Origin of the sequence: Nostoc sp. UHCC 0252 (assembly GCF_034931145.1) — a bacterium.
Taxonomy (GTDB): Bacteria; Cyanobacteriota; Cyanobacteriia; order Cyanobacteriales; family Nostocaceae; genus Nostoc.
On record NZ_JAYGHE010000004.1, the window covers coordinates 146,759 to 203,492 of the forward strand.

Genomic DNA, 56,734 nt, shown 5'->3' on the forward strand with positions numbered 1-56,734 from the left:
ACAAAGGACAAATAATAAAGATGGTTGAAAGCGTAGTTAAAAATTGGCAAGGAGAACAGGTCGGCGAGACGACCTTCGAGTTGCGCGTTGCCAAAGAAGAAACAGCGTCTCATATCGTGCACCGGGCCTTGGTACGGCAACTGACTAATTCTCGTCAAGGAAATGCCAGTACAAAAACTCGTTCAGAAGTTAGAGGTGGTGGTCGTAAACCTTGGCGGCAAAAAGGTACTGGTCGCGCTCGTGCAGGGTCTATTCGTTCACCATTGTGGCGTGGTGGTGGTGTGATCTTTGGGCCAAAGCCCAGAGACTTCGACCTGAAGTTGAACCGCAAAGAGCGACGTTTAGCACTGCGGACAGCATTTGTTGGTCGTATTGACGACTTGATTGTAGTAGAAGAATTTAGCACCGAGCTATCTCGCCCCAAGACTAAAGACTTAGTGGCAGCACTTTCCCGTTGGGGAGTAGTGCCAGAAAGCAAAGCACTCTTAATTTTGTCTGAAATTGCGGATACAGATAATGTTTATTTGTCAGGCCGCAACATTGAAAATTTAAAACTAATTGCAGCCGACCAGTTAAATGTTTTTGATTTACTGCACGCTGACAAAATTGTAGTTACGGCATCAGCCCTAGAAAAAATTCAGGAGGTCTACAGTGCCTAGCTTTGACCCCCGCGACCTTGCCGACTTAGTGCGTCGCCCAATAGTCACCGAGAAGGCGACTATCTTGATGGAGCAAAATAAGTACACCTTTGAAGTAATTCCAAAGGCATCTAAGCCAGAAATTAAGGCTGCGATCGAAGACTTATTTCAGGTCAAGGTTGTAAAAGTCAACACCACCTTACCACCACGTAAAAAGCGGCGCGTTGGTAAATTTATCGGTTATAAGCCCCAATATAAGCGAGCCATTGTTACAGTCGCACCTGGGGATGAAGACAAGATTAGACAAGTTCTATTCCCAGAAGTCTAGGAATTTTAGATTTTAGATTTTAGATTGAGGAGTTTACTGAATAAATGCCAAAGATGGTCGCAATTAGTTAAACACTCATTAAATCCAAAATTCAAAATCCGAAATTAAGTAAATCAAAAATCCAAAATCCAAAATAGATTATGGGTACTCGTTCTTATCGCCCTTATACCCCCAGCACTCGCCAAGTTACAGTTTCTGACTTTGCGGAAATCACAAAAACCGAGCCAGAAAAATCTCTAACTACCTCGAAGCATCGCGCCAAAGGTCGGAATAATACCGGGCGGATTACCAGTCGACGTCGGGGTGGCGGACACAAACAACTTTATCGGATCATCGATTTTAAAAGGGATAAACATAATATTCCTGCCAAAGTCGCAGCAGTTGAATACGATCCTAACCGCAATGCCCGAATTGCCCTTTTGTATTACCAAGATGGCGAAAAACGGTACATCCTTCATCCCAACGGATTGAAAGTTGGAACAATAATTATTTCTGGCCCCGAATCTCCCTTTGAAGATGGTAATGCTTTACCTCTATCGCGGATTCCCTTGGGTACTAGTGTTCACAACGTAGAAATGACTCCTGGTAAAGGTGGTCAAATCGTGCGGGCTGCTGGTGCTAGCGCTCAAGTTGTGGCAAAAGAAGGTGATTATGTAACTCTCAAGTTGCCTTCGGGAGAAGTCCGCTTAATTCGGCGTGATTGCTACGCCACCATTGGGCAAGTAGGCAACACCGACGCGAGAAACCTGAGTGCAGGTAAAGCAGGACGCAATCGCTGGAAAGGTCGCCGTCCTAAGGTTAGAGGCAGCGTCATGAACCCAGTGGATCACCCACATGGTGGTGGCGAAGGTAGAGCACCTATCGGTAGATCGGGGCCTGTTACACCTTGGGGTAAACCCACATTGGGCGCGAAGACACGCAATCGCAAGAAACTTAGCAGTAAATTCATTGTGCGTCGTCGCCGTAAGTCTTCTAAACGCGGTCGCGGTGGTCGTGAATCGTAGAATTTTAGATTTTAGATTTTGGATTTTAGATTGGGGTCTACTTGTGAACATTGAAAATTTGTGAAACTTGCTCGGACACCTAATTATCCAAAATCCGAAATTCTAAATCCTAATTCCTAAATCCTAAATCCAAAATTGAACTATGGGTCGTTCTCTAAAAAAAGGTCCTTTCGTTGCGGATCATCTTTTAAAAAAAATTGAAAAGCTCAACGACAATAACAGAAAAGAAGTTATTAAAACTTGGTCAAGAGCTTCGACAATTTTGCCTTTAATGGTAGGTCATACCATAGCTGTTCACAATGGACGACAACACGTTCCAGTGTTTGTAAATGAACAGATGGTAGGACACAAGTTAGGTGAGTTTGCCCCAACACGCACCTACAGGGGTCATGGGAAAAGCGACAAAAAAGCGGGTAGGTAGTCATTAGTTATTAGTCATTAGTCATTAGCTAAAGACAAGTGACAAATGACAAATGACAAATGACAAAATTGGAGAAAATTATGGCTACTAATACTACTGAAGTAAAAGCGATCGCTCGTTTTATCCGCATCTCGGCCTACAAAGTGCGTCGGGTACTCGATCAAATCCGGGGGCGATCTTACCGAGAAGCGTTAATCATCCTAGAATTCATGCCCTATCGCGCCACTGAGCCTATATTGAAGGTTCTCAGAAGCGCTGCTGCCAATGCCGAACACAACGCTGGGTTAGATCGGACTCAACTAGTAATTACTCAGGCTTACGCCGATCAAGGGCCGCCGTTGAAGCGGTTCCAACCAAGAGCGCAAGGTCGAGCTTACCAAATTCGCAAACCGACGTGTCATATTACTGTGGCTGTTGCAGCTGCTCCAGAAAAATAAGCACGTTTACACGAATAAGTTGCGTAAAGTAAGAAATTTTAGAGGAAGCATTCGTGGGACAGAAGATTCATCCAGTTGGTTTTCGTCTGGGTATTACACAAGAACATCAATCCCGTTGGTTTGCTGTTCCTGACCGTTATCCAGAACTTCTACAAGAAGACTACAAGCTCCGTCAATACATTGAACAAAAGTTAGGTAGACTTGCTCAAAACAACGCTGGTATTTCCGAAGTGCGGATTGAGCGCAAAGCCGACCAAATCGACTTAGAAGTACGCACAGCTAGACCAGGTGTAGTAGTGGGACGTGGTGGGCAAGGTATTGAATCCTTGCGTACCGGACTCCAAGGACTGTTGGGTAGCAATCGCCAAATTCGCATTAACGTAGTTGAAGTTCAACGAGTTGATGCTGATGCTTACCTAATTGCCGAATACATTGCTCAACAACTAGAACGCCGGGTTTCATTCCGGCGGGTAGTGCGGCAATCAATTCAGCGCGCCCAACGTGCTGGTGTTCAAGGTATTAAAATTCAAGTCAGCGGCCGGCTCAACGGTGCAGAAATTGCCCGGACAGAGTGGACTCGTGAAGGTAGAGTACCTTTACATACCTTACGGGCTGACATTGATTACTCTTATTGCACCGCAAAAACTGTTTACGGTATTTTGGGCATCAAGGTTTGGGTGTTTAAGGGAGAAATTATTCCTGGACAGGAACCAGATCCGCTACCACCAGCAAGCCGTGAACGTGAACGCGATCCCCGCGATCGCGATCGTGAACCCCGTCGTCGTCAACAACAACGTCGTCGCCAGCAATTTGAAGATCGCTCAAATGAAGGATAAATCGTCATTAGTCATTAGTCATTAGTCATTAGGAAATGGCAGATGACAAATGACAAAGGACAAATGACAAATGACAAGTAACAAACCATGTTAAGCCCTAGAAGAACTAAATTCCGCAAACAACAGCGCGGACGGATGGAGGGACTAGCCAGCCGTGGTAGCACCCTCAACTTCGGTGATTTTGCACTCCAAGCACAAGAACCTGCTTGGATTACCTCCCGGCAAATCGAGGCTTCTCGTCGGGCAATGACTCGTTATATTCGTCGGGGTGGACAAATCTGGATTCGGATTTTCCCTGACAAACCTGTAACTATGCGTCCTGCTGAAACCCGGATGGGTTCCGGTAAAGGTAATCCAGAGTTTTGGGTAGCTGTAGTCAAGCCAGGACGAATTTTGTTTGAAATCGGCGGGGTTTCTGAAGAAATCGCCCGTGAAGCTATGCGTTTGGCTTCATTTAAACTGCCTATAAAAACCAAGTTTATTGTGCGCTCTCAACCACAGGAGCAGGAGTAGCTTATGCCTCTTCCCAAAATTTCAGAAGCTAGAGAATTAAGTGACGAGAAGCTCTCTGATGAAATTGTCGCTGTTAAAAGACAACTATTTCAGTTGCGCTTGCAAAAAGCCACCAGACAATTAGAAAAGCCCCACCAGTTCCGACAAATGCGACACCGCCTAGCCCAGTTGCTAACGCTAGAAACAGAACGCAAACGGGCAGCGAGTCAATTGGCTAAAGAAGAAAAGTAGGAGATTATGGCAGTTAAAGAACGAGTTGGCTTGGTAGTGAGCGATAAAATGCAAAAAACTGTGGTAGTAGCCATAGAAAACCGCGCTCCTCACCCCAAGTACGGCAAAATTGTGGTTAACACCCAAAGATATAAAGTTCACGACGAAGAAAATAAGTGTAAAGTAGGCGATCGCGTTCGCATTCAGGAAACTAGACCCCTGAGCAAAACCAAGCGCTGGAAAATCACAGAAGTCCTGAACGTCAAGCCTGCTTAAACCTCATCGTTGTTAGTTTCTAACAGCATTACAAGGGAGAATAATTGTGATTCAACCCCAGACTTATTTAAATGTCGCAGATAATAGCGGCGCTCGTAAACTAATGTGCATTCGCATCTTAGGTGGAGGCAACCGCCGTTATGGTTTTATCGGTGATAAAATTATCGCCGTTGTCAAAGATGCTACACCCAACATGGCAGTCAAAAAGTCTGATGTTGTGGAAGCAGTAATTGTCCGCACTCGTAAAGCTGTATCTCGTGACAGTGGCATGAGTATTCGCTTTGATGATAACGCAGCTGTAATCATCAACAAAGACGGGAATCCTAGAGGCACACGGGTTTTTGGCCCAGTTGCACGGGAACTGCGCGATAAAAACTTTACCAAAATCGTTTCTCTGGCTCCGGAGGTGCTTTAATGGCAACCAAACAAGGTACGCCCAAAGTTTTCCACAAAATGCACGTCAAAACTGGCGACACCGTACAAGTGATTGCTGGTAAAGACAAAGGAAAAATTGGTGAAATTATCCAAGCACTTCCCCAACTGAGTAAAGTCATCGTCAAAGGTGTCAACATCAAGACCAAGCACGTTAAACCCCAGCAAGAAGGGGAATCAGGGCGAATTGTCACCCAAGAATTCCCGATTCATAGCTCCAACGTGATGCTTTATTCCACTAAGCAAAACGTTGCCAGTCGTGTTTGTTATACCTTTACTTCAGAAGGCAAGAAAGTCAGAAAACTTAAAAAAACTGGCGAGATTCTGGATAAATAGTCATTAGTCATTGGTCATTAGTCATTAGTTATAAAGAAAAGTAACAAAAGACAAAGGGCAAATAACAAAGGACAATAAAAGTTCCCTGACCAAGCCCAGGGATATCAGGACAAAAAACTATGGCGACAACAAGACTCAAAAGCTTATATCAAGAGACAATCGTCCCTAAACTGATTAATCAGTTTCAATATACCAACGTTCATCAAGTACCGAAGTTGGTAAAGGTTACTATTAACCGAGGTTTGGGTGAAGCAGCTCAAAATGCGAAGTCGCTGGAAGCATCCATCAACGAAATTGCGCTTGTTACTGGTCAAAAACCAGTAGTGACGCGGGCGAAAAAGGCGATCGCTGGCTTTAAGATTCGTCAAGGGATGCCTGTGGGGATCATGGTGACACTCAGAGCCGAACGGATGTATGCCTTTTTCGACCGCCTGGTTAGCCTATCACTGCCCAGAATTCGAGATTTTCGCGGCGTTAGCCCTAAAAGCTTTGACGGACGGGGTAACTATACTCTGGGTGTAAGAGAACAGCTAATTTTTCCAGAAGTCGAATACGACAGCGTTGATCAAGTGCGTGGGATGGATATTTCCATCATCACCACAGCAAAAAACGACGAAGAGGGCCGCGCCTTACTTAAAGAATTAGGAATGCCCTTTCGCGATCAGTAAGTTCATCTATAGAGGGAACGATGGCGGCTAACGACACAATTGCAGATATGCTGACGCGCATCCGCAATGCCAACCTGGCGCGGCATCAAACTACACAAGTGCCAGCTACAAAAATGACCCGCAGCATTGCCAAAGTGCTACGGGAGGAAGGCTTTATTGCTGAAATCGAAGAAGCAGAAGAAGGGGTAAAACACAACCTAGTGATTTCCCTGAAATATAAGGGTAAGAATCGTCAGCCTCTAATCACCGCCTTAAAGCGAGTGAGTAAGCCAGGCTTGCGTGTTTACTCCAATAGAAAAGAATTACCAAGAGTACTAGGCGGCATTGGCATTGCCATTATTTCTACATCCAGTGGAATTATGACTGACCGCGAAGCGCGTCGTCAGAACTTGGGTGGCGAAGTGCTTTGTTACGTTTGGTAGTCATTGGTCATTAGTCATTTGTCATTAGTCATTGGTCATTGGTTATTAGTCATTTGTGAAAGACAAAGGACAAAAGACAAAGGACAAAGGACAAATAACAAAAGGCAAAGGGCAAATAACAAAGGACAAAAAGTAATGTCTCGTATTGGTAAACGTCCAATTACTATTCCCGCCAAAGTTCAAGTGGCGATCGATGGTACGAATATTGTGGTGAAAGGCCCGAAAGGAGAACTTTCTCGCACTCTCAGAGATAATGTCTCACTCTCTCAAGAGGGAGAAATATTACACGTAAATCGTCGGGATGAAACTCGGACATCGAAGCAACTGCACGGCTTGAGCCGAACTTTAGTTGCCAACATGGTTGAGGGAGTATCCCTTGGTTTTCAACGCCGTTTGGAAATCCAAGGTGTCGGTTACAGGGCACAACTTCAAGGGCGTAACCTAGTTTTAAACATGGGTTACAGCCATCAGGTGCAAATTGAACCACCAGAAGGGATTCAGTTTGCAGTCGAAGGTACCACTAACGTGATTGTAAGTGGCTACGACAAAGAAATCGTAGGCAACACAGCCGCAAAAATTCGCGCCGTTCGTCCACCAGAACCTTACAAAGGTAAAGGCATTCGCTATGCCGGTGAAGTGGTAAGACGTAAGGCTGGTAAGACTGGTAAGGGTGGTAAGAAGTAGAAATGAAACTTACTCGTAGAGAATCAAAAAACCGTCGTCATCGACGCGTTCGTGGCAAAGTCGTTGGCTCCTCAGAACGTCCGCGTTTAGCGGTATTCCGTTCTAATGAGCATATTTATGCTCAGATTATTGATGATAGTCAGCATCAAACCATAGTGGCAGCATCGACTTTAGAACCAGATTTGAAATCTAGTTTAGCGTCAGGTGCAAACCGCGACGCATCGGTGCAAGTTGGTAAGTTGATCGCATTGCGATCGCTAGAAAAAGGCATCACCAAAGTAGTCTTCGATCGCGGTGGTAACTTATATCACGGTCGTGTCAAAGCCCTAGCTGATGCAGCACGCGAAGCTGGTTTAGATTTCTAAATTGTCTTTTGTCATTTGTCCTTTGTCCCTTGTATAAGAGCTAATGACTAATGACTAATGACTAAATGACTAAAAGAGGCATAAATTATGGCAACAGAGCGTAAAAGTAGAACAAAGCGTGCCAAAAAAGAAGAAACCACTTGGCAAGAGCGGGTTATTCAAATCCGCCGCGTAAGTAAAGTAGTTAAAGGTGGTAAAAAACTCAGCTTCCGAGCGATCGTTGTCGTCGGTAACGAACGCGGTCAAGTTGGTGTCGGCGTAGGCAAAGCTTCAGATGTAATTGGCGCAGTTAAAAAAGGCGTAGCTGACGGCAAAAAACACCTCATTGATATCCCAATCACCAAATCCAACTCCATCCCCCATCCTATTGATGGTGTCGGTGGTGGTGCAAAAGTGATTATGCGTCCAGCCGCACCTGGTACTGGAGTAATTGCTGGTGGTGCTGTGCGGACTGTGTTGGAATTGGCAGGAGTTCGTAACGTTTTAGCCAAGCAACTTGGTTCTAACAATCCGCTCAATAATGCTAGAGCCGCAGTCAATGCCTTATCTACATTGCGGACTCTTTCTGAAGTTGCTGAAGATCGCGGTATTCCTATTGAAAGTCTCTACATCTAACTAGTCATTTGTCCTTAGTCAGTAGTCCTTTATTCTGAAAAAATGACAAATGACAAACGACAAATGACAAACGACAAACGACAAACGACAACTTGGTAACTTATGAGACTCCATGATGTTAAGCCACAAAAAGGCTCAAAGAAACGCAAGAAGCGTGTAGGCAGAGGCATTTCTGCCGGTCAAGGTGCTAGTGCGGGTCTAGGTATGCGTGGTCAAAAATCTCGCTCTGGTAGCGGGACTCGACCAGGTTTTGAAGGTGGTCAGCAGCCATTATACCGCCGCTTACCTAAGCTGAAGGGCTTTCCCATTGTTAATCAGAAGATTTACACTACGATTAATGTAGAGAAGCTAGCCTCCCTTCCCGCTAATACAGAAGTAACTTTGACCTCCTTGAAGGCAGCAGGTATCCTGACTGCTGTCAAAGGGCCACTGAAAATTTTAGGTAACGGGGAATTGAGTATTCCGCTCAAGGTACAAGCGGCAGCTTTCACAGGTTCAGCTCGTAGCAAAATTGAGGCAGCTGGAGGGAGTTGTGAAGTCTTATGAGTGAGCCGGAACAGCGCACTTAAATGCAAGCCAACTCGCTGCCAGCGCCTGGTTCACTATAAAGGTAGCACTCTATGATCAGTCGAGATAAAGCCCCAACGGCTCAAGAAACTTTTATGCAGATGGCACAAGCAGCCGGGCTTAGAGGTAGGCTGCTTGTGACTGTCGGTGTTTTAATTTTGGTTCGCCTGGGTATCTTCTTGCCCGTACCAGGGATTGATAGACCTAGATTTGCCGAAGCCATAGCGGGCAATAATTCCATATTCGGTTTATTGGATATATTTTCTGGGCGAGGACTTTCGACTTTGGGCGTTTTTGCTTTAGGGATTTTACCCTTTATTAATGCGTCCATTATCATCCAATTGCTCACCGCAGCGATTCCATCTTTAGAAAATTTACAGAAAAATGAAGGCGAAGCAGGCCGGCGGAAAATATCGCAAATTACCCGCTATGTAACTGTATGTTGGGCGATTCTTCAAAGCACAGCTTTTTCAGCATTTTTCCTTCAGCAATTTGCCTTAAATCCAGGGCCAATCTTTGTAGCTGAAACTGCGATCGCTCTGACTGCTGGTTCCATGTTCGTCATGTGGGCATCAGAACTGATTACAGAGCGGGGAATTGGAAATGGAGCATCATTGTTGATTTTTGTCAATATTGTCGCATCATTACCAAAAGCTTTAGGTGATACTATCGATTTGGTGCAAGTAGGCGGTCGGGAAACAGTTGGTCGCGTCATCGTACTAATCTTAGTTTTCCTGGCAACTATTGTTGGTATTGTGGTTGTCCAAGAAGGAATGCGTCGCATCCCAATTATTTCGGCTCGTCGCCAAGTAGGTCGTCGAGTTTTGGCAGAGCAACGAAGCTTTTTACCCTTGCGGCTAAATCAAGGCGGCGTAATGCCAATTATCTTTGCCGCAGCCATCCTCAGTTTGCCATTGCTGATTGCAAATTTCGCCAAGAATGCTGAATTGGCAAATATAATTAACACTTATTTGAGTCCAAGCGGTTCTGGCTCTTGGGTCTATGCTTTGGTTTACATGATTTCCATCATTTTCTTCAGCTACTTCTATTCTTCGTTGATTCTCAACCCGGTAGATGTAGCGCAAAATTTGAAAAAAATGGGTTCTAGTATTCCCGGCATTCGTCCCGGCAAAGCGACTAGCGAGTATATCGAGCGCGTTTCAAACCGACTCACCTTTTTGGGTGCTATCTTTTTGGGCTTGGTCGCTATTATCCCAACCGGTGTAGAAAGTGCTTTAGGAGTACCCACATTTAAGGGACTAGGTGCTACCTCTCTATTAATTTTAGTGGGCGTGGCAATTGATACGGCAAGACAAATTCAAACTTACGTGATTTCTCAGCGCTATGAAGGAATGGTGAAACAATAGTGACGCGACTAATCTTCTTGGGGCCACCTGGAGCTGGTAAAGGAACACAAGCTCAAGCATTGGCTGAACACTTAAATATTCCCCACATTTCCACTGGTGAAATATTAAGACAAGCCATGAAAGAGCAAACCCATTTGGGAATCAAGGCTCAAAACTATGTAAATAGCGGTGAGTTAGTCCCTGACCAGTTAGTTCAGGATTTGGTACAGGAGCGCCTCAACCAACCAGATGCAGAAAATGGTTGGATTCTTGATGGTTTTCCCCGCAAAGTGACGCAAGCGGCTTTTCTAGAAGAATTACTGGAAAAAATACATCAGAGTGGTGAAAGAGTAGTCAATTTAGATGCACCAGATGATGTTGTAGTAGAACGTTTGCTAGCTAGAGGGCGAAAAGATGATACCGAAGAGGTGATTCGTCGGCGGTTACAAGTGTACCGCGATGAAACTGCACCTTTAATTGATTATTATCGCGATCGCCAAAAACTCTTAACAGTCAATGGCAATCAGTCCCAAGAAGAAGTCACTGATGAACTGCAAAAGGTAATCATTTTTTGAGAAAAGAGATTAGGTAGTAGGGAGTGGAGAATAAAAGATTCAACACTCCCGCCTACCAAGAAACAAATCAATTTTAGCTAAGATATATTAATAAACTGTTGATATATTTCTTAAAATGTGTTCTCTTGCAGGTTAAGTACTGCAACTGAACACGAAATTGTTGAGTTGAGGAAAAAACAAATTGTCTAAGCAAGATTTGATTGAAATGGAAGGCACGGTTACAGAGTCACTGCCCAATGCGATGTTTCGCGTTGACTTGGACAATGGCTTCAACGTGCTAGCTCACATTTCCGGCAAGATTCGCCGCAATTATATCAAGATTTTGCCCGGCGATCGCGTCAAGGTAGAGTTAACTCCTTACGACTTGACCAAAGGCAGAATTACCTATCGACTACGTAAGAAGTAACTATATGTAAATGTAATGTAGAGAATTTTACCATAAAACCATTTTTTTGACTGTTCGCTAGTCGATTTAGTGGATTATTTTCCCTAAAAATGCTATAATTTAATATTTGGAGTCAAAGAATAAAAGGCATGAAAGTTAGAGCCTCAGTCAAGAAAATCTGTGAAAAGTGTAACGTGATCAAACGTCGTGGTCGCGTTATGGTGATTTGCGTCAACCCCAAGCATAAGCAACGTCAAGGATAAGACTCTTACCAAGAGAGTAAGTTTTAACACGCAACTCATCATTAATTAAAACAAAAAGACGTGATTGATCACGTTTTTCCAACCAACAGTAATTGCGAGAACAATAGGGAGAGTTCATTGTGGCACGTATTGCCGGAGTAGACCTTCCACGCGATAAGCGCGTCGAAATCGGTCTAACTTACATTTACGGAATTGGTTTATCACGCGCTCAAGAAATTATAGCGGCTACTGGTGTGAACCCAGACACCCGTGTTAAGGACTTAAGTGATGCCGATGTGACAACCCTGCGAGGGGAAATAGAAAGCAACTATCAAGTTGAAGGCGACTTGCGGCGCTTGGAGTCTTTGAACATCAAGCGCTTAGTTGACATTGGGACTTACAGAGGTCGTCGTCATCGCATGGGCTTACCTGTTAGAGGACAAAGAACTCGAACTAATGCCAGAACCCGTCGAGGCAGAAGGCAGACAGTGGCTGGTAAGAAGAAGGCTCCAGGGAAATAAATTTGCAACGCTTGCTAATCAGAGCAAGTTTCACCTTAAATCAACTAAACAAGTATGGCGAGACAACCAACTAAAAAATCCGGGAGCAAGAAGCAGAAACGGAATGTACCCAGTGGGATGGCCTACATCCAGTCTACTTTCAACAATAGCATTGTCACCATTACCGATCAGAATGGAGATGTCATCTCCTGGGCTAGTGCTGGTTCTAGCGGTTTTAAGGGAGCAAAAAAGGGAACTCCCTTTGCAGCGCAAACTGCTGCTGAAAGTGCAGCCCGTAGAGCCATCGATCAAGGAATGCGTCAAATTGAGGTAATGGTCAGTGGGCCAGGAGCAGGTAGAGAAACTGCTATCCGGGCACTTCAAGGAGCAGGACTGGAAATCACGCTCATTCGGGATATTACCCCCATTCCTCACAATGGTTGCCGTCCACCCAAGCGCCGTCGAGTTTAAATACCAAGATTTGGCATTGAGGACGAAAAGCTACAACCAAAGGAAGTAAATTTCCTTGCAATGATCGCTTGGGCGGATAACGCGCAAACTGTCATTGGGTGAAGCTTGGGCGACCAAAAGCGAGTCAGATTTTTCCTATAGGGAAAGCTGTTAAGCTTCGGGAACCCCAAATATTATTAGCGCCTGCAAGCTCAATAGGAGCATCAAACTATACCGTGATTTCATACTAATAGTTTGATAAACCTATAATCTACAGGACATAAATTCAATTCGGGAGGCAATTGATTTGTCTGCTAGCAGCACCTTAGAAAAAGGGAGGCTCATCCGTGGCGCAGTTTCAGATTGAATGTGTAGAGTCGAATACTGAAGAAAGTCGGAACCATTACAGTAAATTTGTTCTGGAACCTCTAGAACGCGGTCAAGGAACAACGGTTGGCAACGCACTGCGGCGGGTTTTACTGTCTAACCTAGAAGGTACAGCAGTTACAGCAGTGCGGATTGAAGGCGTTTCACACGAGTTTGCCACAGTTCCGGGCGTGCGGGAAGATGTGCTGGAAATCCTCATGAAAATGAAGGAAGTCATTCTCAAAAACTATTCCTCGCAACCCCAGATTGGTAGATTAGTTGTTAGAGGCCCAGCAACAATCACTGCGGCGCATTTTGATTTACCTAGTGAAGTAGAGGTCATCGATCCGACCCAGTATGTAGCCACCATTGCTGAGGGTGGAAAGCTGGAAATGGAATTTCGGATCGAGAAAGGCAAAGGCTATCGCACGGTAGAGCGAGGACGTGAGGAAGCCACATCATTGGATTTTCTCCAAATCGACTCAATATTTATGCCGGTGCGAAAAGTCAACTACAGCGTTGAAGAATCTCGCGGGGAAGGCTTGATTCCAAAAGACCGACTGCTGTTGGAAGTTTGGACAAATGGCAGTATTTCCCCTCAAGAGGCACTATCTTCGGCCGCTGCGATCTTGGTAGATTTATTCAACCCGTTGAAAGATATCTCCCTAGAACCAACAGATACAGGTTCAGAGATCCCAGACGATCCAACTGCCCAGATACCCATCGAAGAGTTGCAGCTTTCTGTGCGGGCATATAACTGTCTCAAACGGGCACAAGTTAACTCTGTGGCAGATTTGTTGGATTATACCCAAGAAGACCTCTTAGAAATTAAGAACTTTGGGCAGAAGTCAGCAGAAGAAGTCGTGGAAGCTTTGCAGCGACGCTTAGGCATCACCCTGCCAATGGAAAGAGGCTCTAAACACCCTTAAGAAAAACCGTTCATAACTCATAGTGCATAATTATGCGTCACCGTTGTCGCGTCAAAAAACTCAGTAAACCAGCCGATCAACGCCGTGCTTTACTGCGATCGCTCGCCACCGAGCTGATCCGTCATGGTAAGATCACCACCACTTTAATTAGAGCGAAAGTTCTAAGAAGTGAAGTGGAAAAAATGATTACTCTAGCTAAAAATGGCTCCTTGGCAGCACGCCGGGAAGCTCTTGGCTATATCTTCGACAAACAACTGGTTCACGCTCTATTTGAGCAAGCTCCTACTCGATATGGCGATCGCCAGGGCGGTTATACCCGCATCCTGCGTACCGTACCGCGTCGGGGTGATAATGCAAAAATGGCAATAATTGAATTGGTTTAAGTCATTTAGTCATTGGTCATTAGTCATTGGTTATTCACAAATGACAAAGGATGAATGACAAAGGACAAAATCTGTATGTTAGAAAGCCACCAGCCTACACAAACTCATCGAGTAGCCTTGGTAATCCAATACCTGGGCACTCATTTTCATGGCTGGCAAAGGCAAAAACAACACCGGACAGTTCAAGAAGAGATCGAAATTGCGATCGCTACTATTCTTGGGTATCATGTAACACTACATGGTGCTGGGCGAACCGATTCTGGAGTTCACGCTGCTGCTCAAGTAGCCCATTTTGAAGCAACAGGTTTCATTCCGCCTCACAAGTGGGCAACAATCCTCAACAGCTACCTGCCGCCAGATATATTAATCAGGGCTTCAGCTAGTGTCGATAACCGTTGGCACGCTCGCTTTAGTGCAGCCTATCGACGGTATCGCTACACAATATATACTGAAGATCGGCTTAACTTGTTTGTAAGACCCTTCAGTTGGCATTATTATTATGCACCCCTGGATGAATCTTTAATCCAAGCTGCCTTGGAACCTCTCTTGGGAAAGCATCACTTAGCTGCTTTTCACCGTGCAGGCTCAAAGCGATCGCATTCCTGGGTAGAGGTGCAAGCAGTAGAGTGTCGTCGCAGTGGGCCATTTATCCATATTGAAATACAGGCAGATGGATTTTTGTATGGCATGGTACGGCTGTTGGTAGGGATGCTGGTAGAAGTAGGTTCTGGACAACGAACACTTTCTAACTTCACCGAACTTTGGAAAGAAGAACGCCGGGAAGAAGTGAAATATGCCGCACCGCCTCAAGGCTTGTGTTTGTTGCGAGTCGGCTATCCCGATTTTCCCTTTCCAAAAGAGATTTGGTACGACACCTTGCCAAAGTTCGTCACTAGTCAAGAGTCATTAGTCATTGGTTCTTAGTAACTACGAATGACAAAAGACAAATGACTAATGACAAATTAAAAATGACAAAGGACAAATGACAAATGACAACAGTTAAAACATACCTTCCTTCTCAAGCAACCCTTGAGCGTGAGTGGTACATAGTAGATGCCACCGATAAACGTCTCGGTCGCCTCGCCAGCGAAATCGCCCAGGTATTGAGAGGCAAAAAGAAACCCGAATATACACCTCATTTAGATACAGGTGATTTCGTAATCGTCATTAATGCCGAAAAAGTAGCAGTCACGGGCAAAAAACGCACTCAAAAGCTTTACCGCCGCCATTCTGGTCGTCCCGGCGGCATGAAAACGGAAACTTTCGCTAAACTGCAAGACCGCATACCAGAGCGGATTTTAGAACAAGCTGTTAAAGGTATGCTACCTAAAAATAGCCTCGGTAAGCAGTTGTTCACCAAGCTAAAAGTTTACGCTGGGCCTACGCATCCCCATGATGCTCAAAAACCTAAAGAACTAAAAGTTAATACAATTCCTGGAGAAGAAAATTAATGGTAGTAGCAGATGCTAATAGCGGTCGCGCCGTATACTGGGGTACTGGCCGTCGTAAGAACGCAGTAGCACGGGTACGCTTGGTTCCAGGCACAGGTCAACTGACTGTGAACGGTAAAGATGGAAACTTGTATTTCCAATTTAACCCCAACTATCTGGGAGTGATTAAAGCGCCCCTGGAAACTCTGGGATTAGAAAACGAATATGACATTTTGGTGAAAGCAGAAGGCGGCGGCTTGACCGGACAGGCTGATTCTGTTCGTTTGGGAGTTGCTCGTGCTTTGTGCCAACTCGATCCAGACAACCGCCCACCTTTGAAAACCGAAGGTTATTTGACTCGTGATCCAAGGGCTAAAGAGCGGAAGAAATATGGTTTACATAAAGCTCGGAAAGCGCCTCAGTACTCTAAGCGTTAGAAATTGGGCATTGGTGAAGAAGGTGATAGATTACAGGGGACAGGTGATAGTTTTCTGTTACCTTTAACCTGTTCCCTTCTCGCTTCTTCTAGCTGCAATTGAACGCTGAAAGTTATAATTTATATAGATTCATCACAAAAAAAACAATGGCTAAAGCTGATATTCACCCCAAGTGGTATCCAGATGCTAAAGTTTACTGCAACGGTCAAGTTGTTATGACCATTGGCTCCACCAAGCCAGAATTGCATGTAGATGTTTGGTCTGGAAATCACCCATTTTACACCGGCACTCAGAAGATTATTGACACTGAGGGTCGAGTAGAGCGCTTCCTCCGCAAGTACGGTATGAGCAGCACTCAAACATCTGGCGACGAACAAGACAAAAAGTAGCGAGTTGGCTCTGCTGTTAACGACGGCCCTGCATCAGCTGGGTCGATTTTCATTTATATGCTCGAGCCAATTTGTTATTTTTTTAAGGAGCGATCGCAATCGTCATGGCTGAATCATACTTACTGGACAAACTAAAATCCGTTGAACAAACTTTTAATGAACTAACACGTCGTCTTGGCGACCCCGATACGGCTAGCAATCCTGATGAGTATCAAGAAATTGCTAAGTCTCGTTCTTCTTTGGAAGAGGTAGTTGATACTTATGAAATTTGGAAAACAGCCCAAGAAGACTTGATCGGAGCGCGTGAGGTTTATAAAGAATCTGCGAGTGATCCAGAGTTGCAAGAAATGGCATCACTGGAAGTAAAAGAACTTGAAGAGAAAATAGAACATTTAGAGTCTCGCTTGAAAGTCTTACTGCTACCACGCGACCCCAATGATGAAAAGAATATCATGTTGGAAATTCGCGCTGGTACTGGTGGCGATGAAGCAAGTATTTGGGCTGGCGATTTGATGCAGATGTACACCCGCTATGCCCAGACTCAAGGTTGGAAAGTTTCTCTAGTGAGCGAATCTCGCGGAGAAATGGGTGGCTGGAAAGAGGTCATTCTGGAAATTAAAGGTAATGATGTTTATAGCCAGCTAAAGTTTGAAGCTGGAGTGCATCGTGTGCAGCGCGTGCCGGCAACTGAATCTGGGGGACGGGTTCATACTTCCACAGCTACCGTGGCGATTATGCCAGAGGTCGATGATGTGGAAATTCACATTGACCCGAAAGATATTGAAATGACTACAGCTCGTTCTGGTGGTGCTGGTGGACAAAACGTCAACAAGGTGGAAACAGCCGTTGACTTGATGCACAAACCGACGGGAATACGCATTTTCTGTACAGAAGAACGCAGCCAGTTGCAAAACAAAGAACGGGCTATGCAAATTCTGCGGGCGAAGTTGTATGACATCAAGTTAGGCGAACAACAAGCAGCTGTTACTTCCATGCGGCGATCGCAGGTTGGTACTGGATCGCGATCGGAAAAAATTCGCACCTATAATTATAAAGATAACCGCGCTACCGATCATCGGTTAGGTCAGAATTATTCCCTTACCCCTGTTTTGGATGGTGATTTAGAGACACTTATCCAATCTTGTATATCTTTAGACCAACAGGAACGGCTGGCGGAGTTAGCGACTTCTGCCGCTAACTAATTTTTGCTGTTAAATATCCTGTAAAACCACTTGTTGTACTGTTGCTTTTAACACAGACAGGTGGTTTTCTAATATTGCGTGCAGTGTATCTTCTATTTCACTGGGATAATGGTAATAAGCAAATTCGTACTTCATAACGTAATTTAGCTTTGCCCATTCCTTCAGAGTTTCACAGGTATAAATTAGCTTTTCCACTTCTTCTTGCCAACGTGCAAAAATCCGGTAGCTAAAAAAGCTGCTGCATATATTGCCTTTTGCATCCCAGTAAGAAATACATACTTGATGCTTCAGAAGGTGGATTTTTTTGATTTGCTTAACATCGTAGCCTTTAACTTTTAAAGCTTCTTTGGTTTCTGCGTCAGAAATGTTCCACTGTTCTGGTTTAATTTTATTAGTGGCTATAAAGTTTTTACCTTTGCGGCGATATTGGTTAATTTTGCGTGGCTTGCGAAACATGATGCACCTTCGATATTATTTCTCGCAGCAAAGTCTAGCTACTAGCACAAGCGCCGTAGCAAACTAAGTTTTTTGGGTTGGTTAAAGATAAATGGGTTCGTCTACTAGCTTGATGCCTGTAGTTGGCGATTTACAACCAGAGATATAGTTTAGTACTAAAACACAAGGCTGTCAATATAAAAGTAAACTTGTAATATTGAAAGTAGACTTGTAAATAAAGTTGGCTAGCTATATAAGCAGTGAAGATCGAAAGCAAACAAAAACTGATTGAAATCATTAAACTAGCTCGCGGTTCAATGAGTCAGCGAGCCTTTGGTAAGCTTTTGGGAGTATCTGCTACTGCTGTTCAGATGTGGGAAAAAGGTGTGAAGGTTCCAGATACAGAAAATTTGGCTCGAATCGCATCGAAAGCAGGCTACACAATGGAAGAGTTAATCAGCTGCATAGATGGCAAGCCAATTCCAGAAACCTCAGATTTGAGTCTAATTCTTAGACAAATCCAGCACATGCCTTTGGCGCAAGTGGCTCAAATAGTCCAAGCTGCGGCAGAGAGATTGGCAGCTGTGGCAGAAGCATCCGGGGATGAAGCGAAGGCTAGTTGAATATTAAAATAATTCGTAATACTTCGGCTACGCTCAGTACAAGTTCGTAATTCGTAATTCGTAATTAAGTTTTTTAGCTAGCTCGTGGTTTCTTGCTGTCAAGATTCAACTCTATGGACAAACCTTGTTTGTATGACCAAGATTTCTATGGCTGGACACAGCAGCAGGCTAAAGCGTTAGAACAGAGGCTAGTTATGGAACTAGACTGGCAAAACCTGCAAGAGGAAATTCAAGCTTTAGGGAGACAGGAGTATCGGGAACTCGTGAGTCGTCTGAGTGTATTACTCGGTCATCTCTTGAAGTGGGAGTATCAACCCGAACAATGCTCTCGCAGTTGGTTTTTAACAATTCGAGAACAGCGCCGCGCCATTCATAGGCATCTGCGACAGAACCCCAGCTTAAAATCTCGAATAGAAGAAGCTTTGTTAGATGGCTTTGAAGCGGGAGTTGATTTGGTGCTTCGAGAAACTAACTTACCATTACGAACTTTTCCAGAGCATTGTCCTTATTTATTTGATGATGCGATCGCAGACAATTTTCTGTGCGATACTCGTCAAGACTGGGAAGGATAATTACTACCATTTTCATGACGCTCATTTGTTATTTGGAGATACCTTAAGTAGAACGAAGTGAAAAAAATTATATATTTATAAGTTTTACTCCAAGTTAGTTAGATATAGTTACATCTATGAAAGAAGTAATAGAAAATGTAAAACAAACTATAGCGCAAAAACAAATACTTTGGGCTTATCCAATTGCACTGAAATTACAAAAACATCACTATAGTTTGGTAATCCAATGGGCAATAGAATGCATACAAATATATTCATCCGAGATTGAATCGGACAAACTCTCCCAGCTTAATAAATATATTCAGCAAGCTTTGTCAGAGCCAAATTTTTTAACTCCTTTACAGTGTGATGAAATTAGTCGAGAAATATGGTATTTGCCTGAAAGGGAAGAAATTCAAACTGCAATAGCTCGACTATGGGCTTCTATGGCAGCTTTTAAAGATGGAGAGGATCGTGGTGGAGTAATCGAAACCACTAGGGCAGTCGAATTAGTATTACCTGATATATACGATCATCGTCTATTAGATCGATACCTAGAAGCTGCTGTAATAATTTTTGAAGAATACGAATCACAAAACTAGGCGTGTGAGTATTAGAATGCCATTGATTCGCCTGGCGATCGCTAATTTTGGCTGAGTTAGAGGTTCTGGTAGAAATACATAACGGCTGCACAAACTAAGTCCATCTGCGTGGATTCCAGCAAGTTGAAACCCCCGGAGATAGGTTTTATCTATATAGCTACGATTTCAATCGCCAGTGCTAGGGTATTTTACTGGCAGCTAAGGAATAAATGGTTTTAAAATAGTGCAATCTTAAAATATTTAGGGGTGCAGCTATGTCGCTACGCAATGAGCCTTTAGATTGGCAACTTGAAACGAATAATCCTTATATACCAGTTTATCATCAAGGGAATTTAGTGGGATTTTTTAAACCAGAATATGCCAGTGAAATTATTAAAGTTTTAAATGAAGAAGAAGTTTTAAGGAAAGCGCTAAAAATGGCTTGTACTGATTTAATTAAAAAAATTGGCGGCGATACCAGAAAAGTCAATTATTTAATGGAAAAATATGTGAAAACTAGTGAACGTCCAAAGCATGGAACTAGAGCGATCGCAGTTTTACTTCAAGATAGGCAAAAAGAGCTTGACTTGAGCAATCAGGAGTTTGCTAAATTCTGCGACACCTTTAAATTATCTCCCACCGAACTAAATAATATTTATGCTGGAGAAGCATTTGATGATACTTTGTTAGCGCCATTATCACGTATATTAGGGATGGCAAAAGAGCAATTGCTGAAAGTGCGAGATGGTTCTGAAGAATCAAGCAACACATAAATAGCAAATCAAAATCTTCAACTCAGATAAAATTGTGAAAACAGACATCATCTTTTATCGGCTGTTTCAAGAATTCCCTGATATCTTCTTTGAACTTATTGGTAATCCTCCAGAAGAAGCTAGCCTTTATCAATTTTCATCAGTTGAAATCAAACAAACAGCCTTCAGAATTGATGGTGTATTTCTACCGACACAAGGAAGCGAGAACCCGATTTACTTTGTAGAAGTACAATTTCAAGCTGATGGGGAAATTTATTCACGGCTAATTGCAGAAATATGTTTATACCTCCGTCAAAATCAACCGTTAAATGATTGGGGTGCTGTGGTTTTATACCCAAATAGGAATGTAGATACAGGCAATATCAAACATTACCGTGAGTTTTTCACAAGTGGGCGCGTCAGGCGCATTTATTTGGATGAATTAGGTGAAGGTGCATCGCTTCCAATTGGCATTGCAACTGCTAAATTAGTAATTGCAACCGACGATATAGCAATTGTCCAAGCAAGGGAGTTGATAGACAGAACTAAGTCAGAAATAAGTTCACCACCAAAACAGCAGCAATTATTACAATTTATAGAGACTATTTTGGCTTACAAATTTCCTGCAATGAGTAGGGAGGAGATGGAGGAAATGTTTGGATTAAGCGAGTTAAAGCAAACCAGATTTTATCAGGAAGCCTTTCAGGAGGGTGTTGAACAAGGTAAGGTTCAAGGCATTGAACAAGGTAAGGTTCAAGGCATTGAGCAAGGTAAACTCAGAGCAGTACCAGCAATGTTGGCAGCCGGGTTGACTGTAGAACAAGTAGCACAGGCGCTAGATTTGAGTGTCGAACAAATCAGACAAGCCGCGCAGTAGGATTCTTCTGATCAAGGAGTAGAGGAATTGGTGGACTACAACATAGGAACTATGAGTTTCAAAGATACAAAAGTTTATCAAGAAGCATTTGAAGAAGGGCGTTTGGAAGGTTTACGGCAATCAGTACCTCGTCTATTAGATTTAGCGTTAACTATTGAGCAAGTTGCGGAGGGATTAGGTTTAACTATAAACCAAGTTCAAAACGCGAAACTCTATCATGATGGCATCCAAATAGGGGAGCGTATAGCCAAATTAAAATTAATACCCACCTTATTAAAATTGGGGGTGACAGTAGAACAAGTGGCTGAGGCATTTGATTTCAGTGTCGAAGAAGTTAGACAAGTAACACAAAGCCAGCCTTAAGATAGATGTGGTAAATTTTATCCGTGGCTTAAGCCAAATTTGGTTTGCGGCTTCCAAACTTGATCACGACGAATTTATAGTTAATTTTTGTTAATATTAGAGGCGGTGTTAGTACTTCGTCCTCAACCACCCACTCCCTACCTGAGAGAAACTTAATGCTGCGACTAGAACATATAAGTAAAATTTATCCCACAGGCGAAGTTCTCAAAGATATCAACTGGGAAGTTAAACCAGGCGATCGCATTGGCTTAGTCGGTGTCAACGGTGCTGGGAAATCCACCCAGTTAAAGATCATTTCTGGGGAAATTGAACCCACCGCAGGCGAAATTATCCGTCCTAATAGCTTACATATAGCCTACCTCAACCAAGAGTTTGAAGTAGACCCCAGCCGCACCGTTAGAGAAGAATTTTGGACTGTCTTCCAAGAAGCCAACGAAGTACAGTTATCTCTGGCGCACATCCCACAAGAGATGGAAACGGCTAACCCAGAGGAACTGGATCGACTGATCGACAAGTTGGATCGCTTGCAGCGCAAATTTGAAGCCTTGGATGGCTACAACTTAGATGCACGCATCGGGAAAATTTTACCAGAGATGGGGTTTGGGCTAGAAGATGGCGATCGCCTCGTCAGTGCCTTCAGTGGTGGTTGGCAAATGCGGATGAGTTTGGGTAAAATTCTGCTGCAAAAACCCGACTTGTTGCTGCTGGATGAACCGACTAACCACCTAGATTTAGAAACCATTGAGTGGTTGGAAAATTACCTCAGAGGGCTGATTACGCCGATGGTAATAGTCTCCCATGACCGGGAGTTTCTTGACCGCCTCTGCACCCAAATTGTGGAAACTGAACGTGGCGTTTCTGCTAGCTACCTTGGTAACTACTCGGCATATTTGGAACAAAAAGCCGAAAGTCAATCAGCACAACTGAGTGCTTACGAACGCCAGCAGAAAGAATTAGAGAAACAGCAAACCTTTGTTGATAGATTTCGCGCCAGTGCTACCCGCAGTACCCAGGCAAAAAGCCGGGAAAAGCAACTCGACAAAATCGAGCGCATTGAAGCACCCGTTGGTGGTATGAGAACTCTCCACTTCCGTTTTCCCCCTGCACCCCGCAGTGGACGCGAAGTAGTCGAAATTAAAGATTTAACTCATCTTTATGGTGAGAAAATCCTATTTTTATCAGCAAATCTGCTAATTGAAAGGGGCGATCGCATTGCTTTTCTTGGCCCCAACGGTGCTGGAAAATCTACCCTGCTGCGCGTAATTATGGGTATGGAACCACCCACAGAAGGTATTGTTCAATTAGGGGATCACAACGTTATTCCCGGTTACTTTGAGCAAAATCAAGCTGAAGCTTTGGACTTGAAGAAAACTGTCATGGAAACTATCCATGATGAAGTTCCAGACTGGGATAATCAAGAAGTTCGCACGCTTTTGGGACGCTTCTTATTTACTGGTGATACTGTATTTAAGGCAGTTGGGGCATTAAGTGGAGGAGAAAAAGCTCGTTTGGCGTTGGCAAAAATGCTCTTACGTCCCGCGAACTTACTAATTCTAGATGAGCCGACAAACCACCTAGACATTCCGGCGAAAGAAATGCTGGAAGAAGCGCTTAAAAACTATGATGGTACGGCAATTGTAGTTTCCCATGACCGCTACTTTATTTCTCAAGTAGCTAACAAAATCGTCGAAATTCGTGATGGTGAATTCCGCGTTTACTTAGGAGACTATCATTACTATCTCCAGAAAATTGCCGAAGAAAAAGAACAAGCAAAGTTAGCTGCGATCGCTGCTGAAAAAGCTGCTAAAAAAGCTGCAAAAGCTTCCAGTAAAAAGAAATAAGAGATCGAGTACAGACTTAGTAGTAGTGCTAAAATGCTACTACTAAGTAATTATTTGTTATTAGCAATAACCGACGTTACATAAAAATTGCTAAAGTTTAAAAAATCATTCAAAAAACTGTTAAGTCTCTCATAAAATAAATTAATAAGCAAAAATTCACTTGCGGCGTGGATTAGCAGTGGTATCATTCGGATATTACAAAAAGTAAAGGGCAATTTTACTATGACCAAAGCACCTGTTGCTCCTGTGGTGCTAGTCATTTTAGACGGATGGGGCTACTGCGAGGAGAAGCGAGGAAACGCTATTGTTGCTGCTAAAACTCCCATTGTGGAAAGTTTATGGGCAGCTTACCCGCATACCCTCATCCGCACATCAGGAAAAGCCGTAGGGTTGCCAGAAGGTCAAATGGGCAACTCGGAAGTAGGTCATTTGAACATTGGTGCTGGGCGAGTTGTACCGCAAGAACTGGTACGCATCTCCGATGCGGTCGAAGACGGTTCTATTGCCTTAAACCCAGCACTCGTCAAAATCTGCCAGGAAGTTCGCTCTCGGAATAGTAAGCTGCATCTAATCGGGCTTTGTTCTGAGGGAGGGGTACATTCTCATATCACCCATCTATTCGGACTACTTGACTTAGCCAAAGACCAGAGAATTCCAGAAGTTTGTATTCACGCCATTACCGATGGTCGTGACACCGCCCCAACTGACGGTGTAAGAGCAATCACAATGCTGCAAAATTATATAGACCGCACAGGAATTGGGCGCATAGTCACCCTTAGCGGTCGCTACTACGCGATGGATCGCGATCACCGTTGGGATCGGGTCAAACGTGCCTATGACGTGATGACTCAAGATGGTTCAGGTGATAATCGCAACGCCGTGGAAATCTTGCAAGCATCTTACGCCGAAGGGGTAAAAGATGAATTTGTCAACCCCATCCGAATTGCACCCGGCGCAATAGAACCAGGGGATGGAGTGATATTTTTTAACTTCCGCCCCGATCGCTCCAGACAACTGACTCAAGCTTTGGTCAGTTCCACATTTAACGGTTTTGAAAGACAGCAAATCACACCACTGTCTTTTGTCACGTTTACACAGTATGATTCAGACTTACCCGTGGCTGTAGCCTTTGAGCCGCAGAATCTCAGTAATATTCTGGGAGAAGTCATAGCCAATCACAGTCTAAATCAGTTCCGCACCGCCGAAACAGAAAAATATGCCCATGTCACCTATTTCTTTAATGGGGGTCTGGAGGAACCTTTTGCTGGAGAAGATCGGGAACTGGTAAGTAGCCCAATGGTAGCGACTTACGATCATGCCCCAGCGATGTCAGCAGTAGCAGTTACAGATGTTGCGATCGCTGCGGTTCAAAAAGGTACATATTCCTTAGTTGTGATTAACTATGCCAACCCAGACATGGTAGGGCATACTGGTCAAATCGACGCTACCATTACAGCAGTTGAAACAGTCGATCGCTGTTTAGGTCGCTTGTTAGAGAGCGTTATCAAAGCCGGCGGTACAACAATTATTACTGCCGATCATGGCAACGCTGAGTATATGCTAGATCATGGGGGTAATCCCTGGACAGCTCATACTACTAACCCAGTCCCCTTCATCTTGGTGGAAGGAGAGAAAGTCAAAATCCCTGGATATGGTACAAATGTCGAACTGCGAAGCGATGGCAAGCTATCCGACATTGCCCCCACAATTCTAGAGATTTTACAGCTGCCTCAGCCACCAGAAATGACCGGGCGATCGCTGCTGAAAACAGCAGATTATGAGCTACAACGTACTCGCACTCCCGTGCAAGTAGGGCTGTAAAAGATTGCTGAGTTCTGAGTTAGGAGTTTTTAGTGAACTCCTAACTTTTGAATTTAGAATTCTGACTCCTGTTTTTTAAAACTTGTTATAAATGAGATTCCACCATGACAGTTACTAATATCGTGCAAGGCATTTGGGCATTTTCCGCCACTGGTTTGATTATCTTAGTTTTATTACATAGCCCCAAAGGTGATGGCATTGGAGCCATCGGTGGACAAGCCCAGCTATTTAGCAGCACCAAAAGTGCAGAAAACACCTTAAATCGAATTACTTGGGCATTGACAGTAATTTTTCTCGGTTTAACAGTAGTTTTAAGTGCTGGTTGGCTACCTAAATAAGGATAGGTAAATGGGGAAAAAAACCCAACACCAAATACTTAACATCCTAATAACTTTAATCTCACAACGGTTAATTACAGCTCTTGCCTTATTTATTGGCACAGGGCTGTTTATCGTTCGTATTAATCTTCATTCGAGTTATGGGTTTACAATAATACCAAAATATGTATATTCAGACTTAAAAATTTCTCTCTCTACTTCATCTCCCCCAAAACCCCATCCCTTACCGCCTACACTTGCACAGTGGCAAGATAATACTAATAGTGGTGACTACTTTTCCCAAGTCACAACAACTCAAGTTGGTTATTTAATCTGGTCACAATTTCCTGTAAGAGTTTACGTAGAACCACCAAAAGCCGTTAGCGAAAAACAAGCTCAAGCATGGGTTAACGCTGTATTACAGGGTGTACAAGAGTGGAGTAATTATTTACCTTTAACAATAGTCGAACAGCCAGAAGTTGCTGATATTAGGATTGTCCGAAAAGCGCCACCTCTACAAATTTCGCCTGGTAGTAATATAACCCGTGCGCGATCGGCACAAACTACTTACGAGTTATACACCAGCAACAAAGTTTTATCCCACCGCTTCACCATCTTGCTAAGTCCCAGTCAAACAGGTGAGTATCTCATTGCAGCAGCCCGCCACGAATTTGGTCATGCACTGGGAATTTGGGGTCATAGTCCGCTACAAACTGATGCTTTATACTTTTCACAAGTTCGTAACCCGTCACCTATTTCTCCTAGAGATATAAATACTCTAAAGCGGGTTTATGAACAGCCAACTACTTTGGGATGGTCTTTAATAGATAATTCAAAAATTAATTGATTGATAGGTAGACCATAAGCTCGTCACTACGGAAAAAATGCTACTAATAGCGAAATAATGACAAATCCGTACCAACTTGTACTTGATACTAATGTACTGCTTACTGGTTTACGATCTAACCGTGGTGCATCTTACAAACTATTAACAATTCTGAATGATAGACGTTGGCAGTTAAATGTCTCTACCACCTTAGTCTTCGAGTATGAAGAAATTCTCAAACGAGAAAAAGAGCAGCTTGGATTGAGCGATAAAGATATTGACAACGTTATTGAAGCTATTTGTAAAATCGCCAATAAATGTAGCATTTTCTATTTATGGCGGCCAGTAGCACGCGATCCTGATGATGATTTTCTCATCGATTTAGCTGTTGAATGCCAAGCCGACTTTATCATCACTTACAATCAAAAAGATTTACAAGCAGCCCAAAAATTCGGACTGAGAGTAGTTTCACCCAAAGAATTCTTGCAAATAGTAGGAGAAATCCCATGACTAACTTAAATGTACAGCTACCCGAATCTTTATATAAACAAATTGAAGCTTTAGCAGCCAGAGAAAATATTTCTATTGAACAACTTGCAACTATTGCCTTATCTGCACAAGTTTCCGCATGGATGACCAAAGACTATTTGGAAGAAAAAGCCAAAAGCGGTAGTTGGGAAAAATTTCAGCAAGTTTTGAATAAGGTGCCTAAGGTAGAACCAGAAGAATATGACAAATTGTAGTGACTTAATTTTTTGGTGTTGCTGAGTTAAAATATGAATATGTTTAGCGTGAAGAATAAAAACTTAAGATTAAGGCAACCAATTTTTATCTAAAATTTGCTCTAGGGTATAAGGACATAATTCGGGTAAATTGGTTAAATTTGTTTTAGCCTTAACATAATCTAAGGCATTGCTATAAATTCTGCTGAAATTATCCTCTAAATGTTTGCGTATATTGGCGCTTAAATCTTCATTTGTTTGATTACGAAAACTAATAATTTCTGCTGCCCAATGATTAGCATTTCTTGGCTTTTCTAAATCCCAATATTGATAAAGTAATAAATGTCTAATAATTTGTTCTAATAAACTTCTTACTCGCCTTTTTTCATTCTTAGCCAAATCTTCCAATTCTTCTATTAAGTTTTCATAGTCAATGTCTGCTAATTGTCGATTTTTGAGACATTTAATAGTCTCCTCTAACCATTGCAGGTAATTGGATTCATATAATGTTTTTATGTCGATGATTGCAGTCATTTTTTGATTTTGTAGCTCTAATTTACTATTATTTATTATTTCATGTTAACTAATTTCTTAATTTTTGCCGATAATTGCCCAGAAAAAAAAAGATACACAGCACTGATAAGTTAAGTCAGAAGATATCCAGCGACTCCCAGAAGAACAATCAAGCAAAAGTTTTACCCTACCATCTGTCAGTAATCCAAGTCTCTCGCTGTTCCCCCTGAATCGACTGTACAATTCCAAACCTTTCCTCAATTTTGCGTGGCAGACTGTATATCCCAAAGATGTAAACCCAATCTTCTTCTGGTTGATCCGTCAAAACACGAACTCTGGCTTCCTTATCTTGTAAACGCTCGATGAAAATAGATGCACAAATTTCAACATCTTCAGGAATCTCATATACTTCCTTTGAAAGGGTGAATCTCTTCTCTAAACTATTTGCAATTTGGTCAATAACGTTTTGTTCGGGCAACGGATTTGTGAAGCAATAAACGTATGTTCGGCAGCACTTTCCATGTTCTAACTGCTCTAAGTCAGGGATATTTTTCACCTTTATCTGACTTGCATCGTACTTCATTTCGTTAACTCTAGATAGCCTTGTAAAACGGGTAAGAGAATTCTTAGTCAGGTATCTGTATTTTGCCCGATCGCACTCATAGCCATCTTAAGATTTACAGTGCGATCGCACTTTTTCCCTTCGTCTAAGCTCTACGACTTAGTGGTACAGGTCGCTGTGCTAAAACTTCTTTATAAAGTTCTTCCAGCAAAGTAATATTTTTACTGAGGGTATAGCGGTCTAATACACGCTGTCTGGCTTTTTGCCCCAGTAAGGTTGTTAACTCTGGATGGTCTTGCAACACTGGCAAGAGGGTTCTTAGTTGCGATCGCGCTGTTTTAGTATTAATAACTATACCTGCGCCCTTTTCCAATACTTCTCCATCTGCACCCACATCTGTTGCTAAACAAGCCAACCCACATGACATTCCTTCTAACAGAGATAGGGACAAACCCTCTACCAATGAAGGCAAAATAAATACATCTGCGCCCCGCAAAATTTCGATCCGTCGGTCTTCATCAGCGATAAATCCCAACCAGATAATGCCGTACTCTGAACCATAAAATTGCTCTAAAGAAGGCTTTAAAGGGCCGTCGCCAACAATTAGCAACTTAGTACCTGGCCCCATTGCCGACTGCTTCCAAGCCCGGAGGAGGGCTTCGACATTTTTCTCTGGTGCTATTCGGCCCTGATAGACAAACAGGCGTTCAGCTTTAAATTCTGTTTTGACTTGAGAAAACCCTGGAGAATACTTGACGGTATCAACACCGTTAGGAATTACAGCAATATTCTCTTCCCTCACGCCCATCCCTGCTAATAATTCTCGCTGAATTTGGGAAAATACAATCACGCGATCGTAGTTAACTAAAAAAGGTGCATAGAGCTGATAAGCCAAAAGCTGTGTTCCCGATACCAGCTTTGCCCCCTTTCCAGCAAACGGCGTGTGAAAAGTGGCAATTAAAGGCAACCTCAGTTCCTCACAGATTTCCGGTAGAAAAAAGTCTAGAGGAGATAACGTCAAGGAAGCATGGACTATATCTGGCTTGATTTCTCGCAGCGACTCCGTTAAAAGTTTGGTCGCTTTAAAAGTGGGGATTGTGTAAACCTGGGACTTATAAATAAAAGGGAGGGAAACCTCTCGAAGATTTGGCCAATTGTCAGGTTCAGAGTCTTCTTGGGCAAAGTGAAGAAAGCTAACTTGATGTCCCCTATCTAACAAGGCATTTGTAATTTCTCGACTGTAGGTGACATTGCCGCAAAAGGGTGATTTTTTTCCAATCCAGGCTATACGCATTCTTTATTTAGCTGTAAGAAAAGCGAGTTTGATCTATCTGTGTCCTTTGTGATTTTAATTTTATCTAGTTATACTTGCTGGTCTTTTAATAATTAGATATTACCACCAAAATCTGGTTCTAACAGCCTATTTTAAGCTGATGAAACCAGTGGATTTATGGTTTTATTTCTTTTACTTATAAGTTGTTTATTTCTGATATTTCAACAACTTACTCTGACTAATGTCAGATTGATATCCCGCAAGTATGTGATAAATTTTCACTGACCACAGTTTACCATGAACAGAAAATCTTTAAGTAAATATTAATTACTTCAAAGTAATGAATAATAGCTACTATTAGCTGATAACTACTTGTGTGAGTTATACCAGGTTAAGATACCTCCTAAAAAGACGATCGCTGCTAGTCCCAAAAAAACTGCCTGTAATCCCACAAAGGTTTCTGCTACACCTGCTAATGCCAAAGGTAAAGAGAGAGCAATATTAATTACATTGTTCTGTAAACCAAAGACTTTACCACGCATTTCTGGAGGTGTTTCTGTTTGGATTGCGGTTTGCATGGGAATTCCTACCAGCGCCCCAAAGATACCTAATGAAGCCACTAGTAACAAGACTAGCCATAATTGAGTTGTAAATACTGATAGACCAATCAATGATCCTGTCATGCCTATACAACCACATAAGCTTAACTGCGTATAGGAGAAGCGTTGACCAAATTGACCGAGAATTGTTGCTCCAGCAGCGATGCCAACACCACCAGCTGCTAGTAAAAAGCCAAATTGGGAGGCTTTCATGTTGGGAATTATTTCTGCCATCCGAACTGCTAAAACAGTTAATGCTGCAAAGACAGAAAACAAGATAATCAGTTGAAGCAAAGCATTGCGGACGCGATGATTTGCTCTGAGGTAGGCAAAACCATCTCGCAAGTCAGAGAATACGTGAGGGAATTCTGTATCGGGGTGGTGGTGTTTTTCTTTAGTTGCCAAGAAGAATAAAATTAGTCCAGCGATCGCATAACTACCACCTACTAAAAGTTCTTTGCCCAAACTACCGCTACCACCCATTTGCGACCAAAGTCCATCTGCGATCGCTAACAACGGTTCCCCGACAGCAAACCCAACAATCACCGATGCCATCATCGTTGTTGTATAAAGTGAATTAGCTGAGAGTAAATGCTGTTCTTCTACTATTAAGGGAATTGCAGCCTGTTCTGCCGGTGCAAAAAACTGCGTCAGCGTGGAAACTAAAAAAGTCACACCCAGAATGATCAAAAAGCCAACTGGCAAAACTCCTATGGGTTTCCAGTCATGAGTCAACCACATCAGAAAAGGAATTGACAAAACCAGGATGCCGCGCCAAATATTCGTTGCCACTAGTACAGCCTTTTTCGACCAGCGATCGACAAACACACCAGCAACGGAACCAAACAATACGGCTGGGATTGTAAAAGCCATCATCAAAACTGATACCCAACCACTAATACTCTGATTACTTGCTTGAAACTGAGTATTAATCAAAGCGATCATCAGCACCAAATAAACTTTATCAGCTAGTTGAGAGAAAACTTGACCGCCCCAAAGAGCTAGGAAATTAGGGTTTTTTAATACAGGCAAAAACCCTTGCTGTGTTACATTACCCGAAACAGCTTCTCCACCTGAACCAGATCCATCTAATTTGGGTGATTCTTTTTCTGGAATAGTGGCTACTGGCAAATGGCCATTGCGATTGCCGTTGCTATCTACCTCAGCAGTAGTTAACTTGTCCTCAGATTGTGTTTCTGATGGATTGGGAACAGCAGTTTTTGGTGTCCTACTTTGATCGCTTTTAGAAACGTCTTTCGGGGACATTTCTTGGCTATCGATTTGACTAGGTGTACACTTTGAAACAGCACTCAAGTGATTCCTGACTGTAGGATCTGATATCCTATTCTGTTTTTTAACCAGGCTTGGTGACAAGGGCAGGATTTTTTTATCCAAATCAGATGGTTGCATCATGGTTGGTTGGCAGCAAAATAAGAATCGATCAAAGTAGCAGAACGAATAGGGCGACCTAATTGATACTGAGCATACTGGCGCAAAATCTGCTCAACAGATAACCAGTTACGATCTCTAGCACCATCAATTTGCATTATCTCTGGTTGTGACAAATGTTGAAGCAAAGCCAGTTCCATAGCACCCAGACGGCTAGAAATCACAGGTATTTCTTGTCGATGCACAACAATTGTTTGGGTATGAGGCATAGGGTATTGGTTATTAGTTTCCCCCTCTCCCCGCCTTGCTCCTTCCCTCTCTCTTAGTAGACGTTCTCTAGTTTCTAAGCAAACTGTTCCACCCGCAGGGATACTAAATCCTACTTGCCATTTGGGGTCTGTAAAGTCTGGCTTGAGAGAGCGCCCAGATAAGCAGCATCCTTGCACTTGCGGTGTTACTCCTGCTAAGGCTAAAAGGTGAAAGACCCCATGAGCTAGATGAGCCAAAACACTAGATGCATTTGCACTAGATAAGGACTCCAAGCGATGGAGATGTTCATTGAACAACTCATAAAGTTCTTCTTGGGGTTGTTCGCTCAAAGCCTGAGAGAGGACTATTTCTGCTAAATATTGGCTAGCAGCCAATTTTCCCAAATCTTTAGCTAAACCAGGATAAGTTTTTAACGTCTGTGCTTGAGTAATTTTATCAAGCGATCGCCCCTTGGCGATCAATAGTTCATTCACAACGAACATACCACTCCTGCCACCCAAGCTGGAGTTGTGCTTACGTGCCCCTGGAGCCACTGCTCGAATCAGACCAAATTCTGGTGTCAAAATCGTCACTATTTTATCTGATTCTCCCAAAACCTGGGTTTTAAGATTAATTCCGGTCGCTTTGTAGGTTCTACTCATTCGTTATTCGTCATTAGTGATTAGTCATTGGTCATTCAGTTAGGACAAAAGACAAATGACATAGACGTGCCAGCAGTTTCCCGCAGGGTAGGACAAGAAACAAATGACTATTCACCCTTTCCCAGGTTATCGCGCTGGCGAATCAAATCGATACCGCGAGATGTGCCTAATCTGGTAGCACCCGCTACGATTAAGTCTAAGGCTTGATTGATAGTGCGGATACCACCTGAGGCTTTAATTCCTACTCTTTCTTTTGCCAATTCCTGCAAAAATCGCACATCTGCCACTGTTGCACCACCATTCCAACCTGTACTAGTTTTTAAGAAAGCCGCTCCTGCCTCCATAGCTATTTCAGCAGCTATTTTTTTTTCTGCATCTGTCAACAGATTAGTTTCCAAAATTACCTTGACAGTTTGCCCAGTCTCTTCACAAATTTCGGCAATTTCCCGATGGACTTCTTCAGTTTTTCCAGCTTTCAACCAACCCAAGTTCATTACCACATCCAACTCAGTGGCCCCATTATCTGCCGCTTCTTGAGCCTCATAGAGTTTTACTGCTGAAGTAGTTGCACCAGAAGGAAAGCCAATCACCGTACAGACTTTTGGGTTTTTGCCGTGGAGCAGTTCAACTGCTTGTTTGACATAGGCAGGGTACAAGCAAACCGCCGCAAAATTGAATCTGTATGCTTCTTCACACCACTGTTGAACCTGCTCTGGAGTAGCCGTTGGCGTTAACAGGGCGTGATCGATAAATGGCGCAATATCAATATCTGGATAGTCTGCTGCCATCGTGTCTTCTGCCAGTAATTGATTATTAAAGTTTATAAAAAATTAAAACATTTCTTATATATATTAAACCATATTTATTCCGAGTTTATCCTGAAAACAAGCTGCTAACTTGCTTTGGATGTCGGCTTTGTAAATATTGCGGAATTAATGTAAGTATTTAAGGTGACATTAGGCAGTAGTAAAGTTAGAGATATTAACAGCATTTTTTACACCAACTCCTAAGAAGCTAGTAATAGTTTGACCCAATGCTTTGGATGCCAAATATGGTACGCCATTACCAATAGTCTTAAACATATTCGTGAGCGACATATTATCTGGAAGTACAAAATTTTCAGGCAAAGATTGGATAGCTAAAGCTTCTGCTACAGAAATTCGCCTGATTTTATAGGGATGCAAATGAACTTCATTATTCCCATAGCAAGCTGTCGGAGAATAACGCCATCTGTGAAGACGCTTGAAAGACTTTTTAGAATCATCTCCTTCATCGATAGCAGCAAATCTTGTAATTCCTGCCCTTGGTTGAAAACAGTTTTCAGCATTGGGATGCTTCAGCACATTATTTTTTCTAAACCAGTATTCAACTGTTAATTCTTGGGGAATGCCGTCAGGACAAGAGGTGATGGAATTTTCTTGGAATGGATTGCACTTTTGCCAGGGGTAAGCAAAAACATTTTCTTGAGGATATAAAATGTAATTGTTCCAAGGAAAAGCTTCTTCGCTTAGTAACTTCTCACTACCGATTTCTATTCCTATATCTTTGATAAAATTATTTTGGAAACCAATAAGAATAATTCTTTCTCTATCCTGGGGTACACCATATTCGATAGCATTAATTAACCGCTCTGTTAAGATATAGCCTGCTTCTACTAATTGTTGCTTGAGTGATTCAAAGAATAAACGGTGTTTTGCTGTTCTCCACAACCCTTTAACATTTTCAAATAAAAAGAAATCTGGAATATTTCGGCAAATTAATTCAACATAAGAAGCAGAAAGCCTACCATTATCTCCTGAACGTCCTTTATTTTTTCCACCAATAGAAAAATCAGGACAGGGAGGCCCGCCAATGAAGCCCACAATATCATTAGATTTACGGCAGTCTTGTACTAATTCCTGAAGATGTTGTATTTGTAAACCTTCGAAAAGTTGGGTTATATCTCCTGCTTCTCCGTGATGATAACCGTATTTTGGCAACGGTAGATTCAGTACCTGCCGTGAATAGGCGTATGCTGCCATGAATGGGGGAAAGATTTCATTAACGTAAACAATATTGAAACCGCTAGCTTCAAAGCCTAAATCTAGGAATCCTGAGCCAGCGAAAAAGGAGAAAATACAAGGGCGATCGCTCATTAAATCAATAACTAATATTGCACAATAGTCTTAATAAATACTTAAAACCCAGTGTTTGTACTTAGGCAGTAATAAGTAAAAAACAATTTCAAAAGTGGTTAAATAGTAAAAAAAATTCACATTTTCCCTAAGTATCTAATATCTAAGTTTACTCAATCTTTAAGGAAAATCCCTGACAGAAAAAGAGTCTGAAGCCACAATTAAATATAGGAGTTTCCAAGCTCTAAAAAATGTTGAAGACAAATATTTGTCATTAAACAAAAAACCGGGGTACTTTGGACTAACTTTTATGCGAATTTTAATTTACTCTTACAACTACTATCCAGAACCAATTGGTATTGCTCCATTGATGACTGAGTTAGCAGAGGGACTAGTCAAACGTGGGCATGAAGTACGTGTAGTCACCGCTATGCCTAACTATCCTGAGCGTCAAATTTATCAGGGATATAGGGGCAAGTGGTATCTCAACGAATACAAAAATGGCGTTCAAATCCAACGCAGTTACGTTTGGATTCGTCCCCAACCCAACTTATTAGATCGGGTGTTACTAGATGCTAGTTTCGTTGTCACTAGTTTTGTACCTGCCCTCTTTGGTTGGCGGCCAGACGTTATCCTCTCAACATCGCCATCCTTGCCAAGCTGCGTACCAGTTGCTCTTTTAGGATGGTTACGTGCTTGTCCTGTGATCTTAAATTTACAGGATATATTACCAGAAGCAGCCGTCCACGTCGGTCTACTGAAAAATAAATGGCTTATAAAGTTATTTACGGTGTTGGAAAAATTTGCTTACCACACTGCCAGTAAAATTAGCGTCATCGCCGATGGGTTTGTGGACAATTTGCGATCTAAGGGCATAGAAGCTGACAAAATTGTGCAAATTCCCAACTGGGTTGATGTCAATTTTATCCGCCCTTTGCCTAAAGAAAATAACCCTTTCCGCGAAGTACATAACCTGAATGGCAAATTTGTAGTACTTTATTCTGGCAACATTGCCCTAACCCAAGGCTTAGAAAGCGTTGTTAAAGCTGCTTCTGCGTTACGCCATATCCCAGATATTGTTTTTGTCATCGTTGGAGAGGCAAAAGGGTTACAGCGATTGCAACAGGAATGTCTAGACTGCGGCGCAGATAATGTTTTGTTACTGCCATTTCAACCCCGCAAATCTTTGCCACAAATGTTAGCAGCTGCTGATGTTGGTTTAGTGGTGCAAAAGAAAAATGTTGTATCTTTCAATATGCCGTCAAAAATTCAAGTGCTACTTGCCAGTGGACGAGCTTTGGTTGCTTCTGTCCCCGATAATGGTACGGCAGCAAAAGCCATCAGGCAAAGTGGCGGCGGAGTTATTGTTCCTCCAGAAGATCCCCAAGCTTTAGCGATGGCAATTTTAGATTTGTATCAAAACCCCGAAAAAGTCAAAACTCTGGGTTATAAAAGTCGCCAATATGCCGTTGAAAACTATGCTTTTGAGCAAGCTTTAAATCAGTATGAGTCCTTGTGTTACTCATTGACGGCAGAACGTGGGGCAATTCAGTCCACAAGAATTACCAAACAAGAAGTTTAATTTACAGCAGTGGGCTTAGATTAGACAAAGTGCTAAACTCAAAAGCCTAACGATTCTGCTCCAGTTGCCCTGGCTGTTGCAGCATAATTTTTGTACCCTGTTTACGGTGGGCTGTACTTAGTAGGTAAATGTCGTCCGAACAGTACCAACATAAATGCTGCCATTACCATCATTATGTTCTGGACTCGTAATCACAAATAATCCTGGAGTTATTGCCAGATTATCTGTGACTTGATAGTGGTAAAATGCTTCCAGATGTAAAGACGTATCCTTATCTTTGAAGTCATCACCGAAACTATTATGAGTCACTTTGGGAGGTTGACCCACGGTAAATCCTGCAAAGCTGCCTTTTTGTCCGATATCTCTGAGAGCTAGTAGCACTGCCCATGTGAAGACGGACGCATTGGGATCTGCTGGTAAATCTTCTGCTTTTGCATGAATAAAACCAACTCGTCCACCGAGAGTGATAACTGGGCTAAGTTGCCAAGCAGCTTCTGCACCAAATGAATTAGCAGCGATCGCATCTGCCTCCTCATTAAATGGATCGCTGGTTAATTCACTTCCAGTTCCCGTCTTCAAATTGTTATGAGAGTGAATATAGGTAAGGCTGAGTTCTGTTGTTTTTGTCGGTTCGAGGGTTAGTTGAGCGATCGCTGCGTAAGGGCTAGCAAAAATTCCCTTCTCTGAATTAGCTGCATTGCTGCTGATATATGCTAATGACAAATTCAGAGCATCATTCAAATTATGAGAAATACCGATACCTGCCCCACCACCTTGTCGGCGAATGGGATTTTCTCGCCCAAATGTAGAAATCGATCCGTCTTCACTACCGCTAAAAAGAGGATTGACGCTAGGAACAAAGTCACCTAATCCTCCTCCCAACGCGTACAAAGTCATGCGGGTTTCTTTACCTAATGGAAATCTGTACTCTAACTCATCTACTTCCACCTCATTATCATTGTCACCATCAAATCCCAAATTTGCCATTTGAGTTCCAGTCACATCTTCTAATTCTGGTGTGTTCCTTGCTTGTAAGCGCACTTGCAATTTATCTTTTCCAGTAAAACTGCTTACTAAGCTCAGACGGACGCGATCGCTCAATACTAAATTTTCATTTATTGGTTTACTGCTGTTGGCTCTCTTTTCACCAGCAAATCCAGTCACAGCAAAGATGGCCTGTGCCTCAAGCTTAACATGGGGTGAAAACTGTTGCTTTTCTAATGCAGCAACGTTGGTTTCTAATAAAGTAGCTCGTTTTTCAAGGGTTTTTAATTCTGCGGATAATTCTGAAACAGATGTAATTTTACTTAATGCATGATTATCAGCATTAGATTCGCTTAAGTTATTAGGTTTGTCGGTAATGGGTGTTGCAATAGCTGGAGTTATGCTACTCAAAGTGCATGAGATAATTAAACTAATTAAGCGAAATTGTCGCCAAGAAGTTGAAGCTAACAATACTTTCTCCTGAAAATTAGCGATTAGGATATAAGAATTTGAATATCAAGACGAACCGCAGAGGCGCAGAGAACACAGAGAGAATAAGGAGAGATTTTTACGAATGATTTAGGATTGTTAGAGAAAATAAGAGTTTAGATCACGATGCGCTTCTAATATGCAAACGCTGTTCGCATAGATTTAATAATGCTTCTGTAAAAGGACGACGTTCTAAAAATTGTGTGCTGATGTGAATATGTCGTACTAGTGTTAAGGTAATGTAGGATTGAATTGAAGTTTTAAATTCCTCGTTTGTAAGCTGAATAAATCTTTCAGTTAGGGCAGTTTCCCAATCGTGTAATGCTTCTGAATTATCCAGGATGCGAAGGCTGTATTCTTTAATATGACCAATGAAGTTACCGATATCAATGGCTGGATTACCTTCACAATATAAATCAAGGTCGATAAGATACAAACGAGAACCATTAACAATCACTTGATCGGGATAAAAATCTCGATGGATACCACAGTGTTTTTGTTCTGGAGTATTTTCTCCTAAATGATTAGATACCGCTAATATTTGTTCTAAGCGTTCTTTCCATTCTGGATATTGCTGCATCACCAATGGAATCCTTTCATTCAAGATTCTCAGTTCGTCTGACATGGTATGAGAACGGCGAGGAGGAATGTCAGTTTGGTGAAGTTTATGGGCAGCTTCAGCAATTCGTTTTGCTAGAAAAATGGTGTTGGTTTGAGTTAAGAATTGAGTGGCGATCGCTCCTTGAACTTTTCGCTGCAACCACATCTGCCATTCGGGAATTATCCCTACAGGTTGCGGTACTGAAATTCCATCAGCGCTATCATCTGCAAATCCTGTTTGCCACAAGGATTTTTGTAATTCATAACTATTAAAGTCTGTTCCTTTAGCTCGGATTTTGCCAATTATGGTAATGGTTTGCCCGTAATTATTCAGCAATTCATATTCAATCAAACAACGCCGCCCTGGTTTGTGGCGAATGACTTCGATTTTTTGCAGTTGGGCATTTTGAAAAATTGGTAAGTACTGAGTGAACCGTTGTTGTACTTCCAATGGATCAATGGCTGCTGATAAAAATGGCATTTTGGAATCAGTTACACTGTTGAAGCGATCGCTGACGAAAACAGTCATATTTATTGGGTGTAAATCTAAAAATTTTTATTCTCTCTGCACAATATGGAGCGCCATAATGGGTTATTTCATCCGAGAATTTGGCTTTTCCTCAGTTCGGATTGCAGTTTGCATTTGATACAATGCTGCATAGCGACCATTGTGTTTCATTAATTCCTGATGAGTGCCTTGTTCTAGCACCTGCCCATTTTCTATGTAAAGAATTATATCTGCGCGAGTTGCAAGATATAGATCGTGAGTAATTAAGAAGGTGGTGCGGTTTTGCGAAAGCCTTTGTAGAGCATCAACGATCGCTTTCTCGTTACCTTGATCTAGCCCAGTTGTGGGTTCATCTAGAATCAAAATTGGAGCTTGACGAATAGCAGCGCGGGCGATCGCAATTCGTTGGCGTTGTCCACCTGAAAGGGTTGCGCCTCGTTCTCCCACAAGTGTGTTGTATCCTTGGGGTAAAGCTTGGATGAAATCATTAGCATTAGCTAGACGAGTAGCTGCTTCAATTTCTGCATCTGACACGCCGGCAATACCGTAGGCAATGTTTTCTCGAATAGTCGCGGCAAATAAGAGACTATCTTGCAAAACTACACTAATTTGTGGGCGTAATGATTCCAATGTGTACTCTCGGATATCTCGCCCATCAATCATGACTTTACCCATCGTCGGCTCATAAAGTCGTAATAATAGACTGACTAAAGTAGATTTACCACCGCCGGATGTACCAACGATCGCTACTTGCTGCCCTGGTTGAATCTTTAAATTGATATCTTCGAGCAGAACTTGTCCTGGTTCATAGGCAAAGTGAACATGATCAAAACAAACCTCACCTCGGAAAATTGGAGCCGGTATTGCATCCGGTAAATCTCGGACATCAGGTTGCTGGGATAATACATCTAAAATTCGCTCACCAGAGGCAGCAGCTTTAGCAAGTCTTCCGGTGTACTTAGCAAAGTTCTGAACCGGCTTAAAGGCATTCTTAAGATAAGTAAGAAACACCAGCACATCACCCGGTGTCAGAGCATTTTGCAATGCCAGCCAAGAGCCGTACCATAAAACAAGTGCTGTTCCTAGTGCAATTACAGCATCAACAGTTCGTTCGAGATGAGCCGCAAGACGTTGGGTTTTGACGCTTTCCTTGAGGCTACGCTGATTTTGTTGAGAAAAAACTCGCGCAAAGGCATCTTGCAGTGAGAGGGCTTTGACCAATTTTATGGCAGCAATTGACTCAGCCGCCGTCGCCGCCACAGCCCCTTCTTGTTTGCGTTGCCTTAATGAAGACTCTCGAATTCGCTGACTCAGCCGATTTGTGACTAATGCAAACAATGGTAAAGTGAGCAGTGCAAGTAGGGTGAGGCTGCGATTTATCCAAAGCATCACGCTAATCATGCCAAACAGCGTCAGAATGCTTACTACCAATGGTAATGCTGCCGTGATCATAATTTCTTGCAGACGGCTAGCATCGCTACTCACACGAATAATTAAATCGCCGCTACGAGCTTTGGTGTGGTAAGACAAAGACAAATCTTGAAGATGACAATACAGATGATTACGCACCTCAGTCATAACTCGGCTACCTACTGTTGCTAGTCCGACGGTACTCCAATAAGCGGCAAGTGCGCGTAATCCGGTAATGACAAGGACTGTAACTGCTGAAACTGTCAGTAATGTAACTGGTTCCAAGCGATCAATTAATGGAATATTGGTAGGTTGATCGCCTCGAATTAGAACGTAATCAAAGACAAACTTTAGGGGCCACGGTTCCAGCACCCGTAGTCCGACATCCGCAATTAGAGCGATCGCAGAAATCAAAAGTAGTCCATACTGTTTTTGAATGTAAGGCCAGAAATAACGTAGTATTCCCCATAAACCGGGAATAACTTTTTTCTGTGGCTTTGAACGTCCCATTTATCCTCTCATCTCCACTTGGAATTGAGGTGGAGTATTTAATCCAGCTATATGCAAAATCTGTTGTGCGATCGCCTCCCAAGTGTGATGTTCTATAACCGTTTTCCGTGCCGCTTGTCCCAAAGAATGGCGCAAATGAGGCGATCGCCATAATTTTTCTAATGCCTCTGCTAAGGCGATCGCATCACCTGGTGGACAAAGAATCCCATTCACCCCTGTGTCAATTAGCTCAAGCAATTGCCCAATACCACTAACAACTACTGGCAAACCAGCCGCCATATATTCATAAACTTTCAACGGTGAAAAGTAAAAATCGGATTCAGCCGGATATGACGCAACAGCAACATCCATTGCTGCTAATAATTGGGGAATTTCATCAGGATTCACTGCTCCGGTGAATTTGGCATGAGAGTGTAATCCTCGTGCCAATAATTCGGTTTCGAGATTTTCCCGTTCGGGGCCATCGCCAACAATCAAAAGTTTGGCATTGGGAACTTGTTGATGCAGTTGAGCAAAAGCTGCTGTGAGAATTGGCAATCCATGCCACGGTTTTAATGTGCCGACGAATCCCACTGTAAAGGTTTCTGGTTGTGTTGAAAACGCACGATCAAAAGTAGAGAAGCGATCGGGATTTACACCATTTGGGATGACATGAACTTTGCTACTTTTGACATAGTTCATTAAGTAAGTTTTCACTTCAGATGAAACAGCAATTAGCGCTGTAGCCGCTTGAAAAACCCGATTGGCAACCTTTTCAGCGCTGTGACAATCAATCAACCCGCGATGCTTTGCCTGTTCTGCAATCAGAGGTGAATTTACTTCTAATAATCCGGGAATTCCCATTGCTTGGGCAAATTCCATTGCGCTATAACTCCAAAGGGAATAACGCTCATAAATTAGGTCAAATGGGCCAAACATCTCCAAATCTAAACGCAAATCGGGATTAATCGATAAGGCAACTTGCTCTCGCACAGCCCGTTCTAGTTTTGGGATGGCTGGAAGCTGATGAACTGAAACATTAGTTAAATCTGCGGATGGCTTTCCACCTATACGAGTGGCAAACAAATCAACCTGAATATCTTGCCGTTGCAATGCTCTAATTACTTCTTGGACATGAATAGAGCATCCTTTTTGCCCAAATACAGGAATTCCCGGATCGGCACAAACATAAGCAATTCGCACGCTTTACACCTCCTGAACTACTTTTAAATAATTAGTTATTCGCAAACATTCTTTAATTACGAATTACGAATTACGAATTCTTTTAACGTCATAGGTTCAGCCGCATCGAATATTGCTCGTAATTCTGCGCTATTGCGATGAATGTCAAACTCAGATTCAATCAATTGTCTGGCTTGTTTTGACAATTTGACTCGCAAGGCGGGATTGCTAAGGAGTTGTTGAAGTGCGATCGCTAATTGTTCGGCATCATGTTGTGGGACAATTAATCCAGTCTGGCGATCGCGCACTAATTCGGGAATTCCAGTCACATCTGTACTTATACAGGGCGTTCCCAATGCCATTGCTTCGAGTAAAACTGTCGGCAAACCATCTCGGTTGCCATCTTGTCCAATAATATATGGAGCTGCAAATACAGCAGCTTGCTGCACCAATTTAAATACATCATTTTGAGGACGTGGGCCGACAATTTCCACAGTAGATTGCAGCCCTAAATCTTGGATTTTTTGCTGCAATACAGGTTCTAATGATCCAGTCCCCACAATTTGACATTGGAAATCACAATTTATTCGCTTCAAAATCGCACAAGCATCGATTAAAATAGATAGCCCTTTCTTCTCAATTAATCGACTGACTGAGAGAATCAATGGAGGACGATCAACCGGGGAAGAATATTCTAATTGTCGTAAATCTAAGCCATTGTAAATGCGTTGAATTCGCTTTGCACCATAAGTTTTTTGCAAATAATTGAGGTTATAGTCACTAACAGTCACTACTGTGGCAGCATCTTTAAGTTTGCGTTGCATATCTTCCAATTCAACGCTTTCATGAAAGATGTCTTTAGCATGAGCCGTGAAGGTATAGGGAATGCCCGTAAAGTGAGATGCTAACCGAGCTACACTGGTTGCAACTGTGCCAAAGTGAGCGTGAAAATGGGTGATTTTTTTGAGTCGCGCTTCCCGTGCTAGCCATGCAGCTTGATAAACAGTGCTAGCTTGTTCACCTTGAGCAAATGCCAACTTTGACCAAAAATCTGGAATAACTTTACTGGCTTCTTGTAATTCTGCCCAAAAATAGCTTGCTGCTGTGGGAGTAAGACTATTTAGGGATTCACTCATTCGACCTTGAATTGGTTTGCGAATGTAGTTTACGCTAGCACGTACCTGGGAAATAATATTTTGAAAATGAGTGTCACACGGTGGTCTTAAAGCAAAAATTTCAATATCTAAACCAGCCGCTTCATGAGCCAAAATTTCATTAACGACGAAGGTTTCAGAATAGCGAGGATAACGTTTAAGAATGTAACCAATACGGACTGACATAATAATTCGTAATTCGTAATTCGTAATTAGGAAGGTTGTTTTTTAGGTTCCCCAATTTCCTTTCAAGAAGCTTGTTGGGATGAATGATGAGCAGAGATTAGTATTTCGTTTACGAATTGAGGAATGCGGGTAAGTCCATTAAGATCGATACAATTACGGGCTTGTGGCGGCTCAACTTTCTGCATTAACCAGTCTGTCAATGCTTGAGGTTTCAGATGATGCGGGTGCAGCATATCAATTAAACCAAGTGCCTGTAAGCGTTGGGCCCGGATCAACTGCTCTCGACGGGGCTTGATTCGCGGTACAATGAGCGATCGCTTTTGAAATGACAGCAATTCGCAAGTTGTGTTGTAACCACCCATAGCAATGACGCGTTCAGCCTGATTCAACAACAGCGTCGGTTCAGCTAAATATTTCAATACCCGCAAATTGGAACGTTTAGCAGCATACTTTTGAAGCTGTTGCTGTACTTTTCGCGGCATGAACGGCCCTGTCAAGATGATCCCACTCATCCCTGGTGGTAGTTCAGCACAAGCAAATGTTTCTGCCAGACGCGCTCCATCTTGTCCGCCTCCCACCAAGCACAACACGAATCGTTCAGATGGCAGATTTAATGATTTCAATGCCTGAACGCTATCCATATCTACGAATTTCAGACGGCTACGCTGGTCAAGATAGCCAGTGTAGCGTAATTTGGCTAAAGTCTTTGCATTGAAGCGATATTCCTGTGCTAGGTCATAAATGGCTGGATCACCATATACCCAAACTGCATCATAGTAGGTTTGAATCGCCTCTTCATTAGCTATTCTTTTCCACTCTCGATGCACAGATGTAGGGTCATCTAACACATCCCGTAAACCTAAAATGCAGTGCGTTTTTCCTTGGGTACGTAAATAATTTAGTGTTGGTTCTAGCTCTCTCACCGCTCCTCGCGGTACATTATCCACAATTAGAATATCGGGTTTAAAAGTTTTGATGGTGGTAAGAATAACTTGCGATCGCAGTGTAATAATTTCCTGCAATGATAGATCCAATCGTCGTGCCTGATATTGCCCATCAATATTTTTATGTAGAGCAGGTAGGGTCAAACAATCAACTCCTGGTGGGGTTGGTACATTGCTGGCATCTTGTATCCCACTAATCAGCAAAACATCAATTTCTAGGGCTGAACATCCTAATGTTTGAGCAATCAACAAATTACGCCGCTTATGTCCCAGTCCCATCGTGTCGTGCGAATATAAAGCAACGCGACATTTACGAGCATTGCTAGATAAACTACTAACCTCTGAAGACGCTATGCTAGCCGACGTTCGTGCTATTTTTTTAACGAAATTTTTCATGTGTACTCCTGACAAACTTTTCATCCGGTGGCTGACGACTTGCAAATTGAGTTAGCACTTTTATCCACATTTTAATTTTTAAATATTGAGATAAATTTATTAATTAATGATAACCTTGCTCTATAAATTACATAGGATAAAATCCTTCCTAATATTCATAGTTTATTTCTGATAAATTATTTATCATTTTCGTTAACACTAATAATTTTATTTTCAAAAATTATTAATTTCTAAACCTAAAATTAAAATTAGGTTATTATTTTGTTAACAAAAGTTAAAAGCTACTTTATAAACTATCAATTTCTCATGAAACGTACATGAGAAAATAATGAAAATTCTCTCATCAATAATTAATTAGTGGATTGGAAGACTTAAACCGAGGATTTGATAAATTTAAACGGCCTAAAAAGAGGATGAGTAAAAATGAGCAGGGTAATAAACCGTTTTTGCGATCGCATGTCTGTTTTCAAAATATCTCAGTTGCTTTTAGTTTGGCAGCAACTATTGGGAGAAGCACGCACCCGGATTCTGCTCTGGTACTTGCTGATTTTAGGAATAACGTTTCTTACCGCTATTCCGGCATTTCACTATCACCTATACCAGCGCATTGACGAGCGTGTTCGTCAGGAGATGGAAGCAAACATGATGGCTTTCAAGGCGTTGATTAAGGGTGAAAAATCTGTAACAGAGAACAGACTTACTGATGATAACTTAGTCTCTGGAGAAGAAAAAATTACTGCTCCAGCCTCCGTAGAAGAATTAATCAAGCTTTTTAGAGCTTATTTGTTGTATCAGCGACTAGAAGATGAGTCTTACTTTATAACTTTTATAGATGGTGAATTCTACAAATCTAGTCCTAACGCCCGCCCTAAGCTTTTAGCTAGAGACTCATTACTGATGAGACGGTGGGCAAAACAGACCCAAGCAGAACAGGGAGAACAAGAATTTTCCACCCCGTATGCTAGTAATATTATTTACATGGTGGAACCGATTAAGATTAATGGACAAACACGGGGAGTCTTTGTTGTTGCCCACAATAGCACTGGAGAAAGGACAGAAGCCTTAGAAGCAGTCACTGTGATTCTTGAAGTTTTCAGCTTAGTGTTTGTGGTGTCGTTAATCCTTACCTGGTTTGCTGCGGGGCGGATACTCTCTCCTCTACGGACAATTCTCACTACAGCTCATGCCATTAATGAGTCAGATTTAACTCAGCGTTTACCTACGCAAGGTAAGGGAGAACTGGGGGAACTGGCGAAAACATTCAACGAAATGATGGACAGACTAGAAGCAGCCTTTGCTAGCCAGCTTGAATTCGTGAACGATGCTGGACACGAACTGAGAACTCCCATCACTATTATTCGTGGACATCTAGAACTGATGGGAGATGATCCCCAAGAACAACAGGAAACCGTGGCATTAGTCATCGGAGAACTAGACCGGATGAGCCGTTTGGTTGATGATATGATTTTGCTGGCAAAAGCAGAACGCGCCGACTTTTTACAGGTAGCAACAGTAAATGTGGCAGATTTAACCAAAGAATTATTTGTTAAAGCCCAAGCACTGGCAGAGAGAGACTGGCAACTAGACTCTGTAGCCAAAGGTCAGATTGTTGTTGACCGTCAAAGAATTACCGAAGCCATGATGAATCTAGCCCAGAATGCTACTCAGTATACTAAGGAGAGTGATACTATTTCCATAGGTTCAGCGATCGCCAAAGAAAAGGTGCGCTTCTGGATACGCGATACAGGCGAAGGCATTCCACTGGTCGATCAAAAACGAATTTTTGAACGCTTTGCCCGGTCTTCCAAAAGTCGCCGTCGTTCAGAGGGGGCTGGGCTGGGGCTGTCTATTGTGCGAGCGATCGCAGAGGCTCACTCTGGCCAAGTATTACTTCGTAGTCAGTTAGGAGCAGGTTCGATGTTTACCATCGTTTTACCGCTCGATCCCCCCAATAAATAAGCCTCAAATAAGCATCTATGCCCAACATTCTCATCGTTGAAGATGAACCCCGGATTGCCTCGTTTATTGAGAAAGGGTTGCGATCGCAAGGGTTCACAACAACAATTCTCACAGATGGGTTGTATGTGCTAGATGTGTTGGAAAGTGGAACCTTTGACTTGTTAATTCTGGATTTAGGGTTGCCTGGAAAAGACGGATTTCAAGTACTCGAAGAACTGCGCGGACAGGGAGAAGACATACCTGTGATTATCCTCTCTGCTAGAAGTGATATTCACGACAAGGTTGCTGGGCTAGAAGGAGGTGCAGATGATTATGTTACCAAACCCTTCCGATTTGAAGAACTGTTGGCGCGGGTAAGGTTACGGTTGCGAAGTACTAGACCTGCCAGAGATGCCCAAGAGTTTATCCTCAAAGCTGGTAATATGGAGCTTAATTTGCGAACTCGACAGGTAAAAATAGGCGATCGCCTAATAGAACTACCTGCCCGTGAATTTGCTATGGCAGAAATGTTTTGCCGCCATGCAGGACAAGTAATCAGTCGAGAACAACTCCTTGATTATGTTTGGGGTTACGACTATAACCCAGGTTCTAATATTGTCGATGTGTATGTTGGTTATCTCCGTAAAAAACTAGGTAGCAAACTGATTGAGACAGTTAGAGGCATGGGTTATCGCTTGCGAACGTAGTGCTGAGTGCTGAGTCCAAGGTAAAGAATTTCCCAATACGCTTTTTTCTCTCCCTGCCCCTCTGCCCCCTGCCCCTCTGCCCCTCTGCCCCCTGCCCCTCTGCCCCCTGCCCCCTGCCTCCCCTGCCCCCTACTGGAACGCATTCAAGTTCATCAAGGTCGTGATTGATTATGAAACAGCATCACAACTTCGATGATCTGGCTTTTGGTCGATCAAATAGCTCTTTGCAATCAAATAACTCCAGTCCAAACACAAGCAATTCTAGATATTGGTTTAGCCATCTCAAGGTTGGTCAAAAGATTGGCATTGGATATGCACTAATTGTAAGCATTGCTGTGCTGGGAACTAGCATTGGGTTTCTGATTGCAGATTATTACCAGCGACAAGCACAGAAGCGCGAAGAAGCGGCGATTGAAGAGTTATATAAGATGTACCAACTCAAAACCATCGTGTTTCGTGTTCGTACCAACCAACACAAGCTGATTTTATACATGGCTCAACCAAAAAGATGGCAAGAACAATATACTTTGTTAGTTAACTATGTTGAGCAAGCTAGACAAGTTTGGTTTGAGTTCAAAACTAACTACAGCATTGACAATCCGAACCTATATGATTCTGTAATTGAACAAGAAGCACTTCACCGCTTGTTGCAAGTCCACAAAGGCTTTGATACTTACTTACAGCGCACAGAGGCTCTGTTTCACGATCGCAATCCCAGTAAATTATCACCAAACGAAATTAGGACAGCACAAACTCAACTGTTCAATTTCATGCATAGCTCATCAATTTTTATGATTGATGATTTTCTTGATGACATCACCAACCTTGTTGAAGTCATCGCCCAGGAGTATCAGCAAGCAAATTGGGAACTGCAAAGGGCAGAGAAATTACGTCTAAATATTATTTTAGGCAGCTTGTTAGTGTCGATTGCGATCGCCACATTATTAGCAATTTACACCAGTCAGGCCATTGCCCGTCCTATTCAAGCAGTTACCCATGTTGCTCAACAGGTTATAGAGGAATCTAATTTTGATTTACAAGCACCCGTAACAACTAATGATGAAGTTGGCATCTTGGCTAATTCGCTCAATCGTTTAATTTTGGAAGTTCAGCAACTTATCACAGTCCAAAATGATGCTAACGAACAGCTAGAAGTATACAACCAGGTACTAGAAGAGAAAGTACGCGAACGAACACGGGAGTTAAATGAGAAAAATCTCAGCTTAAAGATGGCATTAGAGGAATTGCAACGTACTCAAGTTCAACTCGCAGAAACTGAAGAAAATGGCGATAAAACCTGAAAAATAAATCTTTTGACGGGGAAATAGCCTATATTTCACCCCAAATAGTCAATTAATCCCCAGTGGGGCAACACTATATTTCACCGGAAATCCTTGCTCAAAAGCCATTGGCTAATTTATCACTACACAATAGCCATCCGCAACTGCTAATTGCTATTGTCAAAATTCTAAGCAGTGAATTATCAAACTAGACCCCATAGACTCCCGTTTTTTTGTTAGTATTCAAAAAAACCTATTGACACATTTTCAGATCAATTGTTTGTGATTTGTAAGTAAATGTAAACAATTGTTTCCAAAGAAAAAAAGCACCTGAGGTTTAATGACTGATTATTTCCAAGGAAATTTCCCATTACAATCCGTCCCACTGACGAAGAGTGTGGTAAAAAGCCACGCCCATACCGAAGAGGAAAGCGGAAAATTAGCTGCAACGATAGCAGAAGCTGGATCAGACCGCAAAGCGGGTGAGATTTTATTGCTCAAAGTAGCAGAGGTATCTTATCTAGCCGATTACTTTGTGATGATGACTGGCTATTCTAAAGTACAAGTCAGGGCGATCGCTCAAGCAATTGAAGGAAAAGTCGAAACTGAATTGCAACGGCGTCCTATAAGGACAGAAGGAAAACTTGAGGGGAGTTGGGTACTACAAGACTACGGTGATGTGATAGTTCACATCATGATGCCCAAAGAACGAGAGTTTTATAATTTAGAAGCGTTCTGGATTCATGCAGAACGTATTTCCCTTCCAGAATCTGATGAGGGTGAAGGTAAGCCAACATGATTAGGTCTTCGGTTTCAAATTGCCCAGTTCCTACAGACCAACAACCGCTAAATGAGTACGAAGAGTTAAAAACTTCCTGGCTGTTTCGTGATAGTACTTTAGATTTGCGCGAGTACATCACGAAAATTGTTTGGATCTGGGGTTTATCTTGGCTGATTGCAGCGCCTGTAGCAGCAGCAAGTTTTCCTCCTCACAAGTATATTGCACATTTTATTCTTTGTGGTGCAGCAACAGCCAGTGTTGGGGTAGTACTAGCACTGGTGAGGTTGTACTTAGGCTGGTTTTACGTGTGCGATCGCCTTTGCAGCCCCACAGTCTTTTATGAAGAGTCTGGCTGGTACGACGGCCAAACTTGGACGAAACCACAAGAAGTCCTCAACCGCGATCGCTTAATTGTTGCATACGAAATCAAACCGATCTTGCGGCGATTGCAATTTACCTTCGCTAGCTTGGCGGGAATGTACGTTACTGGTACGATAGTTTGGCATTTGTTTTAAAGAGTTATTGGTCATTAGTCATTAGCTAAGGACTAATGACCAATAACCAATGACTAAAAATTAATTAAAAAAAGGTGATAAATATAAACCCATGACAATGGGAAAACGAACTCAAGCCACAGCAATGGAAATCCGGTTGCTGCGGGAAGGTATTATTGAATCCAGGCATATAGCCCAGGCTGTTGTATGTGACGATCGGGGACGCGTTCTAACCGTTGCCGGCAACTCTGAAACTGCTGCATTTATCCGTTCAGCCCTCAAACCGTTTCAGGCACTTGCAGTCACCACCACAGGTACACTGGAACGCTATGACCTCAGCGATCGCGACTTAGCGATTATGACAAGTTCCCATAAAGGAAGAATAGATCAAGTCCGACAGGTATTTAACATCCTTTGGCGGGCTGATCTTGACCCCACCATACTCCAGTGTCCAATTCCTGAAGGTAAGCACAGTCCTCTGGAATACAATTGCTCTGGAAAACATGCGGGAATGTTAGCTGTTTGTCAGCAACGCCGTTGGCCCTTGAATAACTACTTGGATCGCAAGCACCCAATACAGCAATTGATTTTGGGCAAAGTAGCAGAGTTGCTGCGAATGCCAGCTGCGGAATTTATCAGCGCTCATGATGACTGTGGCGCACCCACTTATCTGATGCAACTCGGTCACATGGCATCTTTATATGCCCTGCTAGCCTCCAGTACCAATCTAGATATGGAGCGCATCGTCCGGGCTATGACTCATCACCCCGCGATGGTAGCAGGAGATGGAGAATTTGATACGGAACTAATGCGCTTAACTCCAGGGGAACTGGTTAGTAAAAGTGGTGCTGAAGGAGTCCAGTGCATTGGTAGACTCGGTGAAGGCTTGGGATTAGCAATCAAAGTCATGGATGGGACAAAACGAGCCAAACATGCCGTTGCGATTCACCTACTCAAGCAAATGGGTTGGATTAGTCCTAGTGCCGCCGAAAGCCTCTCAGAAAAGTTTGCCACCTTGGGAAAATACACCCGTTTAGAAGTAATTGGAGAATTATCGTTTTTGTAGTTGCCAAACTCTTGACTATAGGTTATTATAAATAAGTCGAGAGCAACGCGGGATAGAGCAGCCTGGTAGCTCGTCGGGCTCAACGGGCAAAGTTAACTACACGCTTATTAGTTAAGTTTGCTATGGGCGGTACATAAAGAAACTTATGTGCGTTTATCTGTCAAACTCGGGGAAGCCAATAGCGCGGTAATCCCGAACCAAGCTCCAGAAATGGAGAAGGTGTAGAGACTGGAAGGCAGACACCCTAACGATAATGACGAGGGTGAAGGGACAGTCCAGACCACAAACCAGTTAAGCTGGGCAACGAAAGTTGTAGTTGGTAAGCATAACCCGAAGGTCAGTGGTTCAAATCCACTTCCCGCCACCAAATGAATGATAAAGCAAAGCCCTGTTTTCTTAAAAGATTGCAGGGTTTTGTTTTGTGCTGATTGTCAGCTACTCAGTTTTACAAATGGACACAAAGCTTAGGGGAGACATAGCAGAACAAGCTGCTGTTCTTCATGCCTTAAAGCGTACTTGGGGAGTTTTAAAACCTTTTGGCGATCGGCTACCTTAAGTAGTTAAACATAATTAATTACACAATGTCATTGCGAATGTAGCGAAGCGAAATGAAGCAATCCCAGCCGCAAGCGAATTGCTATCTCTACGAGACGCTCCGCGAACGCTTCGCTCGCAATGACTGTAATTAATTTTGTGTGGTTACTTACGATCTAGGATTTGATGTAGAGGGAACTCTAATTAAAATCAATACCTTCGCCAAAAAAAGAGTATGAAGAGATAGGGCTGCTATCTTATCACTGCTACAGTGCCTGGTACCGCAGATAAACGCAATAACAATGCGGCAATTGAACCAAGTAATCCTGGGCATGTTAGCGATGAGTGGACGAGTCACGATGTTGGGAATCTCTCGTTGGACAAGCACTGGTGGCAGTTACCCTTCAATGTTGAGATTCTTTCATACAGTAATACCTTGGGCGACGTTATTTTGGCTATTTTTCCGCAAGCATTTGTTCCGTGCAAATGAAGTGTATTTGCTTGCAGAAGATGAAGTTGTAATAGGTAAATCAGATAAACAAACTTATGGGCTGGATAGATTTTTTTCTAGCCTAAAGAAACTGAGAAATCACTTAAAAAGAATCAAAATTGGCATTAATTTTATAAATCAATAGTTGGTATTTTGCTTTTTTGCACTGCTAAAGTCAGTAAATCATAATTTTAATGAAATTTGTTAGTGCTAAATTACTTAAAAACAATTATTGCTAGGTTAAAAGTCGTTTTTATAGTATACTGCTTTCGCATAAGTTTCTCAATTAGTTTTGATTAAATTATAACTCTCAAAACAATCCTGGCTAAGATTTGGCGACGTTATGAAAATTGGTCTAAAGCAGTTTGGGAATTTATTAATAGACTATCTCAAGCCTCAAAAGGGACGCGTTGCCAAGTTTGCGATCGCTCTATTAGCTAGTATCGGCTTGCAACTCCTCAACCCGCAAATTCTACGTAATTTCATTGATACATCTGTAGCAGGCGGCTCAGTGCGAAACTTATTCACTGCCGCCTTTCTATTTATTGGTGTAGCTTTAGCGACGCAATTAATGTCAATTACAGCTACATACTACGGTGAAAACGTTGCTTGGACAGCTACTAATGCCTTACGTGCCGATTTAGTTGAGCATTGCCTAAAACTCGATTTATCTTTTCATAAGGCTTCGACACCTGGTGAATTAGTGGAACGAGTGGATGGTGATATTCAGAATCTTTCAAAATTTTTCTCGAAATTTAGTGTTTATATCTTAGGCAGTTTGCTGTTGATTTTGGGTGTGATTGTGGTGATGTTCGCCGAAGATTGGCGAGCTGGTATAACTATTTCATTTTTCGCTTTTATAGCATTATCTACACTAATTCGTCTGCGTTCCATCGCCGTTCCTCATTGGGGAAGCTATCGCCAAGTCAATGGAGAGTTTTTCGGATTTTTGGGTGAACAACTAACTGGCATTGAAGACATAAGGGCAAATGGTGCAAAAAATTATGTTATGCATCGCTTTTACAAAATTCTGCAACGTTGGTTGCCAACTTATCACAAAGCACGCTTTGCTGATACTATCCTCTGGACTACAACCAACGGCATATTCACGCTAGGTAATGTCATTGCTTTAGCTGTAGCTCTTTACCTTTGGAATCAAAAAGCGATCACTATCGGAACTGCATATATATTTTTTTACTACACTACTCTTCTAAGTGAACCTATTGAGCAAATTCGCATTCAGTTAGAAGACCTCCAACAGGCAGAAGCCAGCATTTATCGTATTCAAGACTTATTAGGAGTAAAATCACAACTGAGTGCAGGAGGCAAAGAGCGACTTCCTGATGGCGCACTTTCTATTACATTTGAAAATGTCTCATTTAGCTATAACGATGTCCAAGGACAAGCCTCTACGAGTCTACGCATCAACAAGCAAGATACAAAACCAGAATTGATCCTGCAAGATATATCTTTCCATTTACCGCCTAGTCATGTATTGGGACTATTAGGACGTACAGGGAGCGGTAAAACGACTTTAGTACGTTTATTATTGAGGTTATATGACTCACAATCAGGCACAATTCGCTTGGGGAATGTGGACATCAACCAGACTCCTTTAACAGACTTACCTAAGCACGTCGGGTTAGTAACTCAGAATGTACAGTTATTCCAAACTACAGTCCGCAACAATCTGACCTTTTTTAACCAAAATATCAGCGACGAGCGCATCTATGAAACCTTGGGGATGCTGGGATTATCTGCATGGCTAGATTCATTACCCAAAGACTTAGACACTGAATTGGGGCCTGATAGTAGTGGCTTATCAGCAGGACAGGCGCAATTGTTAGCATTTGCCCGTGTTTTTCTCAAAGACCCTGGTCTAGTAATTTTAGATGAAGCGTCCTCACGCCTCGATCCTACAACAGAAAAATTCATTGAAAAAGCTATAGACCAGCTATTGATTGGGCGTACTGGCATCATTATCGCTCACCGATTAGCAACCGTGCAAAGAGCAAATCAAATTCTGATTTTAGACAAAGGTCGGGTAAGCGAATATGGGTTACGGGAAGAATTACTTGAAAATTCTCATTCACGCTTTGCTCAATTACTCAAGACTGGTTTGACAGATTTATTAGTTTAATTGTGGTCAACACTCTTCTTTTAATTAAAACTTACGAATTACGTTAGCGAGTCTTGCCTACGGCACGCTCTTGCGTTCGAGCGTCATTACGAATTACGAACTACGAATTACGAACTATTATGTTATCAGCAACCAAAAAACCACAAGGTTGGAAATTATTATGGAACCTAATTTGCTATAAACCAAAACTGTACACAATTGACAGCTGCTTCTGGATTTTAATTATGGGCTTGCCTGCAATTCCTGGGTTAATTATCCGAGAATTCTTTGATAGCTTAACAGGTAAAGCACAATTTGGGTTAACACCTTTAGCTTGGATCGCGTTGTTATTGGCTTTGAATTTAGGACATATTGGGATAATATTTGCAGGTCGCTTAACTAAAACTCAGCACCGTTTCACCATGAGTTCGTTGCTGCGGCGCAATCTGTTAGAACGTCTGTTAAACAATCCCACTGCTCAACCTATGATTGTTAACAGTGAGGAGGAAAAAGCCATATCTCAAGGTGAAATTCTTAGTTATTTTCGTGATGATGCTCAACAAATAGAAGACAATGTGGCATGGGTATCAGAACTGCTTGGTGAAGGAATATTCGCTATTCTTTGTTTGGTGATTTTATTAAGCGTTAATGTCCAAATGACCTTGTTTGTTTTTCTGCCTTTGGTTGCGATGATCGCAATTATCCAAAAAGCAGAGATTTACATCAAACGATACCGCAAAGCTAGCCGCCAAGCGACAGAAAAGGTAACAGGAATTTTAGGCGAAATCTTTAGTTCAGTGCAAGCGATTAAAGTAGCTGGTGCAGAACAAGATGTGTTGCATCACTTTCGCATTCTCAACGACAAACGCCGCCAAGTGATGGTAAGAGATAGCTTATTAAATGCCATATTAGATTCAGTATTTCAAAACATGGTGAATCTAGGGACGGGTTTAATTTTGCTGCTAGCTTCTGTGTTAATTCAGAGTCAAACTAGTAAACTGAGTATAGGCGACTTTGCTCTGTTTATTTATAATCTTTCCTTTGTCACCGGCTTTTTTAACTCTCTAGGGAGATTCATGGCATTGTACAAGCAAACCGAAGTCTCCTTTGAACGGATGACAGCTTTGCTTTCTGGTGTGACAGCAGATATTTTGGTCGCCAAAAATCCACTTTATCTAAATAACCTGCGCGATAGGCTACGCCCCGCCGGAGGCGATCGCAAACAACCACTTCCACCCTTAGAACAACCACCAAGGCAAAAGAGCGATAAGCCTGACGGCATGGCTAACGCTTACCGCTTACAATTATTAACCATATCAAACCTTACTTACCACTATCCCAGTACTAACCAAGGAATAACAGACATCAGCTTTCAACTACAGCGCGGTAGTTTGACTGTTATTACTGGTCGCATTGGTTCTGGTAAAACTACACTGCTACGAGTTTTATTAGGATTATTACCCAAGCAATCAGGTGCTGTTTATTGGAATGGCTGTTTAGTAGAAGACCCTATTAATTTCTTTGTACCACCTCATAGTGCTTATACTCCTCAAATCCCCCAACTCTTTAGTTATACCCTCAGAGAAAATATTTTATTGGGTTTAGATAAAGATGATTATGAAATCGAAAAGGCGCTAAAAATGTCCGTGTTTGAGCAAGATTTAGCCGCCATGAACGAAAAAATGGAAACTTTAGTAGGAGCAAAAGGAGTTAGACTATCTGGTGGACAATTGCAACGTTTAGCAGCTGCCCGAATGTTTGTTCGTAAACCAGAATTGATGGTTTTTGATGACCTTTCTAGTGCATTGGATGTAGAAACAGAATTAGCTTTATGGTCAAGAATATTTAACAATACAAGTGAACAAGAAAATTGGATGCCAACTTGTCTTGTGGTTTCTCATCGACGTTCTGTTTTACGTCGCGCCGACCAAATCATTCTATTAAAGGCAGGTAAAATAGCAGCACAAGGAAAGTTAGATGAAATTATTAGTAAAGGTGAAGAGTTAAATTTTTGATATCAACTAAGCGATCGTCTCAGGTGTAGGATGGATGCGTACTAAAAGATGCGATCGCAGTTTTCCCGGTAGTTTCGGCGGTAAAACATACCCATCTTGGCTTTCTTGATAAAGCAGGCTGAATTCCAACAACTCAATGATATTTTCTTCTGTCAAATCCACAAAATGGTATGTATATTTTTGTGGACAAATAAAGCTGACAGCACAAGAATATTTTTTAACGCAACTCCACAAACATCCCACAGGCTCTATATTGACAGTGCTGTAAGCGGAATTATTTTTTTGAGTCTCTAGCAGCTTCAGTAAAAGTTGATTTCCCTCGGCGCGATCGTCTGCTTCTTCGTGGTCGAGAACAGTACTACATGATTTACAAACAAATAAAGTATGAAGTTTCATAATTGGGTACTTTATAAAAAGTATTTAAACAATTATTCAAACACTAACTTGGCGATGTTCGGACTACTTCTGAATAAATCAAGGTGTGTTAATTAGATACTTAAACAAATCATCAATAATCGCGTTAGCAGCTAACATACCACTCCCAATCCAGTAGTTTGGAACCAAATAAACTTTATTCTCTTTTACAGCTTTTAAATTTTTCCACAGAGGACTTAATTTAAGCTGCTCTAATTTCTTTTGCGCTGTTTGGTTGCCTTTGGTATCATTTTCACCCGTCCATATAAATATAACATCACCATCTGCTTTTTCAATTAATTCATTACCGATGGACATTTGAATCTGATTACCAAATAATTTTTTTGCCTCTGATGCCGTGAAATTTTGAGATTCTGGACGAGATAATCCAGCATCTTGCAAAACTGTCCCGCAGAAAGAATCAAGTAAATATAGGTTGATATTATTAGGATAAACTCGTACTACAGAAACTTTAATTTTTGACAGTTTATTGCCCATTTTCTGTTTAAATTCTGC

69 protein-coding genes (1 of these 69 only partly in view) are annotated in these 56,734 nt (G+C 42.3%); 53 read left to right on the forward strand and 16 right to left on the reverse strand.

Translation table 11 applies throughout. From position 1 onward, the window contains the following. Positions 1–20: 20 nt before the first annotated feature. The 30 genes from rplD (at position 21) to prfA (ending at position 17,386) form a co-directional block, all read left to right on the forward strand. Positions 21–659: a 50S ribosomal protein L4 gene (gene rplD / locus VB732_RS04055; RefSeq protein WP_323229642.1), complete on the forward strand. Its 639-nt coding sequence runs from the start codon at positions 21–23 to the stop codon at positions 657–659. After that, complete coding sequence (locus tag VB732_RS04060) at positions 652–966, forward strand: 50S ribosomal protein L23 (protein WP_069070779.1); 315 nt, start codon at positions 652–654, stop codon at positions 964–966. Before rplD ends, VB732_RS04060 begins: the two co-directional genes overlap by 8 nt. 140 nt (positions 967–1,106) lie before the next feature. Beyond that, positions 1,107–1,970 carry a 50S ribosomal protein L2 gene (gene rplB / locus VB732_RS04065; RefSeq protein ID WP_323229559.1) on the forward strand — a complete coding sequence of 288 codons (864 nt, stop codon included), beginning with the start codon at positions 1,107–1,109 and terminating at the stop codon, positions 1,968–1,970. 142 nt (positions 1,971–2,112) lie between these two features. After that, positions 2,113–2,391, forward strand: coding sequence for a 30S ribosomal protein S19 (rpsS, locus tag VB732_RS04070; protein ID WP_012410721.1), 279 nt, complete (start codon positions 2,113–2,115; stop codon positions 2,389–2,391). Positions 2,392–2,471: 80 nt separating this feature from the next. Then, a complete protein-coding gene (gene rplV, locus VB732_RS04075) occupies positions 2,472–2,828 on the forward strand; it encodes a 50S ribosomal protein L22 (RefSeq protein WP_069070777.1) in 357 nt (118 codons plus the stop codon). Positions 2,829–2,881: 53 nt separating this feature from the next. Continuing rightward, positions 2,882–3,664: a 30S ribosomal protein S3 gene (gene rpsC / locus VB732_RS04080; RefSeq protein ID WP_323229560.1), complete on the forward strand. Its 783-nt coding sequence runs from the start codon at positions 2,882–2,884 to the stop codon at positions 3,662–3,664. Between the two features lie 87 nt (positions 3,665–3,751). Beyond that, positions 3,752–4,177 carry a 50S ribosomal protein L16 gene (gene rplP, locus VB732_RS04085; protein WP_069070775.1) on the forward strand — a complete coding sequence of 142 codons (426 nt, stop codon included), beginning with the start codon at positions 3,752–3,754 and terminating at the stop codon, positions 4,175–4,177. Positions 4,178–4,180: 3 nt separating this feature from the next. Beyond that, positions 4,181–4,408: a 50S ribosomal protein L29 gene (gene rpmC, locus VB732_RS04090; RefSeq protein ID WP_323229561.1), complete on the forward strand. Its 228-nt coding sequence runs from the start codon at positions 4,181–4,183 to the stop codon at positions 4,406–4,408. Between the two features lie 6 nt (positions 4,409–4,414). Then, positions 4,415–4,663, forward strand: coding sequence for a 30S ribosomal protein S17 (gene rpsQ, locus VB732_RS04095; protein ID WP_094328457.1), 249 nt, complete (start codon positions 4,415–4,417; stop codon positions 4,661–4,663). 46 nt (positions 4,664–4,709) lie between these two features. Beyond that, positions 4,710–5,078 carry a 50S ribosomal protein L14 gene (gene rplN / locus VB732_RS04100; RefSeq protein ID WP_069070772.1) on the forward strand — a complete coding sequence of 123 codons (369 nt, stop codon included), beginning with the start codon at positions 4,710–4,712 and terminating at the stop codon, positions 5,076–5,078. Further along, on the forward strand, positions 5,078–5,431 hold the full coding sequence (gene rplX / locus VB732_RS04105) for a 50S ribosomal protein L24 (RefSeq protein ID WP_114081986.1): 354 nt from the start codon (positions 5,078–5,080) through the stop codon (positions 5,429–5,431). Before rplN ends, rplX begins: the two co-directional genes overlap by 1 nt. A 119-nt stretch (positions 5,432–5,550) precedes the next feature. Further along, the gene (rplE, locus tag VB732_RS04110; RefSeq protein WP_012410713.1) at positions 5,551–6,099 is read left to right on the forward strand and encodes a 50S ribosomal protein L5; all 549 of its coding nucleotides are present in this window, start codon (positions 5,551–5,553) and stop codon (positions 6,097–6,099) included. Positions 6,100–6,119: 20 nt separating this feature from the next. Beyond that, positions 6,120–6,521, forward strand: a complete 402-nt coding sequence (gene rpsH, locus VB732_RS04115) for a 30S ribosomal protein S8 (RefSeq protein WP_012410712.1) — start codon at positions 6,120–6,122, stop codon at positions 6,519–6,521. A gap of 135 nt (positions 6,522–6,656) precedes the next feature. Further along, positions 6,657–7,205, forward strand: coding sequence for a 50S ribosomal protein L6 (gene rplF, locus VB732_RS04120; RefSeq protein ID WP_094328455.1), 549 nt, complete (start codon positions 6,657–6,659; stop codon positions 7,203–7,205). A gap of 2 nt (positions 7,206–7,207) precedes the next feature. Beyond that, a complete protein-coding gene (rplR, locus tag VB732_RS04125; RefSeq protein WP_323229562.1) occupies positions 7,208–7,570 on the forward strand; it encodes a 50S ribosomal protein L18 in 363 nt (120 codons plus the stop codon). Between the two features lie 87 nt (positions 7,571–7,657). Beyond that, on the forward strand, positions 7,658–8,185 hold the full coding sequence (rpsE, locus tag VB732_RS04130; protein ID WP_323229563.1) for a 30S ribosomal protein S5: 528 nt from the start codon (positions 7,658–7,660) through the stop codon (positions 8,183–8,185). Positions 8,186–8,287: 102 nt separating this feature from the next. Continuing rightward, on the forward strand, positions 8,288–8,731 hold the full coding sequence (gene rplO, locus VB732_RS04135) for a 50S ribosomal protein L15 (RefSeq protein WP_323229564.1): 444 nt from the start codon (positions 8,288–8,290) through the stop codon (positions 8,729–8,731). 74 nt (positions 8,732–8,805) lie between these two features. Continuing rightward, positions 8,806–10,119, forward strand: coding sequence for a preprotein translocase subunit SecY (gene secY / locus VB732_RS04140; protein WP_323229565.1), 1,314 nt, complete (start codon positions 8,806–8,808; stop codon positions 10,117–10,119). Beyond that, positions 10,119–10,673, forward strand: a complete 555-nt coding sequence (locus tag VB732_RS04145; RefSeq protein WP_323229566.1) for an adenylate kinase — start codon at positions 10,119–10,121, stop codon at positions 10,671–10,673. The genes secY and VB732_RS04145 overlap by 1 nt, the downstream gene beginning before the upstream one ends. 181 nt (positions 10,674–10,854) lie before the next feature. Further along, positions 10,855–11,079 (forward strand): translation initiation factor IF-1, encoded by a 225-nt coding sequence (gene infA / locus VB732_RS04150; protein WP_006276978.1) that lies wholly within the window; start codon positions 10,855–10,857, stop codon positions 11,077–11,079. Positions 11,080–11,207: 128 nt separating this feature from the next. Beyond that, the gene (rpmJ, locus tag VB732_RS04155; protein ID WP_015129703.1) at positions 11,208–11,321 is read left to right on the forward strand and encodes a 50S ribosomal protein L36; all 114 of its coding nucleotides are present in this window, start codon (positions 11,208–11,210) and stop codon (positions 11,319–11,321) included. Positions 11,322–11,440: 119 nt separating this feature from the next. Continuing rightward, complete coding sequence (rpsM, locus tag VB732_RS04160; RefSeq protein WP_190727936.1) at positions 11,441–11,821, forward strand: 30S ribosomal protein S13; 381 nt, start codon at positions 11,441–11,443, stop codon at positions 11,819–11,821. 54 nt (positions 11,822–11,875) lie between these two features. Next, positions 11,876–12,271 (forward strand): 30S ribosomal protein S11, encoded by a 396-nt coding sequence (rpsK, locus tag VB732_RS04165; RefSeq protein WP_012410703.1) that lies wholly within the window; start codon positions 11,876–11,878, stop codon positions 12,269–12,271. Positions 12,272–12,597: 326 nt separating this feature from the next. Continuing rightward, a complete protein-coding gene (locus tag VB732_RS04170; protein ID WP_323229567.1) occupies positions 12,598–13,545 on the forward strand; it encodes a DNA-directed RNA polymerase subunit alpha in 948 nt (315 codons plus the stop codon). A gap of 32 nt (positions 13,546–13,577) precedes the next feature. Further along, positions 13,578–13,928 carry a 50S ribosomal protein L17 gene (gene rplQ, locus VB732_RS04175; RefSeq protein WP_069070759.1) on the forward strand — a complete coding sequence of 117 codons (351 nt, stop codon included), beginning with the start codon at positions 13,578–13,580 and terminating at the stop codon, positions 13,926–13,928. A 75-nt stretch (positions 13,929–14,003) separates the two neighbouring features. Continuing rightward, entirely contained in the window at positions 14,004–14,852 is an 849-nt protein-coding gene (gene truA, locus VB732_RS04180) for a tRNA pseudouridine(38-40) synthase TruA (RefSeq protein WP_323229569.1), read from the forward strand. 65 nt (positions 14,853–14,917) lie between these two features. Continuing rightward, a complete protein-coding gene (gene rplM, locus VB732_RS04185) occupies positions 14,918–15,379 on the forward strand; it encodes a 50S ribosomal protein L13 (protein WP_114081992.1) in 462 nt (153 codons plus the stop codon). Further along, a complete protein-coding gene (gene rpsI / locus VB732_RS04190) occupies positions 15,379–15,795 on the forward strand; it encodes a 30S ribosomal protein S9 (RefSeq protein WP_012410698.1) in 417 nt (138 codons plus the stop codon). Before rplM ends, rpsI begins: the two co-directional genes overlap by 1 nt. A 146-nt stretch (positions 15,796–15,941) precedes the next feature. Beyond that, complete coding sequence (gene rpmE / locus VB732_RS04195; protein WP_069070756.1) at positions 15,942–16,184, forward strand: 50S ribosomal protein L31; 243 nt, start codon at positions 15,942–15,944, stop codon at positions 16,182–16,184. Positions 16,185–16,288: 104 nt separating this feature from the next. Continuing rightward, entirely contained in the window at positions 16,289–17,386 is a 1,098-nt protein-coding gene (gene prfA, locus VB732_RS04200; protein ID WP_323201589.1) for a peptide chain release factor 1, read from the forward strand. A 9-nt stretch (positions 17,387–17,395) separates the two neighbouring features. Here prfA and VB732_RS04205 read toward each other — a convergent pair whose 3' ends face one another. Next, positions 17,396–17,842 (reverse strand): hypothetical protein, encoded by a 447-nt coding sequence (locus VB732_RS04205; RefSeq protein WP_323229570.1) that lies wholly within the window; start codon positions 17,840–17,842, stop codon positions 17,396–17,398. Between the two features lie 239 nt (positions 17,843–18,081). Between VB732_RS04205 and VB732_RS04210 the strand changes: the two genes are divergently transcribed. The 12 genes from VB732_RS04210 (at position 18,082) to VB732_RS04265 (ending at position 27,116) form a co-directional block, all read left to right on the forward strand. After that, on the forward strand, positions 18,082–18,444 hold the full coding sequence (locus VB732_RS04210; protein WP_094328443.1) for a helix-turn-helix domain-containing protein: 363 nt from the start codon (positions 18,082–18,084) through the stop codon (positions 18,442–18,444). 113 nt (positions 18,445–18,557) lie between these two features. Next, positions 18,558–19,016: a DUF29 domain-containing protein gene (locus VB732_RS04215; protein ID WP_323229571.1), complete on the forward strand. Its 459-nt coding sequence runs from the start codon at positions 18,558–18,560 to the stop codon at positions 19,014–19,016. 116 nt (positions 19,017–19,132) lie between these two features. After that, positions 19,133–19,597, forward strand: coding sequence for a hypothetical protein (locus VB732_RS04220; RefSeq protein ID WP_323229572.1), 465 nt, complete (start codon positions 19,133–19,135; stop codon positions 19,595–19,597). A 254-nt stretch (positions 19,598–19,851) separates the two neighbouring features. Continuing rightward, complete coding sequence (locus tag VB732_RS04225; protein ID WP_323229574.1) at positions 19,852–20,349, forward strand: hypothetical protein; 498 nt, start codon at positions 19,852–19,854, stop codon at positions 20,347–20,349. A gap of 34 nt (positions 20,350–20,383) precedes the next feature. Continuing rightward, complete coding sequence (locus VB732_RS04230; RefSeq protein WP_323229575.1) at positions 20,384–21,205, forward strand: Rpn family recombination-promoting nuclease/putative transposase; 822 nt, start codon at positions 20,384–20,386, stop codon at positions 21,203–21,205. A 51-nt stretch (positions 21,206–21,256) separates the two neighbouring features. Beyond that, a complete protein-coding gene (locus VB732_RS04235; protein ID WP_323229576.1) occupies positions 21,257–21,568 on the forward strand; it encodes a hypothetical protein in 312 nt (103 codons plus the stop codon). 155 nt (positions 21,569–21,723) lie between these two features. Further along, entirely contained in the window at positions 21,724–23,409 is a 1,686-nt protein-coding gene (locus tag VB732_RS04240; RefSeq protein WP_323229577.1) for an ABC-F family ATP-binding cassette domain-containing protein, read from the forward strand. A 222-nt stretch (positions 23,410–23,631) separates the two neighbouring features. Beyond that, complete coding sequence (gene gpmI, locus VB732_RS04245; RefSeq protein ID WP_323229578.1) at positions 23,632–25,230, forward strand: 2,3-bisphosphoglycerate-independent phosphoglycerate mutase; 1,599 nt, start codon at positions 23,632–23,634, stop codon at positions 25,228–25,230. Between the two features lie 104 nt (positions 25,231–25,334). Then, positions 25,335–25,568: a preprotein translocase subunit SecG gene (secG, locus tag VB732_RS04250; RefSeq protein WP_094328436.1), complete on the forward strand. Its 234-nt coding sequence runs from the start codon at positions 25,335–25,337 to the stop codon at positions 25,566–25,568. A 10-nt stretch (positions 25,569–25,578) separates the two neighbouring features. Continuing rightward, positions 25,579–26,394, forward strand: a complete 816-nt coding sequence (locus VB732_RS04255) for a peptidase (protein WP_323229579.1) — start codon at positions 25,579–25,581, stop codon at positions 26,392–26,394. Positions 26,395–26,451: 57 nt separating this feature from the next. After that, complete coding sequence (locus tag VB732_RS04260) at positions 26,452–26,883, forward strand: putative toxin-antitoxin system toxin component, PIN family (protein ID WP_323229581.1); 432 nt, start codon at positions 26,452–26,454, stop codon at positions 26,881–26,883. Continuing rightward, positions 26,880–27,116 (forward strand): hypothetical protein, encoded by a 237-nt coding sequence (locus tag VB732_RS04265; RefSeq protein ID WP_323229583.1) that lies wholly within the window; start codon positions 26,880–26,882, stop codon positions 27,114–27,116. Before VB732_RS04260 ends, VB732_RS04265 begins: the two co-directional genes overlap by 4 nt. A 69-nt stretch (positions 27,117–27,185) precedes the next feature. Here the strand turns inward: VB732_RS04265 and VB732_RS04270 are convergent, their stop codons facing one another. The 7 genes from VB732_RS04270 to VB732_RS04300 all read right to left on the reverse strand — a co-directional run bounded on the left by VB732_RS04270 (position 27,186) and on the right by VB732_RS04300 (position 34,477). Continuing rightward, positions 27,186–27,629, reverse strand: coding sequence for a DUF29 domain-containing protein (locus VB732_RS04270; RefSeq protein WP_323229584.1), 444 nt, complete (start codon positions 27,627–27,629; stop codon positions 27,186–27,188). 166 nt (positions 27,630–27,795) lie between these two features. Next, positions 27,796–28,191: a hypothetical protein gene (locus VB732_RS04275; protein ID WP_323229585.1), complete on the reverse strand. Its 396-nt coding sequence runs from the start codon at positions 28,189–28,191 to the stop codon at positions 27,796–27,798. A 124-nt stretch (positions 28,192–28,315) separates the two neighbouring features. After that, positions 28,316–29,464, reverse strand: coding sequence for a glycosyltransferase family 4 protein (locus VB732_RS04280; protein WP_323229587.1), 1,149 nt, complete (start codon positions 29,462–29,464; stop codon positions 28,316–28,318). Between the two features lie 347 nt (positions 29,465–29,811). Further along, the gene (locus VB732_RS04285) at positions 29,812–31,452 is read right to left on the reverse strand and encodes an MFS transporter (protein ID WP_323229645.1); all 1,641 of its coding nucleotides are present in this window, start codon (positions 31,450–31,452) and stop codon (positions 29,812–29,814) included. Then, on the reverse strand, positions 31,452–32,342 hold the full coding sequence (gene recO / locus VB732_RS04290) for a DNA repair protein RecO (RefSeq protein WP_416235727.1): 891 nt from the start codon (positions 32,340–32,342) through the stop codon (positions 31,452–31,454). The genes VB732_RS04285 and recO overlap by 1 nt, the downstream gene beginning before the upstream one ends. A gap of 107 nt (positions 32,343–32,449) precedes the next feature. Further along, positions 32,450–33,130, reverse strand: coding sequence for a deoxyribose-phosphate aldolase (deoC, locus tag VB732_RS04295; RefSeq protein WP_323229588.1), 681 nt, complete (start codon positions 33,128–33,130; stop codon positions 32,450–32,452). A 168-nt stretch (positions 33,131–33,298) separates the two neighbouring features. Beyond that, the gene (locus tag VB732_RS04300) at positions 33,299–34,477 is read right to left on the reverse strand and encodes a DNA cytosine methyltransferase (RefSeq protein WP_323229590.1); all 1,179 of its coding nucleotides are present in this window, start codon (positions 34,475–34,477) and stop codon (positions 33,299–33,301) included. A 289-nt stretch (positions 34,478–34,766) separates the two neighbouring features. Here VB732_RS04300 and VB732_RS04305 point away from each other — a divergent pair, with 289 nt between their 5' ends. Then, the gene (locus VB732_RS04305; protein WP_323229591.1) at positions 34,767–36,038 is read left to right on the forward strand and encodes a glycosyltransferase family 4 protein; all 1,272 of its coding nucleotides are present in this window, start codon (positions 34,767–34,769) and stop codon (positions 36,036–36,038) included. Between the two features lie 117 nt (positions 36,039–36,155). Here the strand turns inward: VB732_RS04305 and VB732_RS04310 are convergent, their stop codons facing one another. The 6 genes from VB732_RS04310 to VB732_RS04335 form a co-directional block, all read right to left on the reverse strand. Further along, positions 36,156–37,493: an iron uptake porin gene (locus VB732_RS04310; RefSeq protein ID WP_323229593.1), complete on the reverse strand. Its 1,338-nt coding sequence runs from the start codon at positions 37,491–37,493 to the stop codon at positions 36,156–36,158. A gap of 139 nt (positions 37,494–37,632) precedes the next feature. Continuing rightward, positions 37,633–38,640, reverse strand: coding sequence for a phosphotransferase (locus VB732_RS04315; RefSeq protein WP_323229594.1), 1,008 nt, complete (start codon positions 38,638–38,640; stop codon positions 37,633–37,635). Between the two features lie 63 nt (positions 38,641–38,703). After that, positions 38,704–40,539: an ABC transporter ATP-binding protein gene (locus tag VB732_RS04320; protein ID WP_323229595.1), complete on the reverse strand. Its 1,836-nt coding sequence runs from the start codon at positions 40,537–40,539 to the stop codon at positions 38,704–38,706. Beyond that, on the reverse strand, positions 40,540–41,721 hold the full coding sequence (locus VB732_RS04325) for a glycosyltransferase family 4 protein (protein WP_323229596.1): 1,182 nt from the start codon (positions 41,719–41,721) through the stop codon (positions 40,540–40,542). A 56-nt stretch (positions 41,722–41,777) separates the two neighbouring features. Next, complete coding sequence (locus VB732_RS04330; protein WP_323229597.1) at positions 41,778–43,040, reverse strand: glycosyltransferase family 4 protein; 1,263 nt, start codon at positions 43,038–43,040, stop codon at positions 41,778–41,780. 62 nt (positions 43,041–43,102) lie between these two features. After that, the gene (locus VB732_RS04335; RefSeq protein ID WP_323229598.1) at positions 43,103–44,380 is read right to left on the reverse strand and encodes a glycosyltransferase family protein; all 1,278 of its coding nucleotides are present in this window, start codon (positions 44,378–44,380) and stop codon (positions 43,103–43,105) included. Positions 44,381–44,803: 423 nt separating this feature from the next. Between VB732_RS04335 and VB732_RS04340 the strand changes: the two genes are divergently transcribed. From VB732_RS04340 to VB732_RS04385, 10 genes are all read left to right on the forward strand, one after another. Beyond that, positions 44,804–46,339, forward strand: a complete 1,536-nt coding sequence (locus tag VB732_RS04340) for a HAMP domain-containing sensor histidine kinase (protein ID WP_323229599.1) — start codon at positions 44,804–44,806, stop codon at positions 46,337–46,339. A 17-nt stretch (positions 46,340–46,356) separates the two neighbouring features. After that, positions 46,357–47,025 carry a response regulator transcription factor gene (locus VB732_RS04345; RefSeq protein WP_323229600.1) on the forward strand — a complete coding sequence of 223 codons (669 nt, stop codon included), beginning with the start codon at positions 46,357–46,359 and terminating at the stop codon, positions 47,023–47,025. A 170-nt stretch (positions 47,026–47,195) separates the two neighbouring features. After that, complete coding sequence (locus tag VB732_RS04350) at positions 47,196–48,326, forward strand: HAMP domain-containing protein (RefSeq protein WP_323229601.1); 1,131 nt, start codon at positions 47,196–47,198, stop codon at positions 48,324–48,326. A gap of 319 nt (positions 48,327–48,645) precedes the next feature. Continuing rightward, the gene (gene rsfS / locus VB732_RS04355; RefSeq protein ID WP_323229602.1) at positions 48,646–49,104 is read left to right on the forward strand and encodes a ribosome silencing factor; all 459 of its coding nucleotides are present in this window, start codon (positions 48,646–48,648) and stop codon (positions 49,102–49,104) included. Then, the gene (locus VB732_RS04360) at positions 49,101–49,601 is read left to right on the forward strand and encodes a CGLD27 family protein (RefSeq protein ID WP_323229603.1); all 501 of its coding nucleotides are present in this window, start codon (positions 49,101–49,103) and stop codon (positions 49,599–49,601) included. Before rsfS ends, VB732_RS04360 begins: the two co-directional genes overlap by 4 nt. Before the next feature lie 91 nt (positions 49,602–49,692). Further along, a complete protein-coding gene (locus tag VB732_RS04365; protein ID WP_323229604.1) occupies positions 49,693–50,646 on the forward strand; it encodes an asparaginase in 954 nt (317 codons plus the stop codon). 451 nt (positions 50,647–51,097) lie between these two features. Then, on the forward strand, positions 51,098–51,202 hold the full coding sequence (locus tag VB732_RS04370; protein ID WP_323229605.1) for a group I intron-associated PD-(D/E)XK endonuclease: 105 nt from the start codon (positions 51,098–51,100) through the stop codon (positions 51,200–51,202). 232 nt (positions 51,203–51,434) lie between these two features. Next, positions 51,435–51,815 (forward strand): transposase, encoded by a 381-nt coding sequence (locus VB732_RS04375; protein ID WP_323229646.1) that lies wholly within the window; start codon positions 51,435–51,437, stop codon positions 51,813–51,815. A 198-nt stretch (positions 51,816–52,013) separates the two neighbouring features. Beyond that, positions 52,014–53,810 (forward strand): ABC transporter ATP-binding protein, encoded by a 1,797-nt coding sequence (locus VB732_RS04380; RefSeq protein WP_323229606.1) that lies wholly within the window; start codon positions 52,014–52,016, stop codon positions 53,808–53,810. A 119-nt stretch (positions 53,811–53,929) separates the two neighbouring features. Further along, complete coding sequence (locus tag VB732_RS04385; RefSeq protein ID WP_323229607.1) at positions 53,930–55,804, forward strand: ABC transporter ATP-binding protein; 1,875 nt, start codon at positions 53,930–53,932, stop codon at positions 55,802–55,804. Positions 55,805–55,810: 6 nt separating this feature from the next. Here VB732_RS04385 and VB732_RS04390 read toward each other — a convergent pair whose 3' ends face one another. Then, on the reverse strand, positions 55,811–56,200 hold the full coding sequence (locus tag VB732_RS04390; protein WP_323229608.1) for a DUF1636 domain-containing protein: 390 nt from the start codon (positions 56,198–56,200) through the stop codon (positions 55,811–55,813). A gap of 78 nt (positions 56,201–56,278) precedes the next feature. After that, positions 56,279–56,734 carry the 3' end of an iron-siderophore ABC transporter substrate-binding protein gene (locus VB732_RS04395; RefSeq protein ID WP_323229609.1) on the reverse strand. Its footprint extends 546 nt past the window's final position, so the window shows 456 of its 1,002 coding nt (coding positions 547–1,002); its start codon lies off the right edge, out of view — the gene reads right to left on this strand; the stop codon is at positions 56,279–56,281.

Bases quoted from the DNA above. Each gene is read 5' to 3' on its own strand.
- rplM (WP_114081992.1), top strand. From the start codon at position 14,918: ATGACAACAGTTAAAACATACCTTCCTTCTCAAGCAACCCTTGAGCGT.
- VB732_RS04300 (WP_323229590.1), bottom strand. From the start codon at position 34,477: ATGAGCGATCGCCCTTGTATTTTCTCCTTTTTCGCTGGCTCAGGATTC.
- deoC (WP_323229588.1), bottom strand. From the start codon at position 33,130: ATGGCAGCAGACTATCCAGATATTGATATTGCGCCATTTATCGATCAC.
- rpsE (WP_323229563.1), top strand. From the start codon at position 7,658: ATGGCAACAGAGCGTAAAAGTAGAACAAAGCGTGCCAAAAAAGAAGAA.
- rplR (WP_323229562.1), top strand. From the start codon at position 7,208: ATGAAACTTACTCGTAGAGAATCAAAAAACCGTCGTCATCGACGCGTT.
- rsfS (WP_323229602.1), top strand. From the start codon at position 48,646: ATGACTGATTATTTCCAAGGAAATTTCCCATTACAATCCGTCCCACTG.
- VB732_RS04365 (WP_323229604.1), top strand. From the start codon at position 49,693: ATGACAATGGGAAAACGAACTCAAGCCACAGCAATGGAAATCCGGTTG.
- rplO (WP_323229564.1), top strand. From the start codon at position 8,288: ATGAGACTCCATGATGTTAAGCCACAAAAAGGCTCAAAGAAACGCAAG.
- VB732_RS04330 (WP_323229597.1), bottom strand. From the start codon at position 43,040: ATGTCAGTCCGTATTGGTTACATTCTTAAACGTTATCCTCGCTATTCT.
- VB732_RS04225 (WP_323229574.1), top strand. From the start codon at position 19,852: ATGTCGCTACGCAATGAGCCTTTAGATTGGCAACTTGAAACGAATAAT.
- VB732_RS04350 (WP_323229601.1), top strand. From the start codon at position 47,196: ATGAAACAGCATCACAACTTCGATGATCTGGCTTTTGGTCGATCAAAT.
- VB732_RS04370 (WP_323229605.1), top strand. From the start codon at position 51,098: ATGGACACAAAGCTTAGGGGAGACATAGCAGAACAAGCTGCTGTTCTT.
- VB732_RS04215 (WP_323229571.1), top strand. From the start codon at position 18,558: ATGGACAAACCTTGTTTGTATGACCAAGATTTCTATGGCTGGACACAG.
- rpsI (WP_012410698.1), top strand. From the start codon at position 15,379: ATGGTAGTAGCAGATGCTAATAGCGGTCGCGCCGTATACTGGGGTACT.
- secY (WP_323229565.1), top strand. From the start codon at position 8,806: ATGATCAGTCGAGATAAAGCCCCAACGGCTCAAGAAACTTTTATGCAG.
- VB732_RS04240 (WP_323229577.1), top strand. From the start codon at position 21,724: ATGCTGCGACTAGAACATATAAGTAAAATTTATCCCACAGGCGAAGTT.
- VB732_RS04340 (WP_323229599.1), top strand. From the start codon at position 44,804: ATGAGCAGGGTAATAAACCGTTTTTGCGATCGCATGTCTGTTTTCAAA.
- secG (WP_094328436.1), top strand. From the start codon at position 25,335: ATGACAGTTACTAATATCGTGCAAGGCATTTGGGCATTTTCCGCCACT.
- VB732_RS04205 (WP_323229570.1), bottom strand. From the start codon at position 17,842: ATGTTTCGCAAGCCACGCAAAATTAACCAATATCGCCGCAAAGGTAAA.
- rpsK (WP_012410703.1), top strand. From the start codon at position 11,876: ATGGCGAGACAACCAACTAAAAAATCCGGGAGCAAGAAGCAGAAACGG.
- gpmI (WP_323229578.1), top strand. From the start codon at position 23,632: ATGACCAAAGCACCTGTTGCTCCTGTGGTGCTAGTCATTTTAGACGGA.
- rpmJ (WP_015129703.1), top strand. From the start codon at position 11,208: ATGAAAGTTAGAGCCTCAGTCAAGAAAATCTGTGAAAAGTGTAACGTG.
- VB732_RS04260 (WP_323229581.1), top strand. From the start codon at position 26,452: ATGACAAATCCGTACCAACTTGTACTTGATACTAATGTACTGCTTACT.
- prfA (WP_323201589.1), top strand. From the start codon at position 16,289: ATGGCTGAATCATACTTACTGGACAAACTAAAATCCGTTGAACAAACT.
- rplV (WP_069070777.1), top strand. From the start codon at position 2,472: ATGGCTACTAATACTACTGAAGTAAAAGCGATCGCTCGTTTTATCCGC.
- rplQ (WP_069070759.1), top strand. From the start codon at position 13,578: ATGCGTCACCGTTGTCGCGTCAAAAAACTCAGTAAACCAGCCGATCAA.
- VB732_RS04345 (WP_323229600.1), top strand. From the start codon at position 46,357: ATGCCCAACATTCTCATCGTTGAAGATGAACCCCGGATTGCCTCGTTT.
- VB732_RS04280 (WP_323229587.1), bottom strand. From the start codon at position 29,464: ATGCGTATAGCCTGGATTGGAAAAAAATCACCCTTTTGCGGCAATGTC.
- rpsQ (WP_094328457.1), top strand. From the start codon at position 4,415: ATGGCAGTTAAAGAACGAGTTGGCTTGGTAGTGAGCGATAAAATGCAA.
- rplP (WP_069070775.1), top strand. From the start codon at position 3,752: ATGTTAAGCCCTAGAAGAACTAAATTCCGCAAACAACAGCGCGGACGG.
- truA (WP_323229569.1), top strand. From the start codon at position 14,004: ATGTTAGAAAGCCACCAGCCTACACAAACTCATCGAGTAGCCTTGGTA.
- VB732_RS04390 (WP_323229608.1), bottom strand. From the start codon at position 56,200: ATGAAACTTCATACTTTATTTGTTTGTAAATCATGTAGTACTGTTCTC.
- VB732_RS04265 (WP_323229583.1), top strand. From the start codon at position 26,880: ATGACTAACTTAAATGTACAGCTACCCGAATCTTTATATAAACAAATT.
- VB732_RS04385 (WP_323229607.1), top strand. From the start codon at position 53,930: ATGTTATCAGCAACCAAAAAACCACAAGGTTGGAAATTATTATGGAAC.
- VB732_RS04305 (WP_323229591.1), top strand. From the start codon at position 34,767: ATGCGAATTTTAATTTACTCTTACAACTACTATCCAGAACCAATTGGT.
- VB732_RS04315 (WP_323229594.1), bottom strand. From the start codon at position 38,640: ATGACTGTTTTCGTCAGCGATCGCTTCAACAGTGTAACTGATTCCAAA.
- rpsH (WP_012410712.1), top strand. From the start codon at position 6,120: ATGGCGGCTAACGACACAATTGCAGATATGCTGACGCGCATCCGCAAT.
- VB732_RS04380 (WP_323229606.1), top strand. From the start codon at position 52,014: ATGAAAATTGGTCTAAAGCAGTTTGGGAATTTATTAATAGACTATCTC.
- rplD (WP_323229642.1), top strand. From the start codon at position 21: ATGGTTGAAAGCGTAGTTAAAAATTGGCAAGGAGAACAGGTCGGCGAG.
- VB732_RS04335 (WP_323229598.1), bottom strand. From the start codon at position 44,380: ATGAAAAATTTCGTTAAAAAAATAGCACGAACGTCGGCTAGCATAGCG.
- VB732_RS04275 (WP_323229585.1), bottom strand. From the start codon at position 28,191: ATGAAGTACGATGCAAGTCAGATAAAGGTGAAAAATATCCCTGACTTA.
- VB732_RS04255 (WP_323229579.1), top strand. From the start codon at position 25,579: ATGGGGAAAAAAACCCAACACCAAATACTTAACATCCTAATAACTTTA.
- VB732_RS04320 (WP_323229595.1), bottom strand. From the start codon at position 40,539: ATGGGACGTTCAAAGCCACAGAAAAAAGTTATTCCCGGTTTATGGGGA.
- VB732_RS04270 (WP_323229584.1), bottom strand. From the start codon at position 27,629: ATGACTGCAATCATCGACATAAAAACATTATATGAATCCAATTACCTG.
- VB732_RS04220 (WP_323229572.1), top strand. From the start codon at position 19,133: ATGAAAGAAGTAATAGAAAATGTAAAACAAACTATAGCGCAAAAACAA.
- rpsS (WP_012410721.1), top strand. From the start codon at position 2,113: ATGGGTCGTTCTCTAAAAAAAGGTCCTTTCGTTGCGGATCATCTTTTA.
- VB732_RS04360 (WP_323229603.1), top strand. From the start codon at position 49,101: ATGATTAGGTCTTCGGTTTCAAATTGCCCAGTTCCTACAGACCAACAA.
- rplF (WP_094328455.1), top strand. From the start codon at position 6,657: ATGTCTCGTATTGGTAAACGTCCAATTACTATTCCCGCCAAAGTTCAA.
- rplB (WP_323229559.1), top strand. From the start codon at position 1,107: ATGGGTACTCGTTCTTATCGCCCTTATACCCCCAGCACTCGCCAAGTT.
- recO (WP_416235727.1), bottom strand. From the start codon at position 32,342: ATGAGTAGAACCTACAAAGCGACCGGAATTAATCTTAAAACCCAGGTT.
- rpmE (WP_069070756.1), top strand. From the start codon at position 15,942: ATGGCTAAAGCTGATATTCACCCCAAGTGGTATCCAGATGCTAAAGTT.
- rpmC (WP_323229561.1), top strand. From the start codon at position 4,181: ATGCCTCTTCCCAAAATTTCAGAAGCTAGAGAATTAAGTGACGAGAAG.
- rplE (WP_012410713.1), top strand. From the start codon at position 5,551: ATGGCGACAACAAGACTCAAAAGCTTATATCAAGAGACAATCGTCCCT.
- VB732_RS04285 (WP_323229645.1), bottom strand. From the start codon at position 31,452: ATGCAACCATCTGATTTGGATAAAAAAATCCTGCCCTTGTCACCAAGC.
- VB732_RS04235 (WP_323229576.1), top strand. From the start codon at position 21,257: ATGAGTTTCAAAGATACAAAAGTTTATCAAGAAGCATTTGAAGAAGGG.
- rplX (WP_114081986.1), top strand. From the start codon at position 5,078: ATGGCAACCAAACAAGGTACGCCCAAAGTTTTCCACAAAATGCACGTC.